Genomic DNA, 57,671 nt, shown 5'->3' with positions numbered 1-57,671 from the left:
GCCGACGGGCGAGCGCGGCGAGATCGTGGTGCGGGGTCCATTGGTGATGGACGGCTATCACGAGAACCCCACGGCGACAACGGAGGTCGGTGCGCACGGCTGGCATCACACCGGCGACATCGGTTATCTCGACGCCGACGACTTTCTGTATGTGGTCGATCGGGCCAAGGACATGATCATCACCGGCGGGTTCAACGTGTACTCGGCCGAGGTCGAGCAAGCCCTGTTGGCGCATCCGGCGGTGAAGGACTCGGCGGTGATCGGGCTACCCGATGCCAAGTGGGGTGAACGGGTGACCGCGGCGATCGAGCTGCGCGCCGGACACGATGTGGCGACCGAGGAGTTGATCGCCTTCGTCAAGGAACGCATCGGAAGCGTGAAGGCGCCCAAGGAGATCGAGATCTGGACCGAACTACCACGATCCAAGGTCGGCAAGATCCTCAAGGCCGAGGTGCGCGGGACGATGGGGGAGGCGCACCGGACAGCCTGACGCGCCGTCGGCTCAGCGGCCGGCGAGGAGTGCGGTCACCGTCGGCTTCGTCACGGCGAGCCAGTCCGCGTACGCCGCCGGGTCGTCGTGCTCGGAGTCGATCACGTAGAGACCCCGGCCGGGCACGGTCCCGCCGATCTCGGTGAGGACCGGGCGCAACGTCAGCTCCGGAGCGAGCGAGTGTGCCGGACTACCGCCGAGCAGCAGTGGGATCGCGACGCCGGAGAGTCCGGTGCCGCCGGCGAAACGGTCGAGGAACAGCTTGAGCAGACCGGTGTACGCGGCCTTGTAGGTCGGGCTGGCGAAGACGACCAGGTCTGCCTTGCCGACCTGGTCGACGAGGCTCGCGATGTCGGCGTCGGACCAGTCCAGGATCGCGGTACCGAGCGTTGCCAGGTCGACGACCAGGTCGGGCTCTCCGCCGGACAGTTCTCGGGCGACGTGGGTTGCCGCGGCGAGCGTCCGGCTCGCGGGCTTCGGGTTGCCTACGACGACGGCGGTGGTGGTCATGGGTGATGTCCCCGTTCAGTTGGTTGACGGCTCGCTGATGGTCGGATCAGTCGGTGATCGGCGGATGCCAGAGGCCGCGACGGCGCAGCTCGGGCAGCACGCCCTCGCCGAACCAGTAGGCCTCCTCTAGGTGCGGGTAACCAGACAGGACGAACTCCTCGATGCCCACCGCCTGATAGGACTCGACGAGGTCGGCGATCTCGGAGTACGAGCCGACCATCGCCGTGCCCGCACCACCCCGGACCAGACCGACCCCCGCCCACAGGTTGGGGTGGATCTCGAGGCGGTCGGTGGCGCCTTGGTGCAGCGCCACCATGCGTTGTTGCCCCTCTGACGCCGACTGGGCCAACCCGGCTTGGCTCCGTTCGATCTCCTCCGGCGAGATCTGGGCCAGCAGGCGCTGCGCCTCGGCCCAGGCGTCCTCGGAGTTCTCGCGGGCGATGGTGTGCAGGCGGATGCCGAACCGCAATTCGCGGCCCGCGTCTGCGGCTGCCTTGCGAACGCGATCCAGCTTCTCCGCCACCGACTCCGGGGGCTCACCCCAGGTCAGGTAGACGTCGGCGTGCCGCGCGGCCACGCCGATCGCGGCCGGCGACGATCCGCCGAAGTAGATCTCCGGGACCGGGTCGGGGACCTGTCGGAGGACCGCATCGGCGACCTGCAGGTGGTCGCCGTCGAAGTCGACGGTCTCGCCAGCCCAGAGTCGGCGGACGATCTCCAGGAACTCGTCGGCACGCGCGTAGCGGTCATCCTTGTCGAGGAAGTCGCCGAACATCTGCTGCTCGTGGTCTTCGCCGCCGGTGACGACGTTGAGCATCAGGCGGCCGCCGGATTGGTTCTGGAAGGTACCCGACATCTGCGCGGCGAGGTAGGGCGACAGCAGTCCGGGGCGGAACGCCACCAGGAACTTGAGCCGCTCGGACAGGCTGTTGATCATCGCGGTGGTGATCCACGCGTCCTCGCACCATGCGCCGGTCGGTGTGAGCGCACCTTCGAAGCCGAGTTGTTCTGCGCTACGGGCGATCTGGCCGAGGTACTGGACCGATGGCGGTCGACTCGCGGTCGCGCTCGACGCGCCGTGTCCGCCGCCGACGATGTTGCGACTGTCGCCGCCGTTGGTCGGGAGGAACCAGTGGAACCTGAGTGTGCTCATCTCGGATGCCTCTCTACAGCTGCCCGTGGCGCGGTGGGAACACGCCGTCGACGCGCCACCGGCCGAGGTGCTGCAACTTCCAGGCCGCCGGATCGTGCAGCGTGTGCGTCCGGGCGTTGCGCCAGTGCCGGTCCAGCGACTGCGAGCCCGCCGCCGAACGCGTACCCGACACCTCGAAGAGCCGGCTGGCGACGTCGACCGACACCGCGGTCGTCGAGGCGCGCGCGGCGGCCACCGCGAGCGTTGCGGCGCCGGTGGTCTCGTCGGTGAGGTCGGCGTTCGCGCGATCGACAGCTCGTCCGGCCTCGGCGAGCAACGCCTCTGCGCCCCGGACGGCGAGTTCCATCTCGCCGAACGCGTGCACGATCAGCGGGTCCTCGGCCGCCCGCTCGACCCCGGCGTCGGGGTAGGGCCTGCTCTTGGTGGTGACGAACTCGACGGCGTCGTCGAGCGCGGCTCGCGCGATCCCCGCATCGATGGCCGAGTGGAGCAGCTGAGCGAACGAGCCGTACGTGGTGGGGCCGTCGAACTCGACGGCGTAGTCGGTGATCAGGTCGTCCGGTACTCGGACGTCGGTGAGGGTCACGGTTCCGCTCGACGTGGTGCGTTGCCCGACGGCGTCCCAATCGTCGGCGATCTCGAGCCCCTCGGAGTCCTTGTGCACCCAGGCCACATGCAGCGGCCCGTCCTCGCCGAGGTGGGCGAGGGTCGGTATCCAGTCCGCGAAGATCGCGCCGGTGCAGTAGTACTTGGTGCCGTTGAGTCGCCACGCATCGCCGTCGCGGACGAGCGTGGTCGTGTATTCACGGACGTGCTTGGTGCCGCGTTCGGATTGGGCGTTGCCGATGCTCTTGCCGGCGAGCAGCTCGGCGAAGATCCGCGCCTGCTGCTCGAAGGTGCCTTGCAGTCGGAGCTGGTTGACGAAGGCGAAGTGGCTGTGCGGGATCTGGCCGATGTTGGGGTCACCCTTCGAGATCAGCCGGATGATCTCGGCGACCACACTCGCCGGCAGGTCGGCGCCACCGTGCTCGGCCGGCACCGTGATGGCCAGCAGGCCGCTCGCGCCGAGCTGTCTGATCTCGTCGTGCGGCAGGATCTTCTCGCGATCACGTTTGCCGGCTCCTCGGGCGAACTCCGCGCCCAGTTCGGCCGCGGCGGCGACGGCCTCGTCGGCACCCAGCACGGCGACCGCCGATCGCGTGGATGCGCGGGATTCGTCGGTCACGTCACCACTCCTTGCAGGTCCCGCCCGTGCGTGCGTCTGCGTCCGGGCGCGCATCGATCACGACCGAATGGCTCGGGCCGCAGAGGACGTTACGCAGCGGCGCCGACGCCGGACAAAGCTTTCGATCGTCATGATTCCATCGGGAGCGACGCGTGCTCTGCCGCTCCCACTGATCGAGAACGCGACCTCATCTCAACGCGGTCATCTCAACGCGTCCATCTCAACGCCGCCAACTCCCATCGACGACCGCATCGACTCCGCAGACCTGCAGCGCGCCGAGGACCAGGGCCCTCAAGCCCCAGATGAACTCGGATTCGACGTCGTCCGCGGGTGGGGCGGCGTCACGTGCGCTCTGCGGCAGCACCGACTGGCCGTAGGAGGCGTAGATGGTGTCGCCCAGCGCGACGCAGTGGAATGCGATGGTCGAGAGCAGCCACGCGGCGGTGTCCGGGGGCAGGTCGTAGGCACTCGCGACCTCGACGTGGTGGCCCGCGATCTTCGCGACCATCGTCGGTGTGGTGTCGTCGCGCCGCGTCAGATAGGGGGTGATGCCCGGATGTCGATGTGCCAGTTCGCGAATCGACCGACCGAACGCCAGCAGGTAGTCGGGGAGCGGTGGCGCATCGGGGGTGCATCCCGGGATGTCCCAACCGACGAAGATGGCCTCGGCGATCATCTGCCGCAGTTCGTCGACGCCGCTCACATGCTTGTAGAGCGCGGCCTGGGTCACGTCGAGTGACTTGGCGACAGCTGCAAAGGTCACCGCCGGCAGCGTCAGTTCCGTCCCGGCAGCGACGATTCGATCAGGATCGATCCGGCGCGGCCTGCCACGACCTCTCGGTGCGGATCTGCGAAGGGTCGGCTCCGTTGTCGCGGTCGTCACGTCTCCGTCTGTTGCCACATTTTGTAGGGTATCCCTAAACTAAACCCATGACATCGACAGACGCGACGTCCCGGAACAAGAAGGCGTTGGCCGGCGACGACCATTCGCGCGAGTTGCAGACCGTGGCGGCGCGGGTTGTCGAACTGTTCAGGCCGAGCCCGGCCCTGCTGCGCGTCGTCCTCGACATCGGCGCCGCGGCGTCCGATGGCACGTGGGCGCGCCCGAATGTCGCTGTCCGCTTGAATCTCGGCCCTGAATTCGACGACGTCTCACGGGTCTACACCGTGCGCGACGCCGACCTCGCGACCGCACAGATCACCGTGGACGTCGTCCAGCACGGAGCGCCCGGCCCGATGATGCGCTGGAGTGCGGCGGTGCAGGTGGGCGACGAACTCCGCCTGGTCGGTCCGCGACCGCACTTCCTCGCGCCCGAGGGAGAGTCGGCGACGGTGTTGTTCGCCGACGACTCGGCCCTCCCGGCGCTGTACGAGATCCTCCGGGCCTGGCCGTCGGGTCGGCGGGCGGTGGCATACGTCGCCAGCGAGGACGACGTGGCGGTCGCCGAGCTGCCCCGGACGGTCGACGTCGCAGTGGAGAGCGTGGGGGTGGACGTCGGCAGTCTCCTCGCGGCGGCCGTAGCCGTGCCGGCGCCGTCGCAACACGTGGTGTGGGCTGCCGGTGAGCGCGACGAGATGCGCTCCATCCGGACGCATTTCCGATCCAATGTCGGACTCGGTAAGGACGACGTCGCTGTCTTCGGCTACTGGAAGCGTGGTGTGAGCACCACCGACATCGACCGTGTCCGCCTGGCCACCTACCAGGATCTGCTCGCGCGCGGAAAGGGACTCGCCGATCTGGACGACCTGGCCCTCGACATCTGAGGCGCGCGTCGAATCGTCGGTCGAGGACTTGTAAATATATCGATTATCGATATTGTTGGCCGTGTGACCCCGCCTGGAGTACCTCCCGAACCGACGGTCGAGCGGCTGACCCTGTCCATCGAGGACTTCAACACGGTGTTCATCCGGTTGGCGTCGTCGGACCGGATGAGCTTCTCGGCATTGTCGGTGATGCACACCCTGTCGCGACGTGGGCCCTGCCGACTGAGCGACCTGGTCGGTACCGAGCAGATCAAACAGTCGGCGCTCACCACGGCGGTCGCGAAACTCGAGAGCGACGGACTGCTCGCACGGCGGCCCGATCCCGCCGACGGTCGAGCCGCATTGCTGTCACTCACCGCGGCGGGGCGGAAGGTCGTTTCCCGTAGGCACTCCGAGCGAGCGGAGCGGATGACCGAACTCCTGGCCGAGCTGCCGCCGGCCGACCGCACGCGTCTGCTGGAGGTCGCGGACGTCCTCGATCACGTCGTCCGGATCGCCGCGCGCCGCGATGCCGAGACGGGGCACGGCAGATGAGCAGCTCCGACCTGGACCGTGTGACCGCGTCGCCGATCGCCGTGGACGATGCGGTACTGGATGATCTGCGATCACGGTTGCGGTCGACGGAATGGCCGCCGGACGAGGGCAACGACGACGGTCGGTACGGCGTACCGCGAGCGCTGTTGGAAGATCTGGCGAAGTACTGGGCGGACGAATTCGACTGGCGGGCCGCGGAACGCGCCATGAACGCCTACGAGCACCACGTCGCGGATGTGTCCGGGGTCAGGGTCCACTTCATGCGCAAGCCGGGTGTCGGGCCGCGGCCCGTACCGTTGATCCTCAGTCACGGATGGCCGTGGACCTTCTGGCACTGGTCCAAGGTGATCGACCGGCTCGCCGACCCCGGAGCCTTCGGAGGTGATCCGGCGGACGCCTTCGAGGTCATCGTCCCGTCACTGCCCGGATTCGGGTACTCGACGCCGACCCGTCCGGACATGAACTTCTGGAAGATCGCCGACGTGTGGCACGAGCTGATGACCGACACGTTGGGACACAGCAGGTATGCCGCTGCCGGCTGCGATGTCGGAGCGCTGGTCACCGGACAGCTCGGCCACAAATATGCCGACGAGCTGTACGGCATCCACATCGGATCCGCGCTCAAGCTCAGCATGTTCACCGGTGACCGTGCGTGGGATCTGTCCGGTGGACAACCCATCCCGCCGGATCTGCCCGACGATCAACGGCAGCGTCTGATCGAGATCGAGAGCAGATTCGCGGTACACCTCGCGGCGCACGTGATGGCCCCCGCGACGTTGTCGTACGGCCTCGCGGACTCACCGGTCGGCATGCTGGCCTGGATACTCGAACGCTGGATCAAGTGGTCGGACAACCGCGGCGACCTCTTCTCCGTCTTCACCCGGGACGAATTGCTCACCCACGCCACGATCTATTGGACCGGCAACTCCATCGCGAGTTCGATCCGCACCTATGCCAACAACAACCGGTATCCCTGGACGCCGTCGCACGATCGGATGCCGGTGGTCGAGGCGCCGACCGGCATCACCTTCGTCGAGTACGAGAACCCACCCGGCGTCCACGGCACCGATGCGCGCATCGCATCGTTTCTCGCCGGCGACCGCGCTCAGTGGTACAACCACGTCGCGATCACGGCGCACTCGGACGGCGGTCATTTCATCCCGTGGGAGATCCCCGAATCGTGGACCGCCGACCTGGTCCGTACCTTCCGCCCGCTGATCCCACGACCGGTCAGCTGAGTCCGCCGCGACAAGAGTTCGGTGCGGGGCGACCCGCCAGGCGGTCGGTGATCCAGCTCTGCGCGGAGACGAGAGCGGGCAGGAACTCGAGCCCGTGTCCGACTGCGAGGCCGGGGAAGACCGGTGGCAGCCACGTCGTCGTGTCCAGCGTGACCGTCGCCCCCTGTGCACACCAGTCGCCGGCCATCCGGCGGACCTGGTGATACGGGATCACGTCGTCCTGCGTACCGCCGGCGACCAACACCGGCGCAGAGGGCTTCAGCGTCCCGATGCGTTGGAGGTCCACCGCCCGTCGCAGGGCCGGTGACCGCTTGATGATCTGATCCGGCTGCACACCCCCGAGGGTGAAGACGTTCGGCGGTCGGAACATGAAGCGCAACGCGGCTTCGCCGATACAGGTCTGTGCCGACTCGGCGAGCATCTGCTTGCCGTACGGGCTGAGGGCGGCGTCGATGGCCGGGCGGGTCTCGGGATAGTCGGCGCGGATCCCGTTGAGCGCGTAGCCGAGCAGCGCCGGCCCGGCACCCCCCACGGCACCGGGGACGATGCCGTTGATGACCGGCCCGCGGAGTACCTCGCGGAGGTCGGCCGGTGCTGCGCCGGAATAGGTTCCGCGGAGGTCGAGTTCGGGAGCGTACGTCGACTGCAGCTCAGCCGCCGAGGCGGCGGCACCGCCGCCCTGGGAGTAGCCGAACACGACCGCCGGCGCGCGACGCCCGGTGAGCTGCTCGGCCGCGCGGATCGAGTCGAGCACCGCGTGGCCCTCGGCGAGACGGTTCACGTAGTCGTGCATCGCTGGGGTCCCGAGCCCGTGATAGTCGGTCATCACCACGTTCATCCCGCGGGCCAGGAGTGTGTAGGTCGTGAGGATCTCGTAGTTGAACCAGAGGTCCAGCGGGAAACGGTACTGCGGCAGGTTGCCGATCGTCTTCGACGCGGCGCACTGGTCACCCTGGCCCTGGGTGCCCGGCGCCACCGAGACGAGCGGTCGGGGACCGGGTCCGTTCCACGGAAGCGACGAACGGAGGTAGGTTCCGGTGACCGCCGCCGGTCGACCGTGGGTGTCGTTGCTGAGGTACATGATCCGCGTCGCGACTGCCGGGATGGGCCCGCCCTGTGAGGGCACGCTCAACGTGACCGGGTGGACCTGTCGACGCAGGATCGTGCCCGGCTTCGCGCTCGGCAACGGTTGCGGCGGTTGGTAGAAGCCGTAGGAACCGAGACGACCCGGTGCTGCCGAGGTCGGCGATGCAGACCCGATCACGCCCGCACCCGCGACCAGAGCGGCCACGAGGATGAGCGTGGCGCGGTGCCGCCACGGTCGTCGATCAGCGCGGATGACGTTGTGGTGCATCGTCTGGGACCTCTCCTCGGTCGCGGCCGGCTCACCCGATGGGCAGTCGGCCGCGCATCACCTTCCCACTCGGATTGCGTGGGATCGCGTCGATCGACACGAAGCGCTTGGGTACCTTGTACCGCTCGAGGCTGGCCAGCACATGACGTTTCAGCTCATCGGCGTCGAGCGCGGAGCCGTCGGTGATGACCACGAAGGCGTTCAACACCTGCCCGTATTCGGCGTCCTCCACGCCGACCACGACGGTGTCGGCGACGGCCGGGTGGGTCGACAACACGTCCTCGATCTCGGCGGGGAAGACGTTCTCACCGCCCGACACGATCATGTCGTCTGATCGGCCGGAGATGAACAGCCGCCCCCGATGGTCGACGTGCCCGACGTCGCCGGTGTCGACGTGCCGGTCCACCACCATCTTCCGTCGAGCCGGGGCATTCGCGTCGGGTGTGTAACCGGAGTAGTCCAGCGGTCCGCGGACCAGGATCTTGCCGGTCTGCCCGTCCGGCAGTCGATGTCCGGTGTCATCTGTGATCCGGATCGACACGCCCAGCGCCGGGGTACCGACGGTCGACGGTTCGTCGACGAGGTCGTCGGGGGTGGCGATGGAGACGAGACCCGCCTCGGTCGATCCGTATCCGTTGACCAGGATCGGTCCGAACGTCCGGTGGAATCCGATGACGGTCGCGCTCGTTATCGGTGCCGCCCCGGTGACCGCGATCCGCAGGCGATGGGCGCGCACCAGCTCGTCGATGTCGGATTGGGCGAGCAGGCGCTGCACCATCACCGGTACCAGGTAGAGCACCGTGATGTCATGGCGGCGGATGTCCTCGGCCATCCGGCGTGCATCGAACCTGCGGTGGCACACCATGGTGGCACCGACGGCGACGGCCCCGAGAGCGGCGACCAGCCCGAAGCCGTGGAAGAAGGGAGGGCCGATCAGTGCCACGTCGTCGCGTCGTAACCCGATCCGTGCACATCCGGTCGCGGCGAGCTGCACGATCCCCCAGGGGCTGATCGTGCGTGGGACCCCCTTGGCGAGACCGGTTGTGCCGGAAGTCAACAGCGTCACACGGCCGGAGGTCCAGTTCCGGCGGGGCCGCGCCACCTGCCCCTTCCCGACGGTCTCGCGGTCGAGGCAGATCGCGGTGCCGACCGCGTCACTCGACCGGATGGCCTCGGAGTACTCGTCGTCGTGCACGAGGACATCGGGTCGATGCCGGTCGAGCACCGCGAGGAGTTGCGTCTCCGGCATCTCGGTGTTGATGGCGACGACCTCGGCGCCGACCGCGGCCGCAGCGGCAGCGCCGACGACGAAGCCACGATGGTTGCGGCACAGGACGGCGATCGACCGGGGCCCAGTGCCCGAGTCGGTGAGCAGGTGATCGGCCAGCGCGGTGATCTGTCGGTACAGCTCGGCGTAGGTGATGGCGCCGTCGTCGTCGACGACGGCCACCTTGTCCGGATGTCGTGCTGCGGCAACGGCGAAGAGAGTTGTCAGCGTCGGTCCGTGATACCAGACGCCGCGCGCCATCCGGACCGCGGTCGCCGGGCTCGGCGGCGCCAGTACGCCGGAGCCGGCGACTGCGCGCGCAGCATCCCACCACTGCCACCGTGCCGAACGGGCAGATCTCTTCTGCACGCTCATCGATCCCCCGGCGCCGCAGAAGTAGCGGCCATCGCGCGGAGGAAGGCGGTGTTCGACGCGGGTGTCTCGACGCCGCGGCGATCCAGCAGGGTGAGGGCGATGGTGAGCGGCGCCTCGAAGGCGATCCCCAGCAGGCGGACGGCGGCCATCCCGCGTGGCGCCAGCGCACGAGGTCGATGGGTGATGGCGTGTGCCAGCACGTGTGCGGCCTCGGCCGGCGTGTGGCCGGGGACCCGCGTGACCCACTTCGTCGCGACCATCCGACTCTTGATGTGACCGGCGTAGACACTGGTGACGTCGATCCCGTCGGCACTCGTCTCCATGCCGACCGACCGGATCCAGGTGTCGAAGCCCGCCTTGCAGCCGAGGTAGAACCCCCACCGGGGAGCTGCCGGCGACATCCAGAGCCCGGCGGTGGCCACATTGATGATGTGTCCTCCGCCTGCGGCCCGCATGGCCGGCAGCAGCGCCAAGGTCAGCCGCATCGGGCCGAGGAAGTTGACACCGACCATCGCCTCCATGTCGCGCATCCGCTCGGCACTGCGATAGACGCTCCGACGCAACGACTTCCCGGCGTTGTGGATGAGAATGTCGACGCGACCGTGATCGGTCAGCACGCGGTCGGCGAAGAAGTCGACCGCTGCCATGTCCCCGAGATCGAGACGATACGAGTGGGCGGTGCCGCCGGCGGTGCGGATCTCGTCCACGATCTCGTCGAGGCGTTCGCGGGTCCGGGCGGCGAGGACGACCGTTGCCCCGGCCGATGCCAGCAGGCGCGCAGTCGCCTCGCCTTGTCCGAAGGATGCACCGGTGATCACCACCACCTTGCCGCCGACCGCGGCGGCCAGCCGGTCGGCGTCGCGGTCCATGGGTGGGCCGACCGTTGCGAGGGTCAGTCGACTGAGGATGTCGGGATGCAGCGCGCGGTCCGCCTCGGAGGGCGGCAGTTCAGATAGCGTCATTATGCGAGATAACGGTACTATCTGATCGGGAGGAGGGCAATGGGTTGTCGATGACTAGGGTGAGATGGTGGCGAAGAACTCGCGAGTGGCCGCGCAGGCAGAGACTCGCCGACTGCTGAAAGAGCACGGCCGGGAGATGATGCTGGCGAGCGGTTTCGCCAGCGCGTCGGTGTCGGCGATCGCGACGCGCGCCGGATTCACCACCGGCGCCTTCTACTCGAACTTCGAGAGCAAGGCCGAGCTGACGTTGGAGATCCTCGCCGACCTGCAGGCCGAAGCCGAGGCTCAACTGACCGCGATCTTCGCCGACGACAACGCACGGGGTGGGCGCATCGAGCGGATTCGCGCGTGGACCGACGAGACCTTGGATTCGGGCTGGCCCCGCCTGGAACTGGAGTTCGCCCTCGCCAATCGCGACAACGTGGCAGTCGTCTCGACGGAGGGCACGCGGAACCGGACCGCTGTCGACGGGATCACCGGGTTCGTGGAACAGGTACTACCGGAACAACTCTCGACCCTGCCCATCCGCCGGGTCGCCGAGCTGGTGTTGGACCTCTGTTTCGGACTCGCGGTCCGGCGCATCATCGACCCGTCGGTGAGTACCAGCCATCTCTTCGACCTCGTCGAGCAACTGGCGGCCGGATTCGATGCCACGCCTGCCGGGCGGGGCTGAGCCCACACCGGCAGGCGTGACAGAGGGTTGGGTCGTGCGCTCTACGCGCCGGCCAGCGCGTCGTTGAAGGTCGTGCTCGGACGCATCACGGCGGAGGCCTTCTCCTTGTCGGGGAAGTAGTACCCGCCGATGTCGACCGGCTCGCCCTGTGCGGCATTCAGTTCCTCGACGATCTTGTCCTCGTCGGCGGCCAGCGTCTCGGCCAGTGCACCGAATCGCTTCGCCAGATCGGCGTCGTCGGTCTGCGCGGCGAGTTCCTGCGCCCAGTACAGCGCGAGGTAGAACTGGCTGCCGCGATTGTCGAGTTCACCGGTGGTGCGCGACGGTCCCTTGTCGTTCTCGAGGAGCCTGCCGGTGGCCGCGTCGAGCGTCTTCGCCAGGATGACTGCACGCTTGTCGTCGAACTTCTTGCCGAGGTCCTCCAGGCTGACCGCCAACGCGAGGAACTCACCGAGCGAGTCCCACCGCAGGTGATTCTCCTCGATGAGCTGCTTGACGTGCTTGGGCGCCGAACCGCCCGCGCCCGTCTCGTAGAGACCGCCACCGGCCATCAGCGGCACGATGGAGAGCATCTTGGCGCTGGTGCCCAGTTCCAGAATCGGGAACAGGTCGGTGAGGTAGTCGCGCAGGATGTTGCCGGTGGCCGAGATGGTGTCCAGCCCGCGAATGACCCGCTCGAGGGTGTACCGCATGGCGCGGACCTGCGACATGATCTGGATGTCGAGACCCTCGGTGTCGTGATCGGGCAGGTACTTGCGCACCTTCTTGATCAACTCGTTCTCGTGCGGGCGGTACGGGTCGAGCCAGAACAGCACGGGGATTCCCGAGTCGCGGGAACGGTTGACCGCGAGCTTGACCCAGTCCTGGATCGGGGCGTCCTTGACGATGCAGAGGCGCCAGATGTCGCCCTCTTCGACATCCTGGGTCAGCAGGACCTCGCCGGTCTCGACGTCGGTGATGTTGGCGACGCCTGCCGCCGGGACCTCGAAGGTCTTGTCGTGCGAGCCGTACTCCTCGGCCTTCTGCGCCATCAGCCCGACATTCGGCACGGTGCCCATGGTGGTCGGGTCGAACGCACCGTTGGTCTTACAGAAGTTGACCATCTCCTGGTAGATGCGTGAGAACGTCGACTCCGGATTGACGGCCTTGGTGTCCTTGAGACGTCCGTCGGCGCCGTACATCTTGCCACCGGCACGGATCATGGCCGGCATCGACGCATCGACGATGACGTCGCTGGGGGAGTGGAAGTTGGTGATCCCGCGGGCGGAGTCGACCATCGCGAGCTCCGGACGGTACTCGTGGCACTTGTGCAGGTCGTCGATGATCTCCTCGCGCTGTGCGCTCGGCAGCTTCTCGATCTTGGAGTACAGGTCCGACAGGCCGTTGTTGACGTTGACGCCCAGCTCGTCGAAGAGATCGCCGTGCTTGGCGAACGCGTCTTTGTAGAAGACCTTGACCGCGTGGCCGAAGACGATCGGGTGCGAGACGCGCATCATCGTCGCCTTCACGTGCAGCGAGAACATGACGCCGGTCTTGTAGGCGTCCTCGATCTGCTCCTCGTAGAACTCGACGAGTGCCTTCTTGCTCATGAACATGCTGTCGATCACGTCACCGTCGGTGAGTGATACCTCCGGCTTGAGCACGAGGGTCTCGCCACCGGAGGTGATGAGCTCCATCTTGACCGTCCGGTCGCCCTCGACGGTCATCGACTTCTCGCCGTGGTAAAAATCGCCCTCGGTCATGTGTGCGACGTGCGTTCGGGACGCCATCGACCACGTGCCCATGCTGTGCGGGTGCTTCTTGGCGTACTCCTTGACGGCCTTCGGCGCGCGTCGATCGGAGTTGCCCTCGCGGAGGACGGGATTGACCGCGCTGCCGAGGCACTTGGTGTACCGGTCGCGGATCTCCTTCTCCTCGTCGGTGGTCGGGTTCCCCGGGAACTCCGGCAGCTCGTAGCCCTTGTCCTGGAGCTCCTTGATCGCGGCGAGCAACTGCGGGACCGATGCGCTGATGTTGGGGAGCTTGATGATGTTGGTGTCCGACAGCTGGGTCAGTCGACCGAGTTCACCGAGGTTGTCGGGAACCTTCTGATCGTCGGGGAGGAGGTCGGAGAACTCGGCGAGGATGCGCGCCGCGACCGAGATGTCACTGGTCTCGACGGCGATGTCGGCCGCTCCGGCGAACGTTCGGACCACCGGCAGGAACGCGTGAGTGGCGAGCATGGGTGCTTCGTCGGTCAACGTGTAGATGATGGTCGGCTGTTCGGTGCTGCTCATGCGATGTGTTCTCGATTCTGTCTGTGCACGGCGCCGCCTTCGACCTTGTGAGTCCAGACGTCACCTACATCACGCGGATACGTGTTCGTGTGACAACTCCGTCATCGATCATGCCCCGTGCGACGAGTCACGCGCTCGCCGGGAGGCAGCTCGATGTCCGTTTGATGGATTTTCCTCTCTGCTCACCACGGCAATCAAGACCCGGAGGCCCGTCGGCTGGCATCATCGGCAATCGTGCATCCGCGACGTGGACCAGGACGCACCGCCGCGGGGATCGTCGGATGAGCCTCGTCGAGGCGGTGGAGCTGCCGCGTTCGGCGATGGGCACGTTCCTGGACTCGCCGACCTTCGCCGAGCTCATGGTGCCGCCGGACGAGCGCGCCGAACTCATCGATCCGCGCGTGCGCACCGCCGAGGTGGTCGATGTCCTCCACGCCATCGACCGATTCACCGGGCGGCGTTTCGTGAGTCGTGAACGAGCCGGCGAGTTGATCTTCGGCGGGCTCCTCGGTGGCGGCATCGGTATCCGCGAGGAGATCGTCGAAGGCGTGTTGGATCTGCTCGAGCCGGTGACCGTTCCCGGTCCGGCGCGGTTCGCGCCGATCCCGCTCGAAGCGCAGGACCGGCTGGGCGTCTACGTCTATGCGCTCCTGGACCCACGCGACGGCGAGGTCTTCTATGTCGGCGCCGGGCGCGGCAGCCGTGTCTACCAGCACGTCTGGTCGGCGCTGGCCGGCACATCGCCTGACCCGTCCGAGGTCGTCGGCACACCGGACCCGGCCGAGGTGACCTCTGCGACGACCGACCGGATCACCGACATCGATGCCGACGGGTTCGGGGTCGAGCACTGGATCCTGCGGCACGGGATCGGGGGCGAGGATGACACGGACACCGACGACGGACGTGGCGCAGATGTGATGCGGCAGGCGCTGACCGACCTGGCCGGGATCGCCGGCATCGAGCTGGTTGCCGACGTGGACGGTGACGACCCCCCGTCTGCAGGCGGTGCGCGACGGGCGGAAGAACTCGCGCTGCGGTACTCGGCCCCGCTCGCCCCGCCGCTGCCCGACGTCTGTGCGGTCGTGAAGGTGAACGCAGCGGCCGACCCGGACGCGTCGGCGGAGCAGCTGTACGAGTGGTCGCGTTCCGGCTGGCGCGCCGGCCGTCATCGCGCCGTGGACGGTTTGCCGGTGTTCGTGGTCGCCGACGACATCATCCGCGCAGTGCACCGGGTCGAGCACTGGGAGCCGTTCGTCGACGAGCACGGCGTGAAGGTCGCTCGACTCTGGACGTATTCGGGGGCGCCTGACGTCGAGTCGGAGGGACGGTACGTCGGTACCAGCCTGCGGGAGGTGCGGGTGCAGCGCTCCGACGGACGCTGGACCCGGCACGGCTGGCATCCGTACGGCCAGGTGGGGTGAGTGCTCACCTGCGCGTGGGCTCCAACTCCCGGCGGTACAGCACCCGCCCCGTCTGATCACAGAGGTTGACCGTCAGGACGCCGGTGTCCTTGGCGATCGTCACCTCGCCGAAGTGCTGGAAGCCCTCGGCAGGCGACGTGTTCTCCTCGGTCGGGGCGTGTACGAACTCGTACTTCGCGCCGAATGTGCCGTCCACAGGGCTCTCGGGGAACGCACCGGCGTGCAGCGGGCCGCTGACGAACTCCCAGAACGGTGCGAAGTCCTGGTGGGCGGCCCGATCCGGCTGATACGAGATGGCCGCCGTGTAATGCACGTCGGCGGTGAGGAACACGACATTGGGCACGTCCTTGATCGCGGACAGCACTCGTGCGAACGCGATCTCACGCCCGAGCGGTGCCCCGCCGTCGCCCTGGGCGACGGCTTCCATCGCCGTGCGGCCGCCGGCGGGCGTCGAGTTCTTGTCCGGCACCACGATGGACAGCGGGAGGTCGTTGGCCACGACCTTCCACGTCGCGGTCGATCGCTTCAACGAGTCGATCAACCACTGCGTCTGTTCGGCTCCCAGGATGCCGTCGACGTTGTCGGTGCCCCACGCGGCGGGATTGGGGTCCTTGTAGGTGCGCATGTCGAGCAGGAAGACGTCCAGTTGTGGTCCCTGCCGGACCTGTCGATAGACGCGGCTCGACGATCCGGACTCGACCGGCTGCCACTCCCGCCACGCCTGCTTGCCGTGGGCGGCGAGCGTGTCGACGTCCATCTCGGTGTAGCCCTTGCGTTTCTGGCCCGCGAGCGACTCCCCGGGGAACCAGTTGTTGACGACCTCGTGGTCGTCCCACTGCACGTACTGGGCGACCGACGATGAGAAGCGGCGGTAGTGCTGGTCGGTCAGGTTGTAGGCGTAGTTGCCGCGGAAATCGTCGAGCGTCTGCGCGACATGGGATTTCGCGGGCGACACCGCACTCCGGTAGACCGTCCCGTCGTTCTGCTCCTGCGTGGCCTCGACGGGGTTGTCGGCATAGATCGCGTCACCGGAGTGGATGAAGAAGTCGGGATCGCGGTCGGCCATCGCGCCGAAGATCGTGAGCCCGCCCATGTCGGGGTTGATGCCCCAGCCCTGTCCCACGACGTCGCCGGACCATAGGAAGCGGATGTCCTTGGCGGAGGTCGGTGCGGTGGTGAATACTCCACTGACCGGTTCGCCCGCAGCGCCGTCCTCGCCCTCCAGCGTCACCCGGTAGTGGACGGTCTGACCGGGTTCCAACCCCGCGACACGCAGTCGCCCCGTCCCGTCGGTCTGCGGTGTGAGTCGGGGGCCGCGGACGGTCTTCGCCCGTGCGAAGTTCTCGGTTGCGGACGTCTCCACGATCATCGTCGCGGGAGTGTCGGAGCGGGCCCATACCAGCGCGCTGGTGCTCGTGACCTCGCCGGATGCGACGCCGTGGGTGAGTGTCGGGCGTGCGCGACGCAGGCCCGTGGACGTCGGCCCGGTGGTCGGCGAGCCGCACGCGGCGAGTGCGCCGACGGCGGGGACCAGCAGGGCCCCGGCGCGCAAAAGTGATCGTCGGGACACGGACAGCGAGGATGAGGAGCTGGGTTCCGAGGGCACCCGGTCACGCTCGCGTATCCGATGCACGGGTCGGCGAATTGCGGGTTGCGGACAGGTGACGGACCGGCGTCGACGAGCTCGATCTGTGGCAGTGTTCGGTTATGTCGGAGTTCTGTCATGTCGAGTGAGACGCCGGCCGGCGGATCAGGTGGGTGGTCGACCGAGTTCGTGGAGCGCGCCGTCGTGCGTGCGCGGACCCCGGACCCGCGATGGTCGGCCGGATGCCGCCTCCATCCGGCCGTGGTGCGCAGTCTGCAGAAGTTCGAGGTCGGTGAGAGCGGTGACGGGGCCAACCTCATCGCCAACGCAGCCCGGACCGGAGATGCCGACTACGAGAGAGCCATCCGACTCTTCGTCGCCGAGGAGCAGAACCACGCGCGCATGCTCGGAGCGCTGCTGACCGCGGGTGGTGCGGAGACCGGACGATCGCACTGGTCGGATTCCGTGTTCGTGGTGCTCCGTCGCGCGATGGGGCTGAAACTGGAACTGATGGTCCTGACCATCGCCGAGGTGGTCGCGCTGCGGTACTACCGCGCACTCGCCGACGGTGGTGGCGATCCACTCCTCGTCGATGTGTCGGAACGGATTCTGCACGACGAGTACCACCACGTCGCCTTTCAGGCGAATCGGATACGCGCCGAGTTCGCCGGTGCACCTCGCGTTTTCCGCAATGCGGTGAAGCTCGGCTGGCGCGCGATGGCGACGGCGGTGGTCCTCGTGGTGGCCGCGGATCACGGGGCCGCGTTGCGCGCGTGCGGGGTGTCCCGCGGGACGTTCGTGGCGGACACGATGCGGATCTTCGAACGGGTGGTACGTTCGGTGTGATGCGATGGCATTGGTGAGAACGTCTGTGCGACAGGACTAGTGCGCTGATTTCTGTCGGTGGTCGGCGGTAGCGTTCGGGTTGATCCTGAGTCCCGTGGAGGTCGTCATGTCCGCTGTCGTTTCACCGCCTGGGCTCGCGCCTGTTGCTGCTGTCTCCGTTGCGGTGTCACCGTCATCTGATGCCACGTTGTTCGATGGCGCGGTGGTGGCGGAGTTGTCGGATGGTGAGTTGCGTACGCGGGTGGTCGGGTACGCGGGTCAGATGGCGGCGTTGACGGCGCGGTATCTGGAGTTGCTGGCCGAGTTCGATCGGCGTCGCGCCTGGAGTGGGGAGGGCATCGTCTCGTGTGCGCAGTGGTTGTCGTGGCGGGTCGGGCTCTCCCTACGCACCGCCCACGACCACGTTCGGGTCGCACACGCACTCGCCGAACTCCCGATGATCGCAGCAGCGTTCGCCGCTGGACGACTCACGTACTCGAAGGTGCGGGCATTGACCCGGGTCGCGACGCCCGAGCGGGACGCCGAACTGCTCAACCTCGCCGTCAACGCGACAGCAGCACAGGTGGAACGGCTGGTGCGGTCGATGCGACAGGTCGATCGGCGTTCCGCGGAACGCGAGAACGGGGTGGTCGAGACCGGGGTGGGCGAGTCGTCGGGTCGGTGGCGGTGGGACGACGACGGCACGTTGTCGGTGACGCTGCGACTCAACCCTCTCGACGGTGCCCGGTTCCTGGCCGGCGCGGTGCGCGCAGAATACGAACGCACCCGCGTCGACGGCGACCCCGAGGTTCCGCCGAACGCCCCACCACAGGACGAGCCCGTCCCGCCACGACGGCGTGACCTGTGGCGGCACGTGCCGACCGACATCGCCCCGGCGGTCATCGCGATGGCCGACACCATCCACGACCTCGTCGACATCCCCGAGACCGCTCCCGGTGCGGAAATCCTCATCCACACCCACGACGATGCTGCCGCTGGTGCTGCTCCAGTCATCGCCGCGCATCTCGATGACGGTCCGGCGCTGGCCGACACCGACGTCGAGGAAGCACGCTGTTGAGCTGCGGTGCGCGACATCCGATCACGCCGCGACGGTGCGATCCTGGCGTGGGGGCGTAAACGTCGGGTACCCCATGCTGCCCTGGTCAGGATCATCACCCAGCGTGATCGGGGATGTCGCCATCCCGGCTGCGGACGCACCCGCTACCTACACATCCACCACGTGCGGGCGTGGTCGGCCGGTGGCCGCACCGACCCCGACAACCTGATCCTGCTGTGCAGCACCCACCATCGGGCGCTGCATCGCGGCGAGTTCTCCATCACCGCACTCGCACTGCAACAGTTCAGCTTCCACCGCCCCGACGGCACCCTCATCGCCCCCGCACCACCGGTGACCGCACCCACCAGCTGGACACCCGACCCCACCATCTCCACCACCGCCACCGTTCCCACCGCCGGCGGACACCTCGACCTCGCCTACACCACCGAAGTCCTCACCGCGATCTGGGCCTGGAAAACGAAGCGTCAGAGCACTAGACAGGCCGCCTGAGAACGTTCCGCGGAACGCCGAAAACGTCCCCATCTCAGCGGCGTTGACGCTCCCGAACCGCCTGGAGTTCCGAGCCGACCGCAGCCATGCCGGAAGTTCTTCGCGCGTCATGGTGCGATCGCGCCGCGGGCGCTTGGCGGATGCGCGTTGCTTCGGGGCGGGCCTCCGACCGCGCTCGGGTTCTCGCGGCGGGGTGTTCCGGCCGAGGAGTCGGTCCCAGCGATCGCGGAGGGCGTCGAGGCCCATGATGGCGAAGCCGAGGGCGAACACCCCGCCGAGTATCCCGGCCCACAGCCCCACCCGCATGTTGTGGTGATTGGCGTCCTCTTGTTCGGAGTACGACCGCCCGAGAGACGCGAACGAGGTCGCTGCGTCGGCGTTCATGCGGACGATCTCAGCGGGCAGGCCGCTGTCCGCCGACAGTCGCGCTTGTAGAGCCGTTTCGTTGCGCGCACTCCTACCCCTCGCCTATCGGCCTACCGTCTGACCTGTACGACGCATGCGACCGCGACCCAATTCCGGGTCCGCGACATTGGCAAGACTTGAGCGGAATAGACTCAACTATGCTCGCGTTGAAGAGCTCGACGGGCCATAATTGAGCCCGACGGACTCATAGAACGTCAGACTTCAGAGAAAGGTACACACGAGTGGACAGCTTCACACCCACCACCAAGACACAGGCCGCGCTGAGTGCTGCCGTGCAGGCGGCGGCGAGTGCCGGCAATCCCGACGTGCGTCCGGCCCACATCCTGGTTGCTCTGCTCGATCAGTCCGACGGCATCGCATCACCGCTGCTCAAGGCGGTGGGAGTCGATCCGTCGAGTGTTCGCACGCAGGCTCAGGCCCTGGTGGACCGGATGCCGACGGTCTCCGGCGCCAGCTCGACGCCCCAACTCTCCCGCGAGTCGATCGCGGCGATCACCGCTGCCCAACAGCTGGCCGGTGAGCTCGACGACGAGTACGTGTCGACCGAACACGTGCTCGTGGGCCTTGCCACCGGCGACTCCGACGTCGCCAAGCTGCTGGCGGGAGTCGGTGCGACGCCGCAGGCGCTGCGCGAGGCGTTCGTCGCCGTGCGTGGCAACGCCCGCGTCACCACCGAGGACCCCGAAGGGACCTACCAGGCGCTGGAGAAGTACTCCACCGACCTGACCGCGGCCGCCCGGGAGGGCAAGCTCGACCCGGTCATCGGTCGCGACACCGAGATCCGCCGCGTGGTACAGGTGCTCTCGCGACGGACCAAGAACAACCCGGTCCTCATCGGCGAGCCCGGCGTCGGCAAGACGGCGATCGTCGAGGGGCTGGCACAGCGCATCATCGCCGGCGACGTGCCGGAGTCGTTGCGCGGCAAGACGGTGATCTCGCTCGACCTCGGGTCGATGGTCGCCGGTGCCAAGTATCGCGGCGAGTTCGAGGAGCGCCTCAAGGCGGTACTCGACGAGATCAAGGGATCGGCCGGACAGGTCATCACCTTCATCGACGAGCTGCACACCATCGTCGGCGCCGGTGCCACCGGTGAGTCGGCGATGGACGCGGGCAACATGATCAAGCCGATGCTGGCCCGCGGGGAGCTGCGGCTGGTCGGTGCCACCACGCTGGAGGAGTACCGCAAGTACATCGAGAAGGATGCCGCTCTCGAGCGGCGGTTCCAGCAGGTGTACGTCGGCGAGCCCTCCGTCGAGGACGCCATCGGCATCCTCCGCGGACTCAAGGACCGCTACGAGGTGCACCACGGTGTGCGTATCACCGACTCCGCGCTGGTCGCCGCGGCGACTCTCTCGGACCGCTACATCACGTCGCGTTTCCTGCCCGACAAGGCGATCGACCTCGTGGACGAGGCTGCCTCACGTCTCCGGATGGAGATCGACTCGCGGCCCGTCGAGATCGACGAGGTCGAGCGTGTGGTCCGACGCCTCGAGGTGGAGGAGGTCGCCCTGCAGAAGGAGACCGACGCCGCATCGAAGGATCGCCTGGAGAAGTTGCGTCAGGAACTGGCCGACCACAAGGAGAAGCTCAACGAGCTGTCGGCGCGCTGGCAGAGCGAGAAGACCGCCATCGACGCGGTCCGCGACCTCAAGGAGGAGCTGGAACAGCTTCGCGGCGAGGCTGATCGGGCCGAACGTGACGGTGACCTCGGTCGTGCGGCCGAGCTTCGGTACGGACGGATCCCCGGCCTCGAGAAGGACCTCGAGGCCGCGCTGGAGAAGACCGGTACCGACCCGACGCAGGACGTGATGCTCCAGGAGGAGGTCGGGCCCGACGACGTGGCGCAGGTCGTGTCGGCGTGGACCGGCGTGCCCGCGGGCCGCATGCTCGAGGGTGAGACCGCCAAGCTGCTGCGGATGGAAGACGAACTCGGACACCGGGTCATCGGCCAGAAGGACGCGGTCGTCGCGGTCTCGGACGCGGTGCGTCGCGCACGTGCGGGCGTCGCCGATCCGAACCGTCCGCTGGGTTCGTTCCTGTTCCTCGGCCCGACCGGTGTCGGTAAGACGGAGCTGGCGAAGGCGCTGGCGGAGTTCATGTTCGACGACGAGCGTGCCATGGTGCGCATCGACATGAGCGAGTACGGCGAGAAGCACTCCGTCGCACGCCTGGTCGGTGCTCCGCCGGGATATGTCGGCTACGAGTCGGGCGGACAGCTCACCGAGGCGGTGCGTCGACGCCCGTACACGGTGGTCCTGTTCGACGAGGTCGAGAAGGCCCACCCGGACGTCTTCGACGTGCTCCTGCAGGTGCTCGACGAGGGTCGACTCACCGATGGGCAGGGCCGAACGGTCGACTTCCGCAACACCATCCTCATCCTGACGTCCAACCTGGGCGCCGGCGGTGACAAGGACACGGTGATGGCGGCGGTGCGCACGGCCTTCAAGCCGGAGTTCATCAACCGCCTCGACGACGTCATCGTCTTCGACGCGCTGAGCCCGGAGGAACTGGTGTCCATCGTGGACATCCAGCTGGGTCAGCTGCAGAAGCGGTTGGCGCAACGGCGCCTGTCGCTGGAGGTCTCGCCCAAGGCCAAGGAATGGCTCGGCACCCGGGGATTCGACCCGCTGTACGGCGCGCGGCCGCTGCGCCGCCTGGTGCAGCAGGCCATCGGCGACCAGCTGGCGAAGCAATTGCTGGCCGGTGACATCCGCGACGGCGACGTCGTCCCGGTGAACGTCAGCGCCGACGGGGAATCGCTCGTCCTGGGCTGACCGGCTCTGACGCAGACGCAGACCTCTGCGTCTGCGTCAGTGGTCGTCGTGCCACGCGTTCGATGCCTCGACGTCGGGAACATGTGTCTCGGCCCATTCCCGCACCGCGGCCAGCGGCACGAGCAACGACCGACCCAGGTCGGTCAGCGCGTACTCGACTCGCGGAGGCTGCCCGCCCAGATCGGTGCGGTCGACCAACCCGTCGTACTCCAGCGCGCGCAGCGTCTCGGTCAACACCTTCGGGGTGATGCCCTGGATGTGGGACTTCAACGCGCTGAACCGCATCGGGCCGTCGACGAGCGCGGTCACCACGAAGATGGTCCAGCGCGCGCCGATCCGGTGGAGGACCCGGCGACTCGGGCACGTCGCCGCCATCACGTCGTAGGCCTTGGTCACGTCTGTCCTGTTCGTCGACGGTTTCGTTGAAGATACCGGTATCAAAACCATACCGTCAACGAGACGACACCGATGAAACGGAGGACACGACATGACAACTCTCGACGGCGCAACGGTTCTGGTGATCGGTGGGGCCAAGAACCTCGGACTCGCCATCGCCACCCGAGCCGACGAGCTCGGCGCCCATGTGGTCATCGGTGCGCGGGAGGTCGACGATGCACGTCAGGCGGCGGCCGGACTGCGCGATGCGCAGGGAGTCGCACTGGACATCACCGACGAATCGTCGATCGCGTCGGCGATCTCCGACATCGGTCGCGTCGACCACGTGGTCTCCACCGCTGCCGCGCATCACAATGTCGCGGTCACCGACCTCGAGCACGACCGGGTCGTGACGGCGTTCGAAGCCAAGGTCATCGGGCCGCTCCTGTTGGCGAAGCATCTCGCGACGGTGCTGCCGGAATCGGGTTCGTTCACGCTCTTCTCCGGCGTGGCGGCCTGGAATCCGTCCCCAGGCCTCTCGATCATGGGCATCACGAACGGGGCCGTCGCATCTGCCGTGACGCATCTGGCGGCCGAGCTTGCTCCGATCCGGGTGAACGCCGTGTCGCCGGGCATCATCGACTCGGGGACATGGGACGGGATGCCGGAAGCGGATCGGGATGCGCTCTTCGTGAATGCGTCGCAGAACGCGCTCGCCGGCCGGGTCGGCACCGCCGCCGACGTGGTGGATGCGGTCGCATGGCTGTGGGGAGCCGGCTACGTCTCCGGCGAGACGATCCACGTCGAAGGCGGAGCACGACACCATTGAACAAGCGGTTCGGGCGCCTCGGAGGTCGGACGAAGCCGTTGACTTCAACTGCACGTGAACTCCTAGCCTCGGGGCCATGGCAGAGAAGAACACGATCAGCTCCCGGCCGGCGCTCCATCTCGGACTCGATGTCGCGGAGGCGGTCGACGAACTCGTCGACCGCCTCCAACGGGGTGTGAGCTCCTCCGACGCCGACATGTACGACAGCATCTTCGCCGACGACATCCTGTGGGGGACACCGAAGGGGCGTGTGCTGCAGGGGTACGGCGAGCTGAACGCCATCCACCATCGCCTCATGGCGGCATCGGTCGCCCCGCCCTCGACCTTCGTGGTCGACCAGGTGATCACACCGTCACCGGATGTCGTCGTCGCGCAGATCTCCCGCGTCGCCGTCGAGCCCGGCGGCTTCTCGGAGGTCGCGATGTACGTTCTCGTGCGGCGGGACGAGCGCTGGTGGGTGTCGGCGGTGCAGAACACGCCGATCACCGACCAGCTGCCGAGCTGACGCCGCCTCCCGAACAGGGATTGTCGGTGCCGATCGGTACCGTGACCGCATGGCTGAGTTCCCCGACGGGGTCGATCGATGCACGTGGGCAGGCGGAGCGCCCGAGTTCCTCGAGTACCACGACACCGAATGGGGTTTCCCGGTCGCCGACGACCGCCGACTGTTCGAGAAGGTCTGCCTCGAGGGCTTCCAGTCGGGGCTCTCGTGGCGGACCATCCTCAACAAGCGGGAGAACTTCCGCGCCGGCTTCGCGAACTTCGAGATCGAGGAGGTCGCGAAGTTCTCCGAGCGGGATGTCGACCGACTGCTCGGTGACGCGGGCATCATCCGGCATCGCGGCAAGATCGAGGCTTCCATCAACAACGCACGCCGGGCCATCGACCTCATCGACGAGAAGGGGTCACTCGCGACGTACTTCTGGTCGCACGAACCCGATGCCGCGACCCTCCCCGAACCGCAGTCGATCACGACCTCGGCGGAATCGGTGGCCATCTCCACAGACCTCAAGAAGCGCGGCTGGCGATTCGTCGGGCCGACCACGGTCTTCGCATTCCTCCAGGCCATGGGCCTGATCAACGATCATGAGCGTGGCTGCGCGATCCGCGCCGACGTCGATGCAGCGCGCGTAGACTTCGCGCGCCCCTGAGGCGGCCGTGTAACAACTGCGGAAAACCTGAGTCCGCGCTGGTCAGACGCATTGTCGACAATCTGACAATATGTCATCATCACCTCATGAGACCGGTCGAACTCCGCGGCGTCGAGCCCGTCGGCGTACCCCAGCAGCAGGTGGGCATCGGCATCGTCTGCCCGTTCGACATGGCCTTGGACCGCGAACTCTGGCGCTGGATGCCCGACTCGGTGTCGCTGTACTTCACCCGTACCGGCTACATCGATGCGCCCGTGGACGTCGAGCTGTGCCGGGACCTCAACAACCATGCCGACATCACAGCCGCGGTGCGCAGCATCACTGCGGTCGGTCCGCGATCGGTCGGGTATGCGTGTGCCTCAGGCAGTTTCGTCTACGGGATGGCTGGAGCGGTGGAGTTGTCGAACTGCATGCTCGCCGCCGGTGCGGCGTCCGCGGTGACGACCTCCGAGGCGTTGGTGCGGGCTCTGGACCGGATGGGCATCGCTCGTATCGCGGTGGCGACCCCGTACACCTCGGCGCTCACAGGACTGCTGTGCGATTTCCTGGTCGAGTCGGGCCGCAGCGTCGTCGCGCACTCGGGACTCGGCCGCGATCATGAGATCTGGACGATCCCGTACCAGGTCACGTGCGATCTGATCCGGGCAGCGGACCATCCGGATGCGGACGCGATCTACGTCTCCTGCACCAACCTGTGGACGTACGAGATCTTGGGGATGATGGAGGCCGAGCTCGGCAAACCCGTGTTGTCGGCCAACCAGGTCACGGCGTGGGCGACGCTGACGGATGCCGGCTACGTCGCCGAGGCGTTCCCGCACGCGACCGGTCAGTCGCTGTTCTCTCGCGTAGCCTGACTGCCATGAGCGATGCGCCGTTCGGGGAGGCCACCGAGGCCAAGTACGTACTGCTGACGACCTTCAAGAAGGACGGCACGGCAGTCGGGACACCGATCTGGGCGGCCCGCGACGGTGATCAGCTGACCGTGTGGACGAGTGGTGACTCGTGGAAGGTCAAGCGAATCCGACGGAACCCCCACGTGATCGTGCAGGCGTGCGACAACCGCGGCAACAAGACCTACGGGGCGCAGGCCCACGGGACCGCGCGACTTCTCGATCGGGCCGGCAGCGACCACGTGCGCTCGCTGATCACCAAGAAGTACGGCATCGTCGGCTGGCTCATCGTCAAGAGCAGCGTCACCTTTCGCGGTGCCGACAAGTCGATCGGGATCTCGATCGCCCCGGGTCAGCCCAGCTCGGAGTAGACCGCTCCCCACACGTTCTCGTGTTCGACCGGGGTGATCCGGCCGGCGTCGAGGTCGTCGTCCGCACGGGCCAGCCGGGTCGCCAGCTGCACGAGCTCGTCGCGATCCATCTGCTGATCGGGTGTGCCGAAGTCCCCCGACCACACGCGCGCCGTACGGACCGCGCCGCGGGTGGTCCGCGACGCAGACTCCGCCGCAAGCAGGGCGGCCGCGATCGATGCGGTCGCCACACCCGCTCCGACGACGGTCGACAGACCCGCCGCACCGCACATGGCCACGATGACGAGCCAACCGATGATCGTCCAGGCCGGTGCGGAATGCCACACGCGCAGGGCCCGACGCTCCGGTCCACTGGTCCCCGGTGGATAGACGGTCAGGCGATGCTGCACCCAGCGTCGGGCATACCCGACGCGGAGTGAACCCCAGCGATTCGAGCCGTCGAGGACTCGGGTGACCGCATCGGCGGGCCTCGGATGGAGATCGTGCATGCCTCCTGCCTACGCGGTCGAGCTGTCGGGACGGAAATCCTGTGAGGCGGAACACCTCGGCGACCGGACCGACAAGGCCCCGTCAAGAACTCGGCCGATTCCGTATGGATTTCGTTAACGACCCTGGTGAGAGCAGTTCGGCGCGCTCATGATGGCTGCTGCGCCGCCGAAGGGGCGGTGCATCGAGGCAGGGAGTTCCGGTGGCCGACGTGCTCTATCTGCTCGCGATTCTCGCGGGCTTCGCCGTGTGTGTGTTCGTCCTACGTGCGGTGGATCTACGAACGGGAGAGAAGAGGGCCGACCGATGACCGCTGATGGCGCGATCGCCGTGGTCCTCCTGGCTGTCGCCGTGCTCGTGGTCGTCTACCTCTTCGTCGCGTTGCTGTTCCCGGAAAGGTTCTAAACGTGAGTTCTGTGACTGCCGGCCTGTTGCAGGCCGCGGTGGTGATCATGGTCCTCGCGGCGTTCTATGTACCGCTCGGTGACCACATGGCCCGCGTCTACCGGTCCGATCGGGATCTCGTGGTGGAGCGCATGTTCTACCGGCTGGTCCGGGTCGATCCGCGCCGACAGCAGACCTGGGTGGGATACGCCGTTGCGGTCCTCGCCTTCTCGTTGATCAGTGTGCTGGCGCTCTTCGCGTTGCAGCGGCTGCAGGGAGTGCTCCCGTGGGCCGACGGCAAGCCGGGGGTGACGCCGGCGATGGCATTCAACACAGCGGTGTCGTTCGTCACGAACACGAACTGGCAGTCGTACTCGCCCGAGGTGGTGATGAGCAACCTCACCCAGATGGCGGGGCTGACTGTGCAGAACTTCGTCTCGGCGGCAGTCGGTATGGCCGTCGCCGTCGCGCTGATCCGCGGCATCATCTCGCGTGCGACCGGGCAGATCGGGAACTTCTGGGTCGACCTCACACGCGGCACTGTTCGAATCCTGTTGCCGCTGAGTCTGATCATCGCCATCATCTTGGTTCTCCTCGGCGCCGTGCAGTCGTTCCGGACCGGTTTCGACTTCACGACCCTGTCCGGTGATCCCGGCCGCAGCATGGTCGGCCCCTTCGCATCCCAGGAGGCCATCAAGGAACTGGGCACCAACGGCGGCGGAACGCTGTCGGTGAATTCGGCGCATCCGTTCTCCAACCCGACGCCGCTGACCAACGTCATCGAGATCATCGCGCTGTTGCTGATCCCGTTCGCCCTCACCCGCACCTACGGGACGATGGTCGGCGACCGTCGCCAGGGATACACCCTCCTCGGCGTGATGGTGACGATCTGGACCGCGATGCTCGCCGTCGTGTGGACCTTCGAATCCCGCACGGACGGAATGGCTTCGCGTGCGGCAGGAGCGATGATGGAGGGCAAGGAACAACGATTCGGCATCCCCGCGTCGGCGCTGTGGGCGGTGTCGACCACCGGCACGTCCACGGGCGCGGTGAACTCTGCGCACGACAGTTTCTCCGCCGCGGGTGGCGGCGCGCTGATCTGGAACATGCTGCTCGGCGAGGTCGCGCCCGGCGGCGTCGGGGCAGGCCTGTACGGGATCCTCGTCTTGGCCATCATCGCGACCTTCGTCGGCGGACTCCTGGTCGGGCGGACCCCCGAGTTCCTGGGGAAGAAGATCGGTCAGTCGGAGATCACCATGGCCGCCCTCTATGTTCTCGTGATGCCTGCGCTGGTGCTGGTGGGCGTCGCCGTATCGGCGATCCTCGGCTCGACGACCGGTTTCCAGGGCAACAGTGGTGATCCCGGCACCGCCGGTTCCATCCACGGATTCTCCGAGGTCGTGTACGCGTACGCGTCTGCGGCCAACAACAACGGCAGCGCATTCGGCGGCCTCACGGTCACCAGTGACTGGTTCCAGACCTCTCTCGGTCTGGCAATGCTGCTCGGTCGTTTCCTTCCGATCGTCTTCGTTCTCGCTCTGGCAGGGTTGCTTGCCAGGCAGCACGGGCGGGAGTCGGGCACGACGGTTTCGGCGGCATCCGGCTCCGCGGCCCCGGTCCCGGATGCTCGTGCCGGCGGAACGGCCACTGCCGTGCGAACATCCGCCGCCAACCGGGTGGCGACGGTGAGCTCGGCCCTCCCGACGCACGGCATTCTCTTCGGCTCTCTGCTGGTGGGCACCATCCTGCTGGTCGCAGGGCTGACCTTCTTCCCGACCATGGCGTTGGGACCGATCGCAGAGGCGCTCCTATGACCACTCCGACCATCACCGAGCAGCCGGTCCCGACCGCAACCGACGATCCTGCACCAACGCAACTGGTGTCGGCAGGCGCATTCGATGCCCGCTCGCTGCTGACCTCCCTTCCCGAGGCGGTCCGCAAGCTCGCGCCCCGTGACCAGGCTCGTAACCCGGTGATGTTCGTCGTCTACCTCGGCGCGATCATCACGACGATTCTCACGCTGTGGCAGCCGTCGTGGTTCGCCTGGGCGGTCGTCGCCTGGCTGTGGTTCACGGTGCTGTTCGCTGCGCTGGCCGAGGCCGTCGCCGAGGGGCGTGGCCGCGCTCAGGCCGCGAGCCTCCGAAAGGTCAAGCAGGACACCACTGCCCGACGCATCGATGGCTCGGGCGGGACGGAGATCGTTCCCGGCGGCGAGTTGCGGATCGGTGATCGGATCGTGGTCGAGGCCGGTGAGGTGATCGCTGGTGACGGCGACGTGGTCGAGGGGATCGCCACGGTCGACGAGTCGGCGATCACCGGCGAGTCGGCGCCTGTGGTCCGAGAATCCGGCGGTGACCGATGTGCGGTAACGGGTGGGACCACCGTGCTGTCGGACCGGATCGTGGTCCAGATCTCGACCGCGCCCGGTGAATCGTTCGTGGACCGGATGATCGCGCTCGTGGAAGGCGCCGCGCGCAAGAAGACACCCAACGAGATCGCACTGGACATCCTGCTGGCCAGCCTGACGATCATCTTCCTGCTGGCTGTCGTCGCCGTCGGACCGATGCAGATCTACGCCGGCCAGGAACCGGATCCGGTGAAGCTCATCGCGCTGTTGGTCTGTCTCATCCCCACCACCATCGGGGCGTTGCTGTCGTCCATCGGTATCGCCGGTATGGACCGTCTCGTACAGCGCAATGTGCTGGCGATGTCGGGGCGCGCCGTCGAAGCGGCCGGCGACATCGACACGTTGCTGATGGACAAGACCGGGACCATCACGTTCGGCAATCGTCGCGCGACACGGATCATCCCGGCCCCGGGGATCGGCATGGACGAGTTCGCATCTCTTGCATGTCAATCCAGCCTGGCCGACGACACCCCCGAGGGGCGCAGCATCGTCGACTTGTGCAGCAGCGAGTTCGGTGTCGACGTGAGCGTGTTCGATGACCAGGCCGGCCGACACGAGGTCGTACCGTTCACCGCGCAGACCCGGATGAGCGGGATGGATCTCCCCGCTGCCGCGGACGGGACCGGGGTCCGGGCGATTCGGAAGGGTGCGGCCGACGCCGTGCTGCGGTGGGTCCGGGAGACCGGCGGCGCCGCTCCCGCGGAGATCACCGACGAGGTCGACGCCATCGCCTCGGCCGGCGGCACCCCACTCGTGGTGGCCGTCCGGGAGGGGGATGCGTCGGTGTTGCCGATGGGCGTCATCGAACTCTCGGATGTGGTGAAACCGGGTATGTCGGAACGGTTCGCACAGTTGCGCGCGATGGGTATCCGGACCGTCATGGTCACCGGTGACAACCCGCGGACAGCCGCCGCCATCGCGGTCCAGGCCGGTGTGGACGACTACATCGCCGAAGCGACTCCCGAGGACAAACTCGCGCTCATCCGCCAGGAGCAGCAGGGGGGCCGTCTTGTCGCGATGACCGGCGACGGGACCAACGACGCTCCGGCGCTTGCGCAGGCCGACGTCGGACTGGCGATGAACACCGGCACGTCGGCGGCGAAAGAAGCCGGCAACATGGTCGATCTGGACTCCGACCCGACCAAGCTGATCGACGTCGTGGCGATCGGAAAACAGTTGCTGATCACCCGCGGTGCGCTGACCACGTTCTCGTTGGCCAACGATCTGGCCAAGTACTTCGCCATACTGCCCGCACTGTTCTCGGTGATCTACCCGCAGCTCGACGCGCTCAACATCATGGGGCTGCACTCGGCGCAGTCGGCGATCGTGTCCGCGGTGATCTTCAATGCGCTCGTCATCGTCGCGTTGATCCCATTGTCCCTGCGAGGGGTGGGATACCGGCCGGGGTCGGCGCAGCGGCTCTTGGGTCGCAACCTCGCCGTCTACGGCATCGGCGGCGTCATCACACCTTTCGTCGGCATCTGGCTGATCGATCTGGTCGTCCGTTTTCTCCCGGGAATGGGGTAGCTCGAACCATGAAGACAATCCTGGCCGGCCTCGGCCGGCAGTGTGCGGTGGCGATCGCCGTGGTGGCGGCCGCGACGGTGGTTCTCGGGATCGCTTATCCCGCAGCGGTGTGGGTGGTCTCGCGGGTGACCAGCGACTCCGCCGAGGGATCGCAGGTGCGCGATGCACGCGGATGCGACGTCGGGTCGTCGTCGATCGGCATCGACCCGCAGGTGCCGAACGGCCGGCCCGACCCGTATCTGCACGCGAGGACCGTCGGGGCCGAGGGAGAGCCGTTCGCGCCCGGTGATCCCGCCGCGTCCGCGGCGAGCAACCAGGGCCCCAACAGTGAGGCCCTCCGCGATCGGGTCCTCGCGAAGCGGGCGCTGATCGCGGCGCGTGAAGGTGTTGCGCCGACCGCGGTCCCGGCAGACGCGGTCACCGGATCGGGATCGGGGCTCGACCCGCACATCAGCGTCGACTATGCGCGCCTGCAGATTCCTCGACTGGCCAGAGAGAACAGTCGCACACAGGCGCAGGTCGCATCGTTGATCGACGAGCACACCCAGGGGCGCGAGTGGGGCTTTCTCGGTGAGCCCCGGGTCAATGTGCTGGAAGTGAACCTCGCTCTCGGACACACGGCTGCCGATTGTGGCGGCCGCTGACCAGGGGCGGGTCGTTGCGCGCCGGGACACCTCCGGCACATCGGCGCCGATAGACTCGGTGATTATGTCGCCACACGCGGACAGCCGTGGGCGCCTCGAGGTCTTCCTCGGGTGTGCGCCCGGGGTGGGCAAGACCTTCGAGATGCTCGCGCACGCGCGCGGGCTCATCGACGAAGGCGTCGACGTCGTGGTCGCAGTCGTGGAGTCCCACGAACGAGTGGCGACGGCCGCCCTGGTCGAAGGTCTCGAGGTGATCGCTCGAACCGAGGTGGCCTATCGCGGTGCGGTGCTGGACGAGATGGACCTGGACGCCGTACTCGCGCGGCGGCCGCAGGTGGCCCTGGTGGACGAACTCGCCCACACGAACGCACCAGGGTCCCGAAACGGCAAGCGATGGGAAGACATCGAGGTTCTCCGTGATGCCGGGATCGACGTGCTGTCGACGATCAACATCCAGCATCTGGAGAGTCTGAACGACGTCGTCCAACAGATCACCGGTGTCGTGCAGCGGGAGACCGTGCCCGACGAGGTCGTTCGTGCCGCCGATCAGATCGAACTGGTGGACATCGCCCCACAGGCCCTGCGACAACGACTTGCGGCGGGAAAGGTGTACCCGGACGGCCGGATCGAAGGTGCCCTCGCGAACTATTTTCGCCAGGGGAATCTCACCGCGCTGCGTGAACTCGCGTTGCTCTGGCTTGCCGACCAAGTGGATGACAACCTTTCCGACTACCGCGATGCGCACGGCATCACCGAGACATGGGAAGCACGAGAACGGGTCGTGGTGGCGCTGACCGGAGGTCCGGAGTCGGCGACGCTTCTCCGGCGGGCACGGCGGATAGCATCACGTTCGAGCGCGGAACTGGTTGTCGTACACGTCGTTCGTGGTGACGGGTTGGCGGACAGGGGCTCCGTCGATCTCACCGCTCTGACAGAACTCGCGGCCGGATTCAACGCCCGGATACACACCGTCGTCGGCGACGACGTCCCCGCGGTGTTGCTGGAGTTCGCCCGCGGGGTGAACGCCACGCAGCTGGTCATCGGTACCTCTCGCCGGAGTCGGTGGCAGCGAATCCTCGACGAGGGTGTCGGCGCCACCGTGGTCCGCGAGAGCGGACGGATCGACGTGCACATGGTGACCCACGAGGAGACCCGGCAGCGCAATCGCCTCGACATCCGGGACACCCGTTTCCATCGCCCTCTCAGCTGGGTCTTCGCCGTGGTGGTGCCACTCGCGGTGACCGGTCTGCTCTGGTGGTTGGACACCTGGCTCGGTTTCGCCAGCGAGTCGGCCCTCTACTTCGTCGCGGTGCTGGCGGTGTCGATGTTGGGAGGCATCGGACCGGCTGCGCTGTCGGCGATCGTCTCCGGGCTGCTGCTCAACTGGTTCTTCACCGATCCGCGTCTCACCCTCACGATCAGTCAACCCGACAACCTCATCACCATCATCGTGATGCTGGTGATCGCCATCGCCGTTGCGGTACTGGTCGATTCGGCGACCGTCCGACGGGTACAGGCCCAGCGTGCGACACGTGAGGCGGAACTGCTCGCGACGTTCTCGACGGCGGTCCTGGGCGGTGCGGATGTGTCGGTACTGCTCGACCGGGTGCGCGAGACCTACGACCAGATCGCCGTCGCCCTCGTGCGCCGCGATCGCGGAGGCGAGCGACTCGTCGCGAGTGCCGGTGGCGTCGATCTCGCAGATGCCCCGGACACCGTGTGTCCGGTACCTGGCGACGACTACGAGTTACGACTCTGGGGGCCGGCACCCGACGGACGTGACAGACGGGTGCTGGGGGCGGTGGCCACTCAGGCGGCCGGCGTGGTCGAGCGCAAGGGTCTCGAGGCCGAGGCAGCCGAGTCCCGTGCCATCGCCCAGGCCGACGAGTTGCGGCGCGCGCTGCTGGCGGCGGTGAGCCACGATCTGCGGACGCCGTTGGCTGCAGCCAAGGCCGCGGTCTCCAGCCTGCGCAGCACCGACGTGACCTTCAGCGCCGAGGACACGGCCGAACTGCAGGCGACCGTCGAGGAATCCGTCGACCACCTGGCCGCGCTCGTCGGCAACCTTCTCGATTCGTCGCGGCTCGCCGCCGGTGCCGTCCGACCGGATCTGCGGCGCACATATCTCGCCGAGGTCGTACATCGGGCGACCGCGGTCGTCAGTCGGCAGGAACCGGTGGCGCCGACCGTATCGGTGACCCTGGAACAGGGCTGGGCATACACCGACTCGGGACTGTTGGAGCGGGCATTGGCGAATCTGATCGACAACGCGGTGCGGCACAGCGGAATCGCCGAGGTGGCCGTGGATGCGCGACTGACCGCCGACGACCCGCCACGGTGTGTGATCCGTGTGGTCGACCACGGCCCGGGCATCCCACCGGCCGAACGTGAGCGGGTCTTCACCGCCTTCCACCAGTCGGGCGATCAGAACGGCGCCTCGACCGGCGTGGGACTCGGATTGTCGGTGGCCCGCGGCTTCGTCTCCGCGGTCGGCGGCACCCTGGTGGCGACCGAGACGCCCGGCGGCGGCACCACGATGGTGATCACGCTGCCGACCTCGGCGTCCGACGAGTCGGTCGGTGGGGGTGCGATCCGATGAGCGAACCGACCAGGGTGCTCGTCGTCGACGACGAACCCCAACTGATCCGAGCGCTGCGGATCAACCTGAACGCCAGGGGTTTCGACGTCACCACCGTGTCCACCGGCGCCGCCGCGCTGGCCGCGGCTGCCCGGACCGACCCGCATGTGGTGGTCCTGGACCTCGGTCTGCCCGACATCGACGGCTTCACCGTCCTGGAGGGGCTCCGGGGGTGGACGACGGTCCCGGTCATCGTCTTGTCCGCGCGGACGGACGCCTCGGACAAGGTGGCCGCGCTCGACGCCGGCGCCGACGACTACGTCACCAAGCCATTCGGGATGGAGGAGTTCCTGGCCCGCCTGAGGGCTGCGGTGCGCCGTGGCGCGGTGGGCGAGCCGACCGCCGCGGTCCCGGTGGTCGACGCGGACGCCTTCACGGTCGACCTGGCGGCCAAACAGGTGACCCGCGGCGGCGTACCGGTGCACCTCACCCCGACGGAGTGGGGCGTGCTGGAACTGTTGGTGCGCAACGAGGGAAAGCTCGTCGGGCAGCGCGAGATCCTCACCGCCGTCTGGGGGCCGACGTACGTGAACCAGACGAACTACCTGCGCGTGTATCTCGCCGGGCTCCGCCGCAAACTCGAGGACGACCCGGCGGCGCCGGTGCACCTGCTGACCGAAGCCGGGATGGGGTATCGGTTCGTGCGGGGAACCGGATCGGACGGTAATCGGAAGCCCGTGCGGGAAGAAGAGTTGCGAGAAGCGGCAGGGAAGGCGAGTGGTATGCAGATCGACACGTGGTGGCCGAGATTGAGCGCGGAGGCGCGGGCTTGGCTGATCGAGCACAACGGTGAGCCACTGGATGCCGCCGTGCGCACCGAGATCCTCACCGTCACCGACGGTGCGACGGATCCCGCCTGGTGGGCGGGTGACCAGCCCGACGGGTCATCCGAACTCGCCGACGCGGCGGTGGACTGGATCGAGTCCACCGCCAACGCCGAACCCGGCTGATCCTGCTGCTCGATCAGTGGTTCGTCCTCGTCGAGTAGGAGTGCTGCGCTGCGACGAGGCACACCGCGGCTATGCCGACCGACCAGGCCAGGGCCGCCACCGCGGTACCGGTTCCGATCGCGGAGCCGGTGAGCAGTCCGCGAAGTGTCTCCGTGACCGGCGTGAACGGTTGGTACTCGGCGAACTGTCGCAGACCCATCGGCATCGAATCGGCCGGCACGAACGAACTGCCCATGAACGGCAGCAGTGTGAGGAACATCGGTGTGTTGCTGGCGGTCTCGACGCTCTTGGCACGCAGCCCGAGCAGCACCGCCAACCAGATCAGGGCGTAGGCGAACAGTGCGAGCAGACCGATCGTGGCGATCCACTCGACTGCGGAGGCGTGTGGCCGGAAGCCGAGGGCCACCGCGACGCCGAACACGACGGCGAGACTGAGCATCGTCTGGACGAGGCTGCCGATCACATGCCCGGACAACACCGCCGTACGCCCGATGTCCATCGTGCGGAACCGCGCGATGATGCCGGACGTCATGTCCATGGCGACCGTGATGGCGGTGCCCTGGACGGCGGCTGCGATGGTCACCAGCAGGATGCCCGGGACGACGTAGGCGAGATAGGCGGAACGTCCGGTGCCCCCGGTGGCGGTGACCATGTCCGAGCCGAGCTGACCGCCGAAGACGAAGACGAAGAGCAGCAGGAACACGACCGGCATGCCGACGAGTAGCACGGTCATCGAGGGGTAGCGGAGCATTCGGCGGAGGCTTCGGCGGACCATGGTGACCGAGTCCGCGGCCGAATGGACCAGCGGGCGACCGGTCGGGGCCTCCGGCGCGGTGGATGTTGTTGTCATGGCTGCTCTTTCATGGTCGTTGTCGTGCTGGTCGTCGGCGTGTTGGTCGTCGGCGTGGTGGAGTCGGTCAGGGCGAAGAAGACGTCGTCGAGGGTCGGGGCCTGGATGGACAGATCTGCGGGGGTGATGTCGGCACGGTCGAGCCGGTCGAGGATGCGGCGGAGGCCGTCCATCACGTCCGGCACCGGCACTGTCTGTGTCAGCGCATCCACGTCGACGGTCGCGTCGTCGAACAGCCGCGTCGCGGTGACCAGGTCGGCGGAGTCGGCATAGGTCAGTCGGACGGTGCTTCCGCGGACCGACGACTTCAGCTGCGCCGCAGTGCCCTCGGCCACCAGGTGGCCATGGTCGAGGACGGCGATGCGGTCGGCGAGCCGGTCTGCCTCCTCGAGGTACTGAGTGGTGAGGAAGACGGTGACGTCCTCGGCGGCGAGTGCTGCGATCATGTCCCACAAAGTTCGGCGACTACGAGGGTCCAGTCCCGTGGTCGGTTCGTCGAGAAAGATCAGTCTCGGTGTGACCACCAGCGTCATCGCGAGGTCGAGACGCCGGCGCATGCCTCCGGAGTAGGTCGAGACCGGCCGGTCGGCCGCTTCGGTGAGATCGAACCGGTCGAGCAGTTCGGCTGTGCGACTGCGCTGTTCGGATCTGCCGAGGTGGTGCAGCGCGGCGATCAAGAACAGATTCTCGCGACCGGTGAGCAGGTCGTCGAGGGCGGCGAACTGCCCCGTGACACCGATCGCCGAACGGATCGCCCGCCGATCGTCGACCAGGTCGTGGCCGCAGATCCGCACCGCTCCGTCGTCCGGCGACATCAGGGTGGACAGGATGTTGACCGTCGTGGTCTTGCCGGAGCCGTTGGGTCCGAGTAGTGCGAACACCTCCCCGGACTCGACGCGTAGGTCGAGACCGTCGAGGACGACGTTGTCGCCGAATCTCTTCGCCAGGCCCCGCACTTCGATGGCGGGTGTGGAGATCGTGGTGGTCATGGTCGATCCCTCTCGGATCAGGCGCGGTCGGTCGTTGCGCGATGGATGGTGATGGAGCCGGTCGACGTGCGGCCGCGGATCTCTGCCGTCTCGTCGGCGTCCTCGGGCCCGATCGCGTCGACCAGGTCGTTGCGGACGTGGCCGAAAGCCGTTGTCACGTCGAGCCATGCAGCGGTGCCCGATGCGATGCCGATCTCGAGATCACCCAGCGACGTCTCGAGTACCGATGATCCTCGGGTGATCGACCCGACCCGCACGTCACCCATCGCGGTCTTCGCATCGACTGCCCCGCCGGCCGCGCCGATCCGGATGTGTCCGTTGGCAGATCGGATACGCACGTCGCCGTCGGCTGCGCCGATGGTGGTGTCGCCGTTGGAGTTCTTCAGTTCGGCATCGGCCGACACGGTGCCGATGTGGAGCCGGCCGGTGCCGGTCGAGAGGGTCGCACTGCCGTCGACCTCGTCCACCGACACGTCCCCAGCGGGCGTCTTGACGGTCAGGGCGCCGGTGCGACCGAGGGTGATCGATCCCATCGATGTCGAGAGTGAACTGTCGCCGAGGCGGCCGGTGGCCCGGACATCGCCCATCTGCGTGCGAGTGGACACCGATGAGCCACTGGGGATCTCGACCGAGATGTCGACCGACCGGGACTTGCGGGAGAAGTCGAAGACGCCGGTGCGAGGACCGCTGATGGTCAGCCGACCGCTGGTGAGATCCGTTCGCACCTGCGCCGCGGCCTTCACGTCCGAATCGTCGGTGGGATCGGTGGGAGCCACGTCGACGACGGTGTCGGTGCGGTCACTCGCGGTGATGGTGATGTGTCCGACGCCGAGGTCGACGCTGAGCGAGATGGGTTGTGGAGTGGGGAATTCGGGCATGATCTGACTCCTGATCGTGGGTAGGTTTCATCGGCCCACGACGTGCCGTCGCGGACTGGTGATCGGGTGGCGAGGGGGTGGGTTAGCGCACCCAACCGGTCAATCGAGTGGACGAGCGGTGCTCGCGGCGCGTAGAGCTGGTGTCTTCGGCGGTCGGTCGCTGTAGCGCGGCGGCCCCGGCTCGCACGAGCCAGGCGTTGACCGATCGTCCCTCTGCTGCTGCGGCATCCTCGATCGCCGCTTTGAGCTGTTCGGGCAGTCGCAGGTTGATCCGCGCGGCCGGCCCGTCCTCGCCCGTCAACAGGTCAGCCGAGTCGGGGGTGGGGTCGGCCGGCCGGGGTTCGTCGGTTTCCGGCGCGGCGTGCGCAGCCGGCAGGGAGACGACGAACTGCGGCTCGCGACCGCGGAGCCGCACCTCGACCGAACCGGGCGCCAGGTCGCGGGTGATCTCGTCGGCGGCTGCGGACAGCACATCGAGCACGGTCACCCGGATGGCCGACTCGATCGGACCGGTGAGGCGTTCGACGAGCTCTCGCGACTCCGCGCCGCCGACGTCGGCGAGGGCAGCGATCTCGGTGCCGAGGTTGTTCACGTATCTGCTGACGTCCATGGCACCACTGTGGCACACAAGTGGTGCCATGGCAACACCATTCTGGATGATCGTTGGCACATGACAGCCATTCTTTCGCTATCGCCGCAGTTCAAGCGCGTTTGGCGCGGTGGTGCCACATGGGGCGCCGGATGGTGCCATCACGGCATCGTCTGGTTCTGTGGTGGGTCTAGCGGTGTGCCGGTGTCGCCATGAACAGCGAACCAACTCCGCCGACGGCGGGGTCGACCCCGGCCAGCCGGAGTCCGTGCCACGCGGTGACCTGGTTGGCGGTCAGGACCGGTTTGCCGACGGCTCGCTCGAGGCCGGTGAGGGCCGCGACCGTGTGCAGTGCGGTGTCGGGGACGAGGATGGCCTGCGAGGAAGGTGTATCACTGCTGCGCACCATCTCCACCAGGCCGGCGTCGTCCAGGGTGCCGGCGTCGGAGGCGGTCATGATGTCGTGTGCGCGCGAGGCTGCCGTCGACACCCCGGCTCCGGCGAGGAACTCGATGAAACCGGCGGCGACCGGCTCGGGGTAGGTCGCGGCGATCGCGACGGAGTCGATCCCGAGATGGCGACACGCGGCGGCGAAGGCGAGCGAGGTCGACGAGGTCGGGACGCCGGTGTGGGTGGCGAGGTCGGCGACCTGCGCGTGGGCGCCTTCCCAGCCGTACAGGAAGCTGCCGGAGGTGCACGCCCACATCACGACGTCGGGTCGGTGGGCGGCCGCGCGGCGAGCCCCTTCGACGAGGCGATCGCCGGTGCCGACGGCGCGCATCGCGGCGACGGTGTGATCGTCAGACTCGATCTCGGTGATGACCACGGGCAGTCGGACCGCCCCGATCGCCTTCTCCAGTAGCGGGTAGTCGTCCTCGGCCGCGTGGCCCGGGTAGAGCATCGCGATCGTTGCTGCGGTTTCTGTTGTCACCGGTCCACCTCCCAAGTAGATTGTCAACAATCTACCAACCGTATGACATCGATTTGCGAGGAGTGTTCGAGGGAGTGGACGACGTAGCACCGCGATGGCTCTCGGCCGGCGACCTGGTCGCCGGCTACGCGGACGGATCACTGTCGCCGGTCGCGGTGGCGCAGGAGCACCTCGCTGCCATCGCCGACGACGATCCGGCGATCAATTCGTACTGCCTGGTCGACGAGGAGTCGGCGACCGCTGCTGCGCGGGAGTCGGAGCAACGGTATGCCGCCGGGGTGCCCCTCGGGCCGCTCGATGGGGTGCCGGTCAGCGTCAAGGACCTGCTCCTCACCCGGGGCTGGCCGACGTTGCGCGGGTCCGAACTCATCGCGCCGACGGATGACGAATGGGCTGTCGATGCCCCGGCGGTGGCACGCCTGCGTGAAGCCGGGGCGGTGCTGCTCGGCAAGGTGACGACACCGGAATTCGGTTGGAAGGGTGTCACCGACAGTCTTCGGTGTGGCGTCACCCGCAACCCGTGGAACACCGACCGCACCGCCGGAGGGTCGTCGGGTGGTAGCGCGGCCGCAGTCGCCGCGGGCCTCAGCACGCTGTCGATCGGCACCGACGGCGGTGGCTCCGTACGTATCCCGGCCGGTTTCTGCGGCATCGTCGGGCTCAAGCCGACCTTCGGTCGGGTCCCGCTCTACCCGGCGAGCCCGTTCGGCACGCTCGCACACGTCGGTCCGATGACCCGAACCGTCGACGACTGCGCCGCACTGCTCGACGTCGTGAGCGGCTTCGACTCCCGCGACTGGTGGGCGATGCCGACCCCGACCGAATCCGCACGTGATGGACTCGGCGATCGGCGGGATCTCACGGGTGTGCGCATCGCCTACAGTCCGGATCTCGGGTTCGGCTCGAATTCTGCACGGGTGCAGTCGAACACCGATGCGGTGGTCGAAACGTTGCGTGCGATGGGGGCGACTGTGACACCGGTCGACCTCGGTTGGGAGGACCCCGCCTGGGCATACCACGTCCTGTGGTTCAGCGGGGCCCAGGCGGTGGTCGGGGCCTTCGGGCCGGGTGCCTCGGCGAAGATCGACCCGGGGTTGTCCGCAGCTCTGCAGCGGCACGGCGGGTTCACTGCTGCCGACTACCTCGACGCCACCGCGGTGCGGATGGATCTCGGCCGTCAGATGGGCCGACTCCACGAGGATCACGACGTACTGCTCACGCCGACGCTGCCGTCGGTCGCCTTCGAGGCCGGAGTAGACGTGCCTGTCGGCAGCGAGAGCGCCGACTGGACGTCGTGGACCCCCTACAGCTATCCGTTCAACCTCACCGGTCAGCCGGCGGTCACGGTGCCCAGCGGATTCGACGCAGACGGCGTCGGCGGGCGCCTGCCGACCGGTGTCCAGTTCGTCGGCGCGCGCCACCAGGATCACACGGTTCTACGGGTTGCCGCCGCATTCGAGGCGGCAATCGGCGGATTCGCGAACCTGAACACCATCGCCAGAAGCGAGAGGACGGCATGACCGACCGTTTCATCACCGTGTCCCTGGAGAGGCGTGGGGTCACCGCCGTGGCGCGTCTCCTCGACGACGAGGCGCCGCGGACCGCGGCAGCGGTCTGGGACGCATTACCGCTGGGTGGACAGGTCTTTCACGGAAAGTTCGCGCGCAATGAGATCTACACGCTCCTGCCCGCATTCGCGCCGACCGAGCCCGGGCCGGAGAACACGACGATCACGCCGATCCCTGGTGACCTGTGCTACTTCACCTTCGACGGGGTGCTCACCAATCCGGCGTACGGATACGAGGTCGGCTCGGCACCTGGTGAGCACCAGCTCCTGATCGACCTGGCAGTCTTCTACGGACGCAACAACCTGCTGGTCAACGGCGACGTCGGCTGGGTGCCGGGCAACGTTTTCGGCACCATCGTCGAAGGTCTGACCGAATTCGCGGCCGCGTGCAACGACATCTGGATGGGTGGTGCGCGCGGCGAAACGCTGTCCTATGCGCGCGCATGAGAGTAGAACTGAGGTAATGACCATGGCGACTCGATCGGCCGCACCAGGGGGGCGAAAGCGGATTCTCACCCCCTTGGTCCAGGAGTCCACACCGGCGATCATCGCGCGAAAACTGCACGATGCGATCGCAACCGGACAGTTCCCGCCGGGCGCGCAACTCACCGAATCGGGACTCGCCGCCGATCTCGGTGTGAGTCGTGGGCCGCTGCGCGAGGCCATGCAGCGGTTGACGGCAGAAGGACTGCTGGTCAGCCACCGTAACCGTGGTCTTTTCGTCGTCTCGATGGACGACGACGACATCCGTGACATGTACGTGGCGCGCACCGCCGTCGAGCGCGCGGCTGTGGCACAGGTAATCTCGCATGGCGACCCGGATGCGATCGCCGACCTCAACGACGCGGTCGTACGGATGCGCACGCACGTCGACGACCCGAACGGGGTCGACATGGCCGAGGCGGACATGAGATTTCACCAGACTCTGGTCGATCACGCCCAGAGCCAGCGCCTTTCGCGTCTCCACGAGACAATCCTCGTCGAGACCCGGATGTGCCTGCGGGCGATGCGGGGGACGTATTCCTCGGGAAAGGATCGAATAGACGAACACCAGGCATTGGTGGACGCGATCGCCGCAGGGGCGGCGACTGCGGCCGACGAACTGATGATCGATCACATGAACGACGGCCTGAACCGGCTGGTCGCGGATGACTCCGACGACCCTGGTGTCAAGTCGGCGGGGTGATCACACGGCACAGACGACCGCCGTTTCGATCCGGTTTCCGCCGATGTGAGCTGAGCGACAACGCAATTGGCCACACTTCCCCAGGAAGGTAGGAGATGACTGAAGCATCATCCTCACCGGCGACCTTCGAGGAGCTCGCCCCCGACCCCGAATCACCCGAAGGAAAAGCGCTACTGCGCAAGGCGATCGGAGCATCGGCCATCGGCAACGCGACCGAATGGTACGACTACGGCGTCTATGCGGCGACCACCACCTATCTCACCCAGGCGTTCTTCCCGGGCGATCTCGGCACGATCGGCACCATGCTGGGCTTCGCGATCTCGTTTGTCCTGCGGCCATTGGGCGGCATGATCTGGGGTCCGATCGGCGACCGCATCGGACGCAAATCTGTTCTCGCCATGACCATCCTGCTGATCTCCGGCGCGACTGCGCTCATCGGCGTGCTGCCCACCCACGCGGTGGCGGGGGTCTGGGCGCCGATTCTGCTGATCCTGCTGCGGGTGATCCAGGGCTTCTCCACCGGCGGTGAGTACGGCGGCGCCGCCACCTTCATGGCCGAGTACGCGCCGGACAAGAAGCGAGGCAAGTTCGGCTCGTTCCTGGAATTCGGCACGCTCGCCGGATTCAGCGCCGGAACCGCGATCGTCCTCCTCTTCGAGCTGCTGCTCACCGACGAGCAGATGCAGACCTGGGGTTGGCGCATCCCGTTCCTGATCGCGCTGCCACTGGGCCTGATCGGCCTCTACCTGCGATCGCAGATGGAGGACACCCCGGTCTTCCAGGAGCTGGAGCAGGACAACGAGATCAAGGGCACGGCGTTCACGCGGTTCAAGGATCTGCTGACCAACTACTGGCGTCCGATCCTGATCATGTTCGGCATGGTCATCGCGCTCAACGTGGCCAACTACACCTTGCTGGCCTATCAGCCGACATATCTCAAGAGCACGATCGGTCTGTCCGACTCCTCAGGATCGACGGTCGTGCTGATCGGCCAGTTGGTGATGATGGCGATGATCCCGTTCTTCGGTCGATGGTCGGATTCGACCGGCCGAAAACCGATGTGGTGGGGCTCGCTGATCGGACTGTTCGTCCTCGCGTTGCCGCTGTACTGGTTGATGGGCCAGGGGTTCACCTGGGCGATAGTCGGGTTCGTCATCCTGGGATTGCTGTACATCCCGCAGTTGGCGACCATCTCGGCGACCTTCCCGGCGATGTTCCCGACCCAAGTCCGCTACGCGGGGTTCGCGATCTCCTACAACGTGGCGACCGCGGCGTTCGGTGGTACTGCTCCACTGGTCAACGATGCGGTGGTGGAGAACACCGGGTGGAACCTGTTCCCGGCCATCTACATGATGGGCGCATGTGCGATCGGCATGGCCGCCCTCGTCTTCCTGAAGGAGACCGCGGGTTGTTCGATCCGCGGAACCGAGATCCCCAGCCTGGAGCGGGATCTGGCGGAAGCGGGGAGCAGCAAGAAGTAACGCACGTCCGCGACACGATCGGTGGCCGCCTCGCCTTCGGGAGGGGTGGCCACCGTCGTATCTCGAGTCAGCTCAACAGGCGGAGTGCGCTGAGCGCGTAGGTGCGGGCGGCCACGGCCAGGTCGGCGACGTCGATGGACTCGTCGGGTTGATGCGCCTGGGAGTGGATGTCGCCAGGACCCAGCACGATGCTCGGGATGCCGAGGTCGCGGCTGACGAAGCCGCCGTCGCAGGCGGCGCTCCAGCCGCCGACGGAGGTCGGTACGCCGGCATCGGTGACCGCGTCGACCGCCGTGGTCACCAGGCGGTGGTCGGCAGGGGTCGCGAATCCGGGCATCTCCATCGTGACCCGGACATCCACGGTGATGCCGTCGGTGTCGATCCGTGCGGCGCGGATGGCCGACCGCAGGACCTCGGCGATACGGTGCACGTCTTCGTCCGGCATCAGCCGGCGGTCGACCCCGAGCGAACAGGTGGGCGCGACCACCGAGATGCCCTGCCCACCTGCGATGGTGCCGACATTCCAGGTTCCCGCCCCGAGCAGGTCGTCGAGATGCTCGTCCAGTGCGCGCTGATCGGCGCGGATCAGCTCGATCACCGATGCCGCCGCCTCGATGGCGCTCCGGCCGTCCTTGGGACGACCGGAATGGGCTGCGCGGCCGGTGATGTCGATCTCGAGGTAAGAGGCGCCGCGGCAGCCGCGGACGACCTGCATGTCGGTCGGCTCGGCGACGATGCAGCCGGCGAACTCGTGACGTGACGGGCGACCGACGAAGTCGCGCACCCCGATGCCGTGCTCTTCCTCGTCGACCGTGCACACGAGTTGCACCGGTCCGCTCACGGCGGCATGACCGTCCGCGATGGCTCGCGCGATCGCCTTCATCGCACCGACGGCGGCGGCGAGGCCGCCCTTCATGTCGGTGGTCCCGCGACCGATCAGCAGATCACCGTCTCGCCGCACCCGGTACGGATCGCCGGTCCAGTTCGGTCCGGCCGGCACCACGTCGGAGTGCCCGAGGATCATCAGTCCGGGACCGTCGCCGCCGGCCAGCGTCGCGGTCAGATTGGGCCGACCCGGTGCGACCTCGGTGATCTCGACATCGAATCCAGCCTCCCGACACGCCTTCTCGAGCACGGCCACGGCAGCGGACTCGGTGCCGCCGGGATTCTCGCTCGGTGCCTGGACCAGCGCGGTGGTCAGCTCGACGACGGCGTCGTCGTCGATCGCCGACAGCACCCGGGACTCGATGTCACCCGCAACACTCACGTCGGTCACGGTATCGGCGCCGAGCCACAGGTGCCACTCACCCCGCCTCGCGGGCCATCGTCTCGAGTGTGCCGGTCAGTCGTCGGATGCCCTCGTCGATGCGTGCCGGCGTGCTGGACGCGAAGCACAGGCGCATGGCGTTGCGGAACCGCCCGCCCGGTGACAGTGCCGGACCCGGGATGAACGCCACGCCGTCGGCGAGAGCGCGCTCGAACAGCTCACGGGTGTCGATCTCCGCGAACTCGCCCTGCAGGGTGACCCACAGGAAGAACCCGCCCTCGGGATCGGTGGTCGTGACGCGATCGCCCAGATGGGTGCGGATCGACTCGACCATCGCGTCCTTGCGCTCGCGGTAGAGCGTGCGCAGGCCGGCCAGGTGGTCCTCGAGTCCGCCGCGGGCGATGTACTCGGCGACGATGTGCTGGTTCGGCACGTTGGTGCAGGTGTCCATGGCCTGCTTGCCGTTGATGAGCAGCTGCCGCAACGCCGGGTCGGCGTCGACCCATCCGACGCGCCAGCCGGGCGCGAGGATCTTCGAGAACGTCCGCACCGAGAACAGCAGCGGGTCCTGTGGGCTGAGGGTCTGGAAGGTCGGGATGTCGGTGCCGGCGAACCGCAACAGGCCGTACGGGTCGTCGTCGATGATGACCGAACCCCACTTGTGGGCCAGACGCAGGAGCTCGCGGCGGCGTTCCTCCGACATCGTCACACCGGACGGGTTCTGGAACGTGGGGATGGTGTAGATCGCCTTGGGCGTCTTGTGGGTGTGCGAGACGAGATCCTCGAGCTGGTCGACCAGCATCCCGTCCTCGTCCGTCGGGATCTCGAGGAGCTGCGCACCGTAGGACAACGCTGTCGCACTGCCGTTGGTGTAGGTCGGCGACTCCACGACCACCAGGTCGCCGGGGTCGACGAACAGCTTGCACGCCAGATCGAGTCCCTGCATCCCACCGGTGGTGATGACGAGCCGTTCGTGGCTCGACGGGTCCGGGGTGGTCGCGAGATAGTCGACGAGCAGCTGCAGCAGCCGCGGTTCACCCTCGGTGGCGCCGTAGGTGAACGACGAGTTGTCGAGGATCTCGCCGGCGATCTGGCGGAACTCCTCGGCGGGAACCGCCTCGTCGGCAGGGGAGCCCATCGCGAACCGCACGATGTCGTGGGACTGCGAGGCGAGCAGGGACGTCGACGAATCGATGAGCGATCCGACCAGGTCCTTGGCGCGCCCGGCCAACGGGAACGTCTGGGTGGCACGACGGACGTCGTGCAGCGATGTGGTCGCCTCGTTGTCGGTGGTGGCGGTCATGGTGGTCACCTCACTTCTGGATCAGTTCTCGGGGAAAGCTCGTGAACGTCTCGACGCCGGTCGGACTGACCCGCACTGACTCCGAGAGTTCGAAACCGTAGTTGTCCATCCACATTCCGCACACGATGTGGAAGGTCATGTTGGTCTCCAGGATCGTCTCGTCCTCGGACCGGATGCTGATCGTCCGTTCACCCCAGTCGGGCGGATAACCGATACCGATCGAATAGCCCAGGCGCGAGGGCTTCTCGAGCCCGTACTTCGCCAGCGTCCAGTTCCACGTCGACGCCAGCTCTCGGGAGGCGACGCCCGGCCGGATGGCATCGAGGACGTTGTTCAGTCCCTCGGAGGTGGCCTTCGCCACGTAGTCGAGGTCCTTGGACGGTTTCCCGAGTGCAACGGTGCGCGCGAGCGGGCAGTGGTATCGGTTGTGCGCGCCGGTCAATTCGACGACGACCGCCTCGTTCTCCACGAAGGTCCCCTGATGCCAGGTGAGGTGCGGCGTGTCGGCGGCGGCGCCGGTCGGCATCATCGGCACGATCGCCGGGTAGTCACCGCCGAACTCCTCGGTCCCGGTGATCTGCGCCTGCGAGATGGCAGCTGCCGCATCGCATTGACGCACACCGACATCGATGGTGTCGATGGCCGCCCGCATCGCCTCCGAACAGACCATCCCGGCTTGCCGCATCAACTGGATCTCTGCGTCGGACTTCACCGAGCGGACCCAGTTCACCAACTCGAAGTTGTCGACCAGCTTCCACTCCGGGATCGCGTTGTACAGCGCGCGGTATGCCTTGGGGGAGAAGAAGTGCGAGTCCATCTCCAGCCCGACCGACCCCGCCCGGGAGGCCGGGGCGATCTGGTGCCGCTGTCGCAGGGCCCACGCCACCCAGTCGAAGGGGTGGACGTGCGGACGGTGCACATAGCTCTCCGGGTACCCGACGATCTGGTCGTCGCCCAACCAGGTGGTCCGGTGTGCGCCATGAGCATCCATCTCCCTGGCGAAGAAGATCATCTCGCCCTCGATGGGGACGAAGAGCATCTGCGGGGTGTAGAACGACCACGCGTTGTAGCCGATCAGGTAGAAGATGTTCGCGGGGTCGGTGACGATGATCGCCGAGAGCCCCTGGCGGTCCATGAGTTCACGGACGCGCGCCAGTCGCGATTCGTACTCGCTGTCGGTGAACAGCTGGGCTCCGAGGTACAACCGCTGCCTCCTCTGGGGCTGAAGAAGTGATACGTGTCGATTGTCGCCGAGATCGGCCGGTACGTCAGCGCTTGCGGACGGGGACCGCCAGGTACTTCACATCGAGGAACTCTTCGATGCCCAGGCGACCGCCCTCTCGGCCCAGACCGGACTCCTTGATCCCGCCGAACGGGGCGGCCGGGTTGGAGACGAGTCCGGTGTTGACGCCGACCATGCCGACCTCGAGGTGTGCCGACAGGTACTCGACGCGATCGACGTCGGAACTGAAGAGGTAGCCGACGAGACCCCACGGGGTGTCGTTGGCCAACGCGAGCACGGCGTCGTCGGCGTCTGCACCGTCGCCGTCGAACGGGACGATCGCGGCGACCGGGCCGAAGATCTCCGTGGACATCAGATCGGACCCGGGCGCGACGTCGGTGAGCACCGTCGGCTGGTAGAAGTGGCCCGGACCTTCCGGACGCGTTCCGCCGCAACTGATCTGCGCGCCACGTTCGACCGCGTCGGTCACCAGTCGGTCGACCTTGTCGACAGCCTTGGTCTCGACCAGCGGGCCGACCTGCACCCCGTCGGCGGCGCCGTCGCCGACGGTCAGCGCCCTCATCCGGGCGGCGAGCTTCTCGCTGAACTCTGCGGCCACCGACCGATGGACGAAGAAGCGATTGGCCGCAGTGCAGGCCTGGCCGATGTTGCGCATCTTGGCGACCATCGCGCCGTCGACCGCGCGGTCGATGTCGGCGTCGGCGCAGACGATGAACGGTGCGTTGCCGCCGAGCTCCATCGACGTGCGCATCACCGACCCGGCGGCCTGGCGCAGGAGCAGCTTCCCGACCTCGGTGGACCCGGTGAAGCTCACCTTGCGGGCCTTGCCGCTCTCCATCCACTCTCCGACCACGGCACCGGGATCGGTCGTGGTGACGACGTTCAGGACGCCGTCGGGCAGACCGGCCTCGCGCAGGATGTCGGCGAGCAGCAGCGAGGTCAACGGTGTCAGTTCGGCCGGCTTGAAGACCATCGTGCACCCGGCCGCCACCGCGGGGCCGATCTTGCGGGTGCCCATGGCGAGCGGGAAGTTCCACGGGGTGATCAGGATGCACGGTCCGACCGGCTGCTTGGTGACGATGATGCGGTTGGCGCCGTCGCCGGTGGTGGTGTGATCGCCGCCGATGCGGACGGCCTCCTCGGCGAACCAGCGGAAGAACTCCGCTCCGTAGGCGACCTCGCCCTTCGCCTCCGCGAGGGGCTTCCCCATCTCGGCCGTCATCACCGAGGCGATCTCGTCGACCCGCGACATGATCAGTTGGTGTGCGCGATAGAGGATCTCGCTCCGCGACCGGGGGGATGTGGCGGCCCATGCGGTCTGATGGTCGACCGCGGTCTGCAGCGCGACGCGGGCATCGTCGGCACCGGCGTCGGCGACCTGGGCGAGTATCTCACCGGTGGCGGGGTTCTCGACGTCGAACCGCGCCCCCGACAGCGCCGGCACCCAGGCACCGTCGATGTAGAGGTCGGGGTTGATGCGCGCGATGGTCTCGGCAGCGGGTCCGGGGTGCACGGCGGTCATCGGAGGGCTCCTCTCGGGGAAGGTGGTGTCGGGGTGGTGTCGTCGTCGGAGGTGGTCGTGGTGCCCGTGTCGGTGTCGGTGCCGGACCCTCGGGCGTCGGCGGCGCCGTCGGGCGGTCGCGCCGACGAGGTGCCGGCGGTGAGCAACTCCGCAAGATGGAGCCCGGCCGCGTCGATGGCCGCATCGGTGGCACTGAGGTGGTCGACCGACATCGCGCAGCTGAATCCGTCGGTGAGCACCGGGCGGTCGCCGCCGGACCGCAGAGCGGGTGCCAGTGACTGCTCTGCGACCCCGACACTGACGTCGTAGTGGCCGCGTTCGAAGCCGAAGTTGCCCGCCACACCGCAACATCCCTGCGCCGCATGGACGGTCACGCCCATCCGCTCGAGCGCGACCCGACCGGTGGTCGGCCCGAAGACCGCGTACTCGTGACAATGCGTCTGGAGGGTGACGGACTCGGGCAGGCCGGTCGGTTGCCAACCGGCGTCGAGCAGCCGTGGCAGGTACGCGGCGAAGCTGGTGATCCGGCGGGCGACCCGGCGCGCGGCGGGACTGTCGACGAGTTCGGGTAGATCCTTGTGGAGCGCTGCCGCGCAACTCGGTTCGGCGACGACGATCGGTCGGTCGGTGCCGTCGTCGAGCGCCTCGGCGGTACGGGAGAGCACCTTGCGGGCGTGTTTGAGCTGACCGGTGGAGATCCACGTGAGTCCGCAGCAGTTGTCGGCGCTACAGCCCACCTGGTCCCCGGTCGCGCCGAGGACCTGCGCGGCAGCGGCCGCGACATGAGGACGGAATGCCTTGGTGAACGAGTCGACGAACAACACGACATCCGACCCGGCCGAGACCGGGGACAGTGAGCCCATTCCGGCGCGACGGTCCTTGCGACGGGCGAAACTCGGCATCGTGCGGCGTGCGTCGAGTCCGCCCGCGCGGGCGGCAATGCCGGCGACCGACGACCGGAGCGCCCGGTTGATGACCGGCGCGAGAACGCCCGCGGCCCCGAGCCACGCCGGCATCCAGCCCAGCGAGTAATGCGACATGGGACGTTTGCGACCGCGATAGTGCTGATGCAGGAACTCGGACTTGTAGGTGGCCATGTCCACGCCGGTCGGACAGTCGGTCGAACACGCCTTGCACGACAGGCAGAGGTCGAGCGCCTCGCGTACGTCGTCGGACCGCCATCCGGTGCGGACGTCGGGAGCGGTGCGGACCATCTCCTGCAGTACCCGGGCCCGGCCGCGGGTGGAGTCCTTCTCGTCGCGGGTGGCCCGGTAGCTCGGGCACATCACCCCGCCGGAGGTGGAGCGACACCGGCCGACGCCGATGCAGCCCTGGACGGCGTGGACGAACGGGTCGAGCCCGGCCGCCTCGCTGCCCTGCCCCTCGTCGACGTGACCGAGCAGGGTCAGGGTCGGCCAGCGTCGTTCGGGCACACCCGCCAGCGCGAGATCGTCGGTGATCGGTGCGGGATCGACGATGCTGCCGGGGTTGAGCACACCCGTCGGGTCCCAGATCTTCTTGAACTCGGCGAAGGTCGCCAACATCGTGCGGGTGTACATGATCGGCAGCAGCGCCGAGCGGGCCCGCCCGTCGCCGTGCTCACCGGACAGCGACCCACCATGTGCGACCACCAGTTCGGCTGCGGCCGTGCAGAATCGGTCCATCACGTCGCGACCCTCGGCGGTGCGGAGATCGAACGTGATGCGCACGTGCATGCAGCCGGCACCGAAGTGTCCGTACATCACGCCGGTCAGCTCGAAACGTGCGAGCAGGGCCTCGAACTCCTCGAGGTAGCCGGCCAGGCGGTCGGGAGCGACCGCGGCGTCCTCCCAGCCCGGCCACGACTCGTATCCCGCACCGACCGAGTCGTCGTCGGGGTCGAGCAGCCGTGACGAGAGTCCCGCGCCGTCCTCGCGGACACGCCAGAGCGTCGCGCGGCGGGCCGGATCGGTGACCACCGTGGCATCGATCATGCGACCAGCGGCGCGCAACTCGTCGAGCAGTCGGGATGCGACGGCGGGGACATCGTCGACCGACGCGGCACCGGTGCTGTGTTCGTCGACATCGATGAACAGCCATGCCGCGCAGGGGTCGTCGGGACCGCCGTCGGGTAGGCCCGCGACCGCGTCGCGGCCGCGACGGGCAGCCATCGTCGACACGATGCTGCGGTCGATGCCCTCGACCGCAGACGGGCGGAAAGGGAGGATCGTCGGGACGTCACGGGCGGCGTCGGCGACTGATCGGTACCCGACGCAGAGCAGCATCTGGGCGCCCGACACCGGGACCAGCCGCACCTTCGCGGAGACCACGATCGCGCAGGTGCCCTCGCTGCCGACCAGGGCGCGAGCGACGTCGAACCCGTTCTCGGGCAGTAGTTTCGCCAGGTGATATCCCGACACCTGTCGGGGGATGGTCTCCAGTTCGGTGCGCAGTCCCGCGAGGTTGCGCGCGGTGAGATCGGTCAGCGACGCGGTGAGCTCGGCAGCTCGTGCGGTGGCGTCGGCGTCGTCGGGATCGGTGGCCCGCAGACCTTCTCGCGTGGCCGTGAGCAGCAACCCCTCGGCGGTGACCAGGTGTAGTTCTTCGACGTGGTCGGAGGTGCGGCCGTACCGCACGGAGTGATTACCGCAGGCGTCGTTGCCGATCGCGCCCCCGAGGCTGGCCCGTGACGCCGACGACGGATCGGGGGCGAAGCTGAGCCGCCCGTCGGTGGCCTCCCGTGCGCGTGCGGCGAGGGTGGTGAGCACGATCCCGGCACCGGCGACGGCGGTCTGCGCCTCGTCGTCGATCTCGACGACCTCGTCGAGGTGGCGCGAGAGGTCGATCACCACTCCCTCGCCGATCGCGTTGCCGCCCATCGACGTACCACCACCGCGCGCGGTGACGGTCACGCCGGCGGTGGCGCACCACGCCACAGTGCGAGCGACATCGGATGCTGATCGCGGGAAGACCACCGCCAGTGGCCGGACCCGGTAGTTCGATGCGTCGTAGGAGTACTCGGAACGTCGACGTGACGAGGTGTCGACGTCGATACCGAGGGCCGAGAGGTCGGAGAGAGGTGGTGACGTGGTGGTCATGCCCCACCGAGCGCGACGTCGAGCGCCGCGGCGAAACGGTGGAGGCCGAGTCGGATCTCGTCTTCGGTGACCACGAGCGCCGGGATCAGGCGCACCACGTTGCCGCCGGGGCCACAGGTGAGGGTCAGCAGTCCTTGACCGGTGGTGGCCTGCTGGACTGCGATCGCGGCGGCCGAGTCCGGCACGGTGGCGCCGGATGCGTCGGTGGTGACGAACTCGATGCCGGCCATGAGTCCGATGCCACGGACGTCGCCGATGCGTGGGAACCGGGGAGCGATCTCACGCAGACCGGCCAGCATCTGCTCACCGCGCACGCGTGCGTTCTCCACCAGTCCCTCGTCCTCGATGACGGCGATGGTCTCGACCGCTGCGGCCGCCGCCACGGCGTTGCCGCCGTAGGTGCCGCCCTGCGAACCCGGCCAGGCCTTGCTCATCAGCTCGGTCGGGGCGGCGATCGCGGAGATCGGGAACCCGGACGCGAGTCCCTTTGCGGTGATGATGATGTCGGGGACCACACCGTCGGCGTGCTGGTGACCCCAGAACTTGCCGGTGCGGCCGAACCCGGCCTGCACCTCGTCGACGATGAAGACGATCCCGTGGCGGGTGGCCCGCTCGCGCAGACCGGCCAGGAAGCGCGGCGGGGTGGGGAGGTAGCCGCCGTCGCCGAGCACGGGTTCGATCAGGAACGCCGCGGTGTCGTTCGGCGCCACCCGCGAGGTGAGCAGGTAGTCGAGCTCGCGCAGTGCGAAGTCGACCGCGGTGTCGGTGTCCCAGCCATAGCGGAACGCATACGGGAATGGCGCCATGTGGACGCCGCTCATCAGCGGCGAGAAGCCGGCCGAGAACTTGGTGCCCGCGGTGGTGAGGCTGGCCGCCGCGACGGTGCGACCGTGGAAGCCGCCCTGGAAGACGATGATGTTGGGTCGGCCGGTGGCCATGCGGGCGAGACGGATCGAGGCCTCGACGGCCTCGGAACCGGAGTTGGCGTAGAAGACGGAGTCGAGTCCCGGGGGCAGTACCCGCCCGAGCTTCTCGGTGAGCTCCAGCAGGGGCTGGTGCATGACGGTGGTGTATTGCGCGTGGATCACCTTGGCGCACTGGGCCTGTGCGGCGGCGACGACCCGCGGATGGCAGTGACCGGTGCTGGTCACGCCGATGCCGGTGGTGAAGTCGAGATAGTCGTTCCCGTCGGTTCCGCGAATCCACGAACCTTGGGCGTGGTCGACCACAACGGGGGTCGCCTGCTTGAGGATCGGGCTGAGGTGGGCGGTGGGCACGGCGGTCTCGGCGGTCGTCGTCATGGGTACACCGTGACGCTACTTTGTCGGATTGTCAACAATGTGACATCGAGGCAGGTCAGCGTCCTGTTTCGGTGTCCAGTTCGGCGAGAGTGGTGCTCAGTTTCTGCAGTGCGTCGACGGTCCGGCGCCACTCCTCGGGATCGAGGCGCTCGGCGAGCGCCTGCGCGGCCAGGCGGTGTGCGGGGTTGATGCGGTCGAGGGCGTCGTACCCGGCCGACGTCGGGGCCACGAGCTTGGCGCGACGATGGGCCGGGTTGTCGCGGTATTCGGCGAGCCCGTCGGCGACCAGGAGGTCGGCGGTGCGCTGCACGCTCTGCCGGGTGATGCCCATGATCCGCGCGATCTCGGAGACCGAGGCAGGCTCTCGGAGGACGGCGCCCAGCACCTGCCACCGGGTGGCGGTCAGCCCCGCGCTCGCCGCGAGCTCTTCGGCGAGCGCGAGGAATTGTCCGTTCAAGCGGAACACCGTGAGCGCCGAGTCGCTCAGGAGTCGCTGGGTGGGGTTCGCCGTCATGCGGTCGCGGGACTTTCGGCGGCAGACCCGCCGTCCTGCTGGGCGACGAGGGTGTAGAAGCCGCTCGGATCCTGCTTGCCGTAGAGCAGATACCAGGCGTCCAGTACTTCCGGCGGGTAGACGTCGAGTGCGGCGAAGACCTCGCGCGCGAAGTCGACCGGTGCGACCGCGGCCGCCGTGATCACGTTGCGATCGGTGATCGCCGGCACGTCGACGTAGTTGTCGGCTCCGGCATATCCGGTGTGGCTCAGCTGTTCCGGTGCATTGCTGGTGTGACGGCGATCGTCGAGAAGGCCGGCGTTCGCCAATCCGATGGTGGCGCCGCAGATTCCGGCCACCGGGACTCCGGCGGACACCCAGCGCCGGGCGGCATCGATGAACTCCGAGTTCCCGTCCCCGCCCCAGGTGAACGCGCCCGGGAGGACGAGCATCGCGCTGTCCGCGGGGGAGATGTCGGTCAGGGCGGCGTCGGGGGTGACCCGGAGACCGCCGACGGTGGTGGCCGGTTGTCCGTCGGCGGAGACCGTCACGATGCGGATCGACCCCGGATCGCGCTGGAACTCGGGATTGTTGATCCCGGCGGCCACATATCCGTACTCCCAGTCGGCGAGCGTGTCGTAGAGGGCGAGATGGACGGTGCGCATGATGACTCCTCCGATCGAGTACGTGCCGATATGACAGAAGACTGTCATAAATGACAGCACGCTGTCAAGAGTTCGCTGCGCGGTGAGCTCGGATCCGATCGTCGACGAGCGCGAGGAATCGGTCGACCGCGGCGATCTCGTCGTCGTCGAAATCGTCGAGCGACCGGCGGGTGTCGGCGATCAGCGATCCGAAGAACGACTCGCCCAGCCGATGCGCATCGTCGGTGACCGAGAGCAGGACCCGCCGACGGTCGGTGACATCGCGCCCGCGCCGGACGAGCCCGGCGCGTTCGAGGCGGTCGACCAGGGCCGTCGTGGTGGCCGAGTTCAGATCGCCCAGTTCGCCGGCCAGGACACCGGGGGTCGCCGGACGGCCCGCCCGGGCGAGGTCGAGGAGAGCGATGAGTGCGCGGACGTCGGTGGTGTGGAGTCCGTGTGCGGCCGCGAACTCCGAGCCGAGCAGGTCCAGTTCGACGGTCAGGGCGCGGAGGCGATGGATGAGCGCGAGTCGTCGGTCGTCGGTCACCGGGCCAGGCTAGCAATCATCTCGATCGACAAGTATATCGATGATCGAGTAATCTATGCGGCATGCCCACGATCCGGGAGTTCATCTCGTCCGAAGCGGGTGCGCGGTTCTTCGGTGTGTACGACCGCTTGCTCGATCGGTGGCCGGCCGACCGCGAGGTCCGCGACATCGAGACGGCTTTCGGGACCACGCGGGTCACCTCCGTCGGGCCGCAGGGCGCGGCACCGCTGGTGTTCCTGCCCGGGGGTGGGGCGTCGGCGATGGGGTGGACCGAGGTCGCACGACGCCTCGGTGCCGACCGTCGGGTGATCGCGGTCGATCTGATCGGCGACATCGGGCGCAGTGTCCCGGGCGCGTCCCCGCCGCGGACGCCGGCCGACCTCGTCGCATGGTTGTCGCAGGTCCTCGACGCTCTTCCGGGTGCGGACCCGGGGCGGCCGATCGTGGTCGGGCACTCCTATGGCGCGATGATCGCGGTCGCGCACGCGTTGGCCGAGCCCGACCGCATCGGTCGGCTGGTGCTGCTCGACCCGACCTCGGTGTTCGGTGGGATGAAGGTCGGCTATCTGCTGCACGCGATCCCGGTGCTCGCCCGACCGACCGCTGCTCGGCAACGGCGATTCCTCGAGTGGGAGACCGCCGGGATCGCACTCGACCCGGACTGGCTGGACCTGCTGACCCGGGGCGCCGGCGAGTTCCCGTCATCGCGGCCGGTGGTGCCGCGACGTCCTCGACGATCGGCACTCGACGCGCTGGCGGTCCCGACCGCGGTGATCCTGGCCGGTCGCAGCCGGGTCCACGACGCCGCACAGATCGCGCGCCGCGCCGAGCGCACGCCCGCGGTGACCGACGTCCACGTCATCGCCGACGCCTCGCATCACGGGCTCCCCATGCACCCCGCGACGGAGCTGGCCGCCACGCTCCGCGCCGTCCTCGACTGACCGGCCCCGGGCCGCGACAGCCGTTACGGTGGGGACGTGGCCAGCTTCCGACCGACCATCGTCCTGCTCGGCGCCGACGACCTCCAGGCCCCGGGCAACCTCGCCGCGATCGAGGAGATCGCCGACGTACGGCGCGCCGACGCAACCGATCTCGCCGCGGCGCTCCCCGGTGCCGACGTGCTGTTCCTCTGGGACTTCTTCTCGCGCAGCCTGAAGGACAACTGGGGCGAGGCGACCGAGGCGCTGCGGTGGACCCATGTCTGCGCGGCCGGGGTCGACTCGCTGCTCTTCGACGACCTCGCCGACTCCGACGTGGTGGTCACGAATGCGCACGGCGTGTTCGACCAGCCCATCGCCGAGTTCGTGCTGGCGTCGATCCTGGCCCATCACAAGCAGTTACACGTCTCCAAACAACTACAGCGTGAGCACGTGTGGCGGCATCGTGAGCCGACCCGCACGCAGGGCAGCACGGCACTCGTCATCGGCACCGGCGGGATCGGTCGGGCGATCGCCCGGACCCTGCGTGCCGTCGGGGTCGAGGTGACCGGCGCCGGACGCCGGGCGCGCACCGACGATCCCGACTTCGGCACGGTGCACACCACCGACGACCTGACCGACTACGTCGGATCCTTCGACACGGTCGTCGTCATCGCGCCGCTGACCCCGCAGACCGAACGCCTCATCGACGCAGGCGTGCTGTCGGCGATGCGACCCGATGCCCACCTCGTCAACGTCGGGCGGGGTGCACTCGTCGACGAGCCGGCCTTGATCGACGCGCTGCAGCGGCGGGAGATCGCGGCCGCATCGCTGGACGTGTTCGACACCGAACCCCTCCCCGCGGACAGCCCGCTGTGGGACCTGCCGCAGGTCGCGATCTCCGCGCACATGAGCGGTGACGTGCTGGGGTGGCGCGATGTGCTCGCCGATCAGTTCCTGGAGAACCTGCGTCGATACGTCGATGCGAACGGCGTGGATCTCGAAGGCGCGCTGATCAACGTCGTCGACAAACGTAAAGGCTATGTCGCCGGGAGCGCCTGACCGGCCCCGATAGTAGGCTGTAGCGCGATGACCATCGTGTATTTCGTGATCGCCGTGCTGGCACTGGCCGGCGCCGGTGTCCTGCTGTGGCTGGACCGCCGACGCTCGACCGGACAGCGTCATCAGCGCGCGGTCTGGGGGGACGAACACGACTTCAAGTTCCGGGAGTCGGATACCAAGCTGCGCAGGGTGTTCCGTCGCGCGACGATGAACATCCCGGACCACATCGCGGTTCAGGACGTCGCCTACGGCCACTACGACGGAGCCGAGGCGGTGGTCTTCGACCTCGCCGAGACCGCCACCGTCGTCGCGGTGCGCCGGTCGTCGGCCTCGCCGGTCGTCGTCGACCTGCGTCACGAAGAGGTGCTGGCGCCGGCCGAGGACGATGTCGAACTCCTCGGCGCCATGGGCCCGCGCGTGATGTTCTCCAACAACCTCGACGTCGCGCGCCGGGTCTGTGACCGCCGGATGATCACCCTCGCCAACACCGCACCGCCGTACATCGAGGTGCTGTGGAACGAAGGCAACTGGGCGCTCGCCTCGCTGCCGCTGACCAACGACGCCGAACAACTCGACACCGGTCTCGACATCGCACGTCGGTTCGCCGACCTGCTGCGGGTGCTGCCGCCGGCCAAGGAGCCGCAGAGCGCTCCCGACCCCCGGGACCCGCACGGCCCGACCCGGGCCGAGCTCGCCGACGAGAAGACCGAGTCGATGCGTGACAAGCAGCGCCGCGCCGCCGCCGGCCGGCCC

At 67.7% G+C, this 57,671-nt stretch carries 52 protein-coding genes and 1 pseudogene (1 of these 53 running past the window's edge); 28 read left to right on the top strand and 25 right to left on the bottom strand.

The window, feature by feature from the left end; all coding sequences use genetic code 11:
* Positions 1–490: the 3' end of an AMP-binding protein gene (locus GS4_RS05510; protein ID WP_007618333.1), read on the top strand. It extends 1,058 nt beyond the left edge of the window; only the last 490 of its 1,548 coding nucleotides appear in the window; the start codon falls outside the window, past its left edge; the stop codon is at positions 488–490.
* A 12-nt stretch (positions 491–502) separates the two neighbouring features.
* Here the strand turns inward: GS4_RS05510 and GS4_RS05505 are convergent, their stop codons facing one another.
* The 4 genes from GS4_RS05505 to GS4_RS05490 form a co-directional block, all read right to left on the bottom strand.
* Positions 503–1,000 carry an NAD(P)H-dependent oxidoreductase gene (locus tag GS4_RS05505; protein ID WP_007618330.1) on the bottom strand — a complete coding sequence of 166 codons (498 nt, stop codon included), beginning with the start codon at positions 998–1,000 and terminating at the stop codon, positions 503–505.
* A gap of 46 nt (positions 1,001–1,046) precedes the next feature.
* The gene (locus GS4_RS05500) at positions 1,047–2,153 is read right to left on the bottom strand and encodes an LLM class flavin-dependent oxidoreductase (protein WP_007618328.1); all 1,107 of its coding nucleotides are present in this window, start codon (positions 2,151–2,153) and stop codon (positions 1,047–1,049) included.
* Positions 2,154–2,166: 13 nt separating this feature from the next.
* The gene (locus tag GS4_RS05495) at positions 2,167–3,378 is read right to left on the bottom strand and encodes an SfnB family sulfur acquisition oxidoreductase (protein ID WP_007618327.1); all 1,212 of its coding nucleotides are present in this window, start codon (positions 3,376–3,378) and stop codon (positions 2,167–2,169) included.
* Between the two features lie 220 nt (positions 3,379–3,598).
* On the bottom strand, positions 3,599–4,141 hold the full coding sequence (locus tag GS4_RS05490; protein ID WP_007618326.1) for a hypothetical protein: 543 nt from the start codon (positions 4,139–4,141) through the stop codon (positions 3,599–3,601).
* A 167-nt stretch (positions 4,142–4,308) separates the two neighbouring features.
* Between GS4_RS05490 and GS4_RS05485 the strand changes: the two genes are divergently transcribed.
* The 3 genes from GS4_RS05485 to GS4_RS05475 all read left to right on the top strand — a co-directional run bounded on the left by GS4_RS05485 (position 4,309) and on the right by GS4_RS05475 (position 6,914).
* Positions 4,309–5,142 carry a siderophore-interacting protein gene (locus GS4_RS05485; RefSeq protein WP_040509644.1) on the top strand — a complete coding sequence of 278 codons (834 nt, stop codon included), beginning with the start codon at positions 4,309–4,311 and terminating at the stop codon, positions 5,140–5,142.
* A 63-nt stretch (positions 5,143–5,205) separates the two neighbouring features.
* Positions 5,206–5,676, top strand: a complete 471-nt coding sequence (locus GS4_RS05480) for a MarR family winged helix-turn-helix transcriptional regulator (protein WP_007618324.1) — start codon at positions 5,206–5,208, stop codon at positions 5,674–5,676.
* Positions 5,673–6,914, top strand: a complete 1,242-nt coding sequence (locus GS4_RS05475; protein WP_007618322.1) for an epoxide hydrolase family protein — start codon at positions 5,673–5,675, stop codon at positions 6,912–6,914. Before GS4_RS05480 ends, GS4_RS05475 begins: the two co-directional genes overlap by 4 nt.
* On the opposite strand, the gene GS4_RS05470 is transcribed toward GS4_RS05475, so the two are convergent.
* The 3 genes from GS4_RS05470 to GS4_RS05460 are packed head-to-tail and all read right to left on the bottom strand — an operon-like array spanning position 6,907 to position 10,872.
* Positions 6,907–8,268: an alpha/beta fold hydrolase gene (locus GS4_RS05470; protein ID WP_007618320.1), complete on the bottom strand. Its 1,362-nt coding sequence runs from the start codon at positions 8,266–8,268 to the stop codon at positions 6,907–6,909. The genes GS4_RS05475 and GS4_RS05470 overlap by 8 nt on opposite strands.
* A 31-nt stretch (positions 8,269–8,299) precedes the next feature.
* The gene (locus GS4_RS05465; protein WP_007618318.1) at positions 8,300–9,910 is read right to left on the bottom strand and encodes an AMP-binding protein; all 1,611 of its coding nucleotides are present in this window, start codon (positions 9,908–9,910) and stop codon (positions 8,300–8,302) included.
* On the bottom strand, positions 9,907–10,872 hold the full coding sequence (locus GS4_RS05460; protein WP_007618316.1) for an SDR family NAD(P)-dependent oxidoreductase: 966 nt from the start codon (positions 10,870–10,872) through the stop codon (positions 9,907–9,909). Before GS4_RS05460 ends, GS4_RS05465 begins: the two co-directional genes overlap by 4 nt.
* A 64-nt stretch (positions 10,873–10,936) precedes the next feature.
* On the opposite strand from GS4_RS05460, the gene GS4_RS05455 reads away from it, so the two are divergent.
* Positions 10,937–11,545, top strand: coding sequence for a TetR/AcrR family transcriptional regulator (locus GS4_RS05455; RefSeq protein ID WP_007618314.1), 609 nt, complete (start codon positions 10,937–10,939; stop codon positions 11,543–11,545).
* Between the two features lie 41 nt (positions 11,546–11,586).
* Here the strand turns inward: GS4_RS05455 and GS4_RS05450 are convergent, their stop codons facing one another.
* On the bottom strand, positions 11,587–13,821 hold the full coding sequence (locus tag GS4_RS05450) for an NADP-dependent isocitrate dehydrogenase (RefSeq protein WP_007618312.1): 2,235 nt from the start codon (positions 13,819–13,821) through the stop codon (positions 11,587–11,589).
* A gap of 281 nt (positions 13,822–14,102) precedes the next feature.
* Here GS4_RS05450 and GS4_RS05445 point away from each other — a divergent pair, with 281 nt between their 5' ends.
* Entirely contained in the window at positions 14,103–15,242 is a 1,140-nt protein-coding gene (locus GS4_RS05445) for a GIY-YIG nuclease family protein (RefSeq protein ID WP_007618310.1), read from the top strand.
* A 4-nt stretch (positions 15,243–15,246) separates the two neighbouring features.
* Here the strand turns inward: GS4_RS05445 and GS4_RS05440 are convergent, their stop codons facing one another.
* A complete protein-coding gene (locus GS4_RS05440; RefSeq protein WP_245555578.1) occupies positions 15,247–16,812 on the bottom strand; it encodes an alkaline phosphatase D family protein in 1,566 nt (521 codons plus the stop codon).
* Between the two features lie 153 nt (positions 16,813–16,965).
* On the opposite strand from GS4_RS05440, the gene GS4_RS05435 reads away from it, so the two are divergent.
* The 4 genes from GS4_RS05435 (at position 16,966) to clpB (ending at position 22,419) form a co-directional block, all read left to right on the top strand.
* The gene (locus GS4_RS05435; protein ID WP_007618306.1) at positions 16,966–17,673 is read left to right on the top strand and encodes a ferritin-like domain-containing protein; all 708 of its coding nucleotides are present in this window, start codon (positions 16,966–16,968) and stop codon (positions 17,671–17,673) included.
* 106 nt (positions 17,674–17,779) lie between these two features.
* Complete coding sequence (locus tag GS4_RS26475; protein WP_007618303.1) at positions 17,780–18,730, top strand: DUF222 domain-containing protein; 951 nt, start codon at positions 17,780–17,782, stop codon at positions 18,728–18,730.
* Positions 18,731–18,736: 6 nt separating this feature from the next.
* A complete protein-coding gene (locus GS4_RS26470) occupies positions 18,737–19,219 on the top strand; it encodes an HNH endonuclease signature motif containing protein (protein ID WP_007618301.1) in 483 nt (160 codons plus the stop codon).
* 647 nt (positions 19,220–19,866) lie between these two features.
* The gene (gene clpB / locus GS4_RS05425) at positions 19,867–22,419 is read left to right on the top strand and encodes an ATP-dependent chaperone ClpB (protein WP_007618300.1); all 2,553 of its coding nucleotides are present in this window, start codon (positions 19,867–19,869) and stop codon (positions 22,417–22,419) included.
* A 36-nt stretch (positions 22,420–22,455) separates the two neighbouring features.
* On the opposite strand, the gene GS4_RS05420 is transcribed toward clpB, so the two are convergent.
* A complete protein-coding gene (locus GS4_RS05420) occupies positions 22,456–22,815 on the bottom strand; it encodes a winged helix-turn-helix transcriptional regulator (RefSeq protein ID WP_007618298.1) in 360 nt (119 codons plus the stop codon).
* Between the two features lie 91 nt (positions 22,816–22,906).
* Here GS4_RS05420 and GS4_RS05415 point away from each other — a divergent pair, with 91 nt between their 5' ends.
* The 5 genes from GS4_RS05415 to GS4_RS05395 all read left to right on the top strand — a co-directional run bounded on the left by GS4_RS05415 (position 22,907) and on the right by GS4_RS05395 (position 26,035).
* Positions 22,907–23,623 (top strand): SDR family oxidoreductase, encoded by a 717-nt coding sequence (locus tag GS4_RS05415; RefSeq protein ID WP_007618296.1) that lies wholly within the window; start codon positions 22,907–22,909, stop codon positions 23,621–23,623.
* Positions 23,624–23,699: 76 nt separating this feature from the next.
* A complete protein-coding gene (locus GS4_RS05410) occupies positions 23,700–24,128 on the top strand; it encodes a nuclear transport factor 2 family protein (RefSeq protein WP_007618294.1) in 429 nt (142 codons plus the stop codon).
* A 49-nt stretch (positions 24,129–24,177) separates the two neighbouring features.
* Positions 24,178–24,774, top strand: coding sequence for a DNA-3-methyladenine glycosylase I (locus GS4_RS05405; RefSeq protein WP_007618292.1), 597 nt, complete (start codon positions 24,178–24,180; stop codon positions 24,772–24,774).
* Positions 24,775–24,860: 86 nt separating this feature from the next.
* A complete protein-coding gene (locus GS4_RS05400) occupies positions 24,861–25,628 on the top strand; it encodes a maleate cis-trans isomerase family protein (RefSeq protein ID WP_007618290.1) in 768 nt (255 codons plus the stop codon).
* Between the two features lie 5 nt (positions 25,629–25,633).
* Entirely contained in the window at positions 25,634–26,035 is a 402-nt protein-coding gene (locus GS4_RS05395) for a PPOX class F420-dependent oxidoreductase (RefSeq protein WP_007618287.1), read from the top strand.
* Here the strand turns inward: GS4_RS05395 and GS4_RS24735 are convergent.
* A complete protein-coding gene (locus tag GS4_RS24735; protein WP_007618285.1) occupies positions 26,017–26,523 on the bottom strand; it encodes a DUF6611 family protein in 507 nt (168 codons plus the stop codon). The two genes, GS4_RS05395 and GS4_RS24735, sit on opposite strands and share 19 nt — an antisense overlap.
* Before the next feature lie 304 nt (positions 26,524–26,827).
* Between GS4_RS24735 and kdpF the strand changes: the two genes are divergently transcribed.
* The 6 genes and pseudogenes from kdpF to GS4_RS05360 form a co-directional block, all read left to right on the top strand.
* The gene (gene kdpF / locus GS4_RS05385; RefSeq protein ID WP_040509643.1) at positions 26,828–26,926 is read left to right on the top strand and encodes a K(+)-transporting ATPase subunit F; all 99 of its coding nucleotides are present in this window, start codon (positions 26,828–26,830) and stop codon (positions 26,924–26,926) included.
* Between the two features lie 2 nt (positions 26,927–26,928).
* Positions 26,929–28,719, top strand: coding sequence for a potassium-transporting ATPase subunit KdpA (gene kdpA, locus GS4_RS05380; RefSeq protein ID WP_007618283.1), 1,791 nt, complete (start codon positions 26,929–26,931; stop codon positions 28,717–28,719).
* On the top strand, positions 28,716–30,839 hold the full coding sequence (gene kdpB / locus GS4_RS05375; protein WP_007618281.1) for a potassium-transporting ATPase subunit KdpB: 2,124 nt from the start codon (positions 28,716–28,718) through the stop codon (positions 30,837–30,839). Before kdpA ends, kdpB begins: the two co-directional genes overlap by 4 nt.
* An 8-nt stretch (positions 30,840–30,847) precedes the next feature.
* Complete coding sequence (locus GS4_RS05370) at positions 30,848–31,483, top strand: potassium-transporting ATPase subunit C (RefSeq protein WP_007618279.1); 636 nt, start codon at positions 30,848–30,850, stop codon at positions 31,481–31,483.
* Positions 31,484–31,547: 64 nt separating this feature from the next.
* Positions 31,548–34,082 (top strand): DUF4118 domain-containing protein, encoded by a 2,535-nt coding sequence (locus GS4_RS05365; RefSeq protein ID WP_007618277.1) that lies wholly within the window; start codon positions 31,548–31,550, stop codon positions 34,080–34,082.
* Positions 34,079–34,768 (top strand): annotated as a pseudogene (locus GS4_RS05360) (response regulator); the annotation flags it as partial. The gene GS4_RS05365 and the pseudogene GS4_RS05360, both read left to right, overlap by 4 nt.
* 316 nt (positions 34,769–35,084) lie before the next feature.
* On the opposite strand, the gene GS4_RS05355 reads toward GS4_RS05360, so the two are convergent.
* The 5 genes from GS4_RS05355 to GS4_RS05335 form a co-directional block, all read right to left on the bottom strand.
* Complete coding sequence (locus GS4_RS05355; protein WP_007618273.1) at positions 35,085–35,921, bottom strand: ABC transporter permease; 837 nt, start codon at positions 35,919–35,921, stop codon at positions 35,085–35,087.
* A complete protein-coding gene (locus tag GS4_RS05350) occupies positions 35,918–36,910 on the bottom strand; it encodes an ATP-binding cassette domain-containing protein (protein WP_007618263.1) in 993 nt (330 codons plus the stop codon). The genes GS4_RS05355 and GS4_RS05350 overlap by 4 nt, the downstream gene beginning before the upstream one ends.
* A gap of 17 nt (positions 36,911–36,927) precedes the next feature.
* Positions 36,928–37,788: a DUF4097 family beta strand repeat-containing protein gene (locus GS4_RS05345; protein ID WP_007618261.1), complete on the bottom strand. Its 861-nt coding sequence runs from the start codon at positions 37,786–37,788 to the stop codon at positions 36,928–36,930.
* Between the two features lie 82 nt (positions 37,789–37,870).
* Positions 37,871–38,398 carry a type II toxin -antitoxin system TacA 1-like antitoxin gene (locus tag GS4_RS05340; protein ID WP_007618259.1) on the bottom strand — a complete coding sequence of 176 codons (528 nt, stop codon included), beginning with the start codon at positions 38,396–38,398 and terminating at the stop codon, positions 37,871–37,873.
* Positions 38,399–38,567: 169 nt separating this feature from the next.
* The gene (locus GS4_RS05335; RefSeq protein WP_007618257.1) at positions 38,568–39,278 is read right to left on the bottom strand and encodes a maleate cis-trans isomerase family protein; all 711 of its coding nucleotides are present in this window, start codon (positions 39,276–39,278) and stop codon (positions 38,568–38,570) included.
* A 104-nt stretch (positions 39,279–39,382) separates the two neighbouring features.
* On the opposite strand from GS4_RS05335, the gene GS4_RS05330 reads away from it, so the two are divergent.
* The 4 genes from GS4_RS05330 to GS4_RS05315 all read left to right on the top strand — a co-directional run bounded on the left by GS4_RS05330 (position 39,383) and on the right by GS4_RS05315 (position 43,542).
* On the top strand, positions 39,383–40,828 hold the full coding sequence (locus GS4_RS05330; protein WP_007618255.1) for an amidase: 1,446 nt from the start codon (positions 39,383–39,385) through the stop codon (positions 40,826–40,828).
* A complete protein-coding gene (locus GS4_RS05325) occupies positions 40,825–41,322 on the top strand; it encodes a DUF3830 family protein (protein WP_007618253.1) in 498 nt (165 codons plus the stop codon). Before GS4_RS05330 ends, GS4_RS05325 begins: the two co-directional genes overlap by 4 nt.
* Positions 41,323–41,338: 16 nt before the next feature.
* A complete protein-coding gene (locus GS4_RS05320; protein ID WP_007618251.1) occupies positions 41,339–42,061 on the top strand; it encodes a GntR family transcriptional regulator in 723 nt (240 codons plus the stop codon).
* A gap of 95 nt (positions 42,062–42,156) precedes the next feature.
* Positions 42,157–43,542 (top strand): MFS transporter, encoded by a 1,386-nt coding sequence (locus GS4_RS05315; RefSeq protein WP_007618250.1) that lies wholly within the window; start codon positions 42,157–42,159, stop codon positions 43,540–43,542.
* A gap of 67 nt (positions 43,543–43,609) precedes the next feature.
* On the opposite strand, the gene GS4_RS05310 is transcribed toward GS4_RS05315, so the two are convergent.
* The 9 genes from GS4_RS05310 to GS4_RS05270 all read right to left on the bottom strand — a co-directional run bounded on the left by GS4_RS05310 (position 43,610) and on the right by GS4_RS05270 (position 54,939).
* Positions 43,610–44,818 carry a M20 family metallopeptidase gene (locus GS4_RS05310; protein ID WP_007618247.1) on the bottom strand — a complete coding sequence of 403 codons (1,209 nt, stop codon included), beginning with the start codon at positions 44,816–44,818 and terminating at the stop codon, positions 43,610–43,612.
* A 28-nt stretch (positions 44,819–44,846) separates the two neighbouring features.
* The gene (locus GS4_RS05305) at positions 44,847–46,112 is read right to left on the bottom strand and encodes an aminotransferase-like domain-containing protein (RefSeq protein ID WP_040509654.1); all 1,266 of its coding nucleotides are present in this window, start codon (positions 46,110–46,112) and stop codon (positions 44,847–44,849) included.
* Between the two features lie 10 nt (positions 46,113–46,122).
* On the bottom strand, positions 46,123–47,316 hold the full coding sequence (locus GS4_RS05300; protein WP_007618244.1) for a M24 family metallopeptidase: 1,194 nt from the start codon (positions 47,314–47,316) through the stop codon (positions 46,123–46,125).
* Positions 47,317–47,380: 64 nt separating this feature from the next.
* Positions 47,381–48,877 carry an NAD-dependent succinate-semialdehyde dehydrogenase gene (locus GS4_RS05295; RefSeq protein ID WP_007618243.1) on the bottom strand — a complete coding sequence of 499 codons (1,497 nt, stop codon included), beginning with the start codon at positions 48,875–48,877 and terminating at the stop codon, positions 47,381–47,383.
* Positions 48,874–51,954 carry an FAD-binding and (Fe-S)-binding domain-containing protein gene (locus GS4_RS05290; RefSeq protein WP_007618242.1) on the bottom strand — a complete coding sequence of 1,027 codons (3,081 nt, stop codon included), beginning with the start codon at positions 51,952–51,954 and terminating at the stop codon, positions 48,874–48,876. Before GS4_RS05290 ends, GS4_RS05295 begins: the two co-directional genes overlap by 4 nt.
* A complete protein-coding gene (locus GS4_RS05285) occupies positions 51,951–53,255 on the bottom strand; it encodes an aspartate aminotransferase family protein (RefSeq protein ID WP_007618241.1) in 1,305 nt (434 codons plus the stop codon). Before GS4_RS05285 ends, GS4_RS05290 begins: the two co-directional genes overlap by 4 nt.
* Positions 53,256–53,310: 55 nt before the next feature.
* Entirely contained in the window at positions 53,311–53,769 is a 459-nt protein-coding gene (locus GS4_RS05280; RefSeq protein ID WP_007618240.1) for a MarR family winged helix-turn-helix transcriptional regulator, read from the bottom strand.
* Positions 53,766–54,413, bottom strand: a complete 648-nt coding sequence (locus GS4_RS05275) for a DJ-1/PfpI family protein (RefSeq protein WP_007618239.1) — start codon at positions 54,411–54,413, stop codon at positions 53,766–53,768. Before GS4_RS05275 ends, GS4_RS05280 begins: the two co-directional genes overlap by 4 nt.
* A gap of 64 nt (positions 54,414–54,477) precedes the next feature.
* A complete protein-coding gene (locus GS4_RS05270) occupies positions 54,478–54,939 on the bottom strand; it encodes a MarR family winged helix-turn-helix transcriptional regulator (protein ID WP_007618238.1) in 462 nt (153 codons plus the stop codon).
* Positions 54,940–55,001: 62 nt separating this feature from the next.
* Between GS4_RS05270 and GS4_RS05265 the strand changes: the two genes are divergently transcribed.
* From GS4_RS05265 to GS4_RS05255, 3 genes are all read left to right on the top strand, one after another.
* Positions 55,002–55,880 carry an alpha/beta fold hydrolase gene (locus GS4_RS05265; RefSeq protein ID WP_007618237.1) on the top strand — a complete coding sequence of 293 codons (879 nt, stop codon included), beginning with the start codon at positions 55,002–55,004 and terminating at the stop codon, positions 55,878–55,880.
* Positions 55,881–55,916: 36 nt separating this feature from the next.
* On the top strand, positions 55,917–56,918 hold the full coding sequence (locus GS4_RS05260) for a D-2-hydroxyacid dehydrogenase (protein WP_007618235.1): 1,002 nt from the start codon (positions 55,917–55,919) through the stop codon (positions 56,916–56,918).
* A gap of 27 nt (positions 56,919–56,945) precedes the next feature.
* A partial coding sequence (locus tag GS4_RS05255; protein ID WP_007618234.1) for a TtfA family protein occupies positions 56,946–57,671 on the top strand: 726 nt, incomplete at its 3' end.

Origin of the sequence: Gordonia soli NBRC 108243, from assembly GCF_000334455.1 — a bacterium.
GTDB lineage: Bacteria > Actinomycetota > Actinomycetes > Mycobacteriales > Mycobacteriaceae > Gordonia > Gordonia soli.
The sequence above is the reverse complement of the archived record's forward strand: the minus strand, read 5'-3'. Positions and strand labels throughout refer to the sequence as shown.

Coding starts and splice junctions, on each gene's coding strand:
- GS4_RS05505 (WP_007618330.1), bottom strand. CDS start 1,000: ATGACCACCACCGCCGTCGTCGTAGGCAACCCGAAGCCCGCGAGCCGG.
- GS4_RS05500 (WP_007618328.1), bottom strand. CDS start 2,153: ATGAGCACACTCAGGTTCCACTGGTTCCTCCCGACCAACGGCGGCGAC.
- GS4_RS05485 (WP_040509644.1), top strand. CDS start 4,309: ATGACATCGACAGACGCGACGTCCCGGAACAAGAAGGCGTTGGCCGGC.
- GS4_RS05475 (WP_007618322.1), top strand. CDS start 5,673: ATGAGCAGCTCCGACCTGGACCGTGTGACCGCGTCGCCGATCGCCGTG.
- GS4_RS05470 (WP_007618320.1), bottom strand. CDS start 8,268: ATGCACCACAACGTCATCCGCGCTGATCGACGACCGTGGCGGCACCGC.
- GS4_RS05465 (WP_007618318.1), bottom strand. CDS start 9,910: ATGAGCGTGCAGAAGAGATCTGCCCGTTCGGCACGGTGGCAGTGGTGG.
- GS4_RS05460 (WP_007618316.1), bottom strand. CDS start 10,872: ATGACGCTATCTGAACTGCCGCCCTCCGAGGCGGACCGCGCGCTGCAT.
- GS4_RS05455 (WP_007618314.1), top strand. CDS start 10,937: ATGGTGGCGAAGAACTCGCGAGTGGCCGCGCAGGCAGAGACTCGCCGA.
- GS4_RS05450 (WP_007618312.1), bottom strand. CDS start 13,821: ATGAGCAGCACCGAACAGCCGACCATCATCTACACGTTGACCGACGAA.
- GS4_RS05445 (WP_007618310.1), top strand. CDS start 14,103: ATGAGCCTCGTCGAGGCGGTGGAGCTGCCGCGTTCGGCGATGGGCACG.
- GS4_RS05435 (WP_007618306.1), top strand. CDS start 16,966: ATGTCGAGTGAGACGCCGGCCGGCGGATCAGGTGGGTGGTCGACCGAG.
- GS4_RS26475 (WP_007618303.1), top strand. CDS start 17,780: ATGTCCGCTGTCGTTTCACCGCCTGGGCTCGCGCCTGTTGCTGCTGTC.
- GS4_RS05415 (WP_007618296.1), top strand. CDS start 22,907: ATGACAACTCTCGACGGCGCAACGGTTCTGGTGATCGGTGGGGCCAAG.
- GS4_RS05410 (WP_007618294.1), top strand. CDS start 23,700: ATGGCAGAGAAGAACACGATCAGCTCCCGGCCGGCGCTCCATCTCGGA.
- GS4_RS05405 (WP_007618292.1), top strand. CDS start 24,178: ATGGCTGAGTTCCCCGACGGGGTCGATCGATGCACGTGGGCAGGCGGA.
- GS4_RS05400 (WP_007618290.1), top strand. CDS start 24,861: ATGAGACCGGTCGAACTCCGCGGCGTCGAGCCCGTCGGCGTACCCCAG.
- GS4_RS05395 (WP_007618287.1), top strand. CDS start 25,634: ATGAGCGATGCGCCGTTCGGGGAGGCCACCGAGGCCAAGTACGTACTG.
- GS4_RS24735 (WP_007618285.1), bottom strand. CDS start 26,523: ATGCACGATCTCCATCCGAGGCCCGCCGATGCGGTCACCCGAGTCCTC.
- kdpF (WP_040509643.1), top strand. CDS start 26,828: ATGACCGCTGATGGCGCGATCGCCGTGGTCCTCCTGGCTGTCGCCGTG.
- kdpB (WP_007618281.1), top strand. CDS start 28,716: ATGACCACTCCGACCATCACCGAGCAGCCGGTCCCGACCGCAACCGAC.
- GS4_RS05370 (WP_007618279.1), top strand. CDS start 30,848: ATGAAGACAATCCTGGCCGGCCTCGGCCGGCAGTGTGCGGTGGCGATC.
- GS4_RS05365 (WP_007618277.1), top strand. CDS start 31,548: ATGTCGCCACACGCGGACAGCCGTGGGCGCCTCGAGGTCTTCCTCGGG.
- GS4_RS05355 (WP_007618273.1), bottom strand. CDS start 35,921: ATGACAACAACATCCACCGCGCCGGAGGCCCCGACCGGTCGCCCGCTG.
- GS4_RS05350 (WP_007618263.1), bottom strand. CDS start 36,910: ATGACCACCACGATCTCCACACCCGCCATCGAAGTGCGGGGCCTGGCG.
- GS4_RS05345 (WP_007618261.1), bottom strand. CDS start 37,788: ATGCCCGAATTCCCCACTCCACAACCCATCTCGCTCAGCGTCGACCTC.
- GS4_RS05340 (WP_007618259.1), bottom strand. CDS start 38,398: ATGGACGTCAGCAGATACGTGAACAACCTCGGCACCGAGATCGCTGCC.
- GS4_RS05335 (WP_007618257.1), bottom strand. CDS start 39,278: ATGCTCTACCCGGGCCACGCGGCCGAGGACGACTACCCGCTACTGGAG.
- GS4_RS05325 (WP_007618253.1), top strand. CDS start 40,825: ATGACCGACCGTTTCATCACCGTGTCCCTGGAGAGGCGTGGGGTCACC.
- GS4_RS05320 (WP_007618251.1), top strand. CDS start 41,339: ATGACCATGGCGACTCGATCGGCCGCACCAGGGGGGCGAAAGCGGATT.
- GS4_RS05315 (WP_007618250.1), top strand. CDS start 42,157: ATGACTGAAGCATCATCCTCACCGGCGACCTTCGAGGAGCTCGCCCCC.
- GS4_RS05305 (WP_040509654.1), bottom strand. CDS start 46,112: ATGACCGCCACCACCGACAACGAGGCGACCACATCGCTGCACGACGTC.
- GS4_RS05295 (WP_007618243.1), bottom strand. CDS start 48,877: ATGACCGCCGTGCACCCCGGACCCGCTGCCGAGACCATCGCGCGCATC.
- GS4_RS05290 (WP_007618242.1), bottom strand. CDS start 51,954: ATGACCACCACGTCACCACCTCTCTCCGACCTCTCGGCCCTCGGTATC.
- GS4_RS05285 (WP_007618241.1), bottom strand. CDS start 53,255: ATGACGACGACCGCCGAGACCGCCGTGCCCACCGCCCACCTCAGCCCG.
- GS4_RS05280 (WP_007618240.1), bottom strand. CDS start 53,769: ATGACGGCGAACCCCACCCAGCGACTCCTGAGCGACTCGGCGCTCACG.
- GS4_RS05275 (WP_007618239.1), bottom strand. CDS start 54,413: ATGCGCACCGTCCATCTCGCCCTCTACGACACGCTCGCCGACTGGGAG.
- GS4_RS05265 (WP_007618237.1), top strand. CDS start 55,002: ATGCCCACGATCCGGGAGTTCATCTCGTCCGAAGCGGGTGCGCGGTTC.